This is a genomic window from Aeromonas sp. sif2416 (genome assembly GCF_019218665.1).
Lineage (GTDB): Bacteria > Pseudomonadota > Gammaproteobacteria > Enterobacterales > Aeromonadaceae > Aeromonas > Aeromonas encheleia.
Genome location: NZ_JAHUXC010000014.1, coordinates 56,619 through 105,400, shown reverse-complemented (window position 1 = coordinate 105,400; position 48,782 = coordinate 56,619). Strand labels below are relative to the sequence as shown.

Annotated in this window: 40 protein-coding genes, 4 tRNA genes and 1 riboswitch (1 of these 45 only partly in view); of the genes, 26 read left to right on the top strand and 18 right to left on the bottom strand. The window is 62.3% G+C overall.

Features of this window, described 5'->3' with window-relative positions:
* Together KW821_RS19535 and KW821_RS19530 are read left to right on the top strand one after the other, a co-directional pair.
* Window positions 1–183: hypothetical protein (locus tag KW821_RS19535; protein ID WP_218292593.1), on the top strand; the 183-nt coding region annotated here is incomplete at its 5' end.
* Window positions 184–407: 224 nt separating this feature from the next.
* On the top strand, window positions 408–899 hold the full coding sequence (locus tag KW821_RS19530) for an RNA-binding protein (protein WP_218292592.1): 492 nt from the start codon (window positions 408–410) through the stop codon (window positions 897–899).
* 4 nt (window positions 900–903) lie between these two features.
* Here KW821_RS19530 and murI read toward each other — a convergent pair whose 3' ends face one another.
* From murI to leuE, 6 genes are all read right to left on the bottom strand, one after another.
* Entirely contained in the window at window positions 904–1,692 is a 789-nt protein-coding gene (murI, locus tag KW821_RS19525) for a glutamate racemase (protein ID WP_218292591.1), read from the bottom strand.
* A gap of 115 nt (window positions 1,693–1,807) precedes the next feature.
* Entirely contained in the window at window positions 1,808–3,643 is a 1,836-nt protein-coding gene (locus tag KW821_RS19520; protein ID WP_218292590.1) for a TonB-dependent receptor domain-containing protein, read from the bottom strand.
* Window positions 3,644–3,694: 51 nt separating this feature from the next.
* Window positions 3,695–3,873: riboswitch (cobalamin riboswitch) on the bottom strand.
* 113 nt (window positions 3,874–3,986) lie between these two features.
* Window positions 3,987–5,177: an MFS transporter gene (locus KW821_RS19515; protein WP_042651527.1), complete on the bottom strand. Its 1,191-nt coding sequence runs from the start codon at window positions 5,175–5,177 to the stop codon at window positions 3,987–3,989.
* A 108-nt stretch (window positions 5,178–5,285) separates the two neighbouring features.
* Complete coding sequence (locus tag KW821_RS19510; protein ID WP_042651528.1) at window positions 5,286–6,026, bottom strand: LytTR family DNA-binding domain-containing protein; 741 nt, start codon at window positions 6,024–6,026, stop codon at window positions 5,286–5,288.
* A 76-nt stretch (window positions 6,027–6,102) separates the two neighbouring features.
* On the bottom strand, window positions 6,103–7,776 hold the full coding sequence (locus tag KW821_RS19505) for a sensor histidine kinase (RefSeq protein WP_042651529.1): 1,674 nt from the start codon (window positions 7,774–7,776) through the stop codon (window positions 6,103–6,105).
* A gap of 226 nt (window positions 7,777–8,002) precedes the next feature.
* Window positions 8,003–8,641 (bottom strand): leucine efflux protein LeuE, encoded by a 639-nt coding sequence (gene leuE, locus KW821_RS19500; RefSeq protein ID WP_218292589.1) that lies wholly within the window; start codon window positions 8,639–8,641, stop codon window positions 8,003–8,005.
* 284 nt (window positions 8,642–8,925) lie between these two features.
* Here leuE and KW821_RS19495 point away from each other — a divergent pair, with 284 nt between their 5' ends.
* Window positions 8,926–10,146 carry an MFS transporter gene (locus KW821_RS19495; protein WP_218292588.1) on the top strand — a complete coding sequence of 407 codons (1,221 nt, stop codon included), beginning with the start codon at window positions 8,926–8,928 and terminating at the stop codon, window positions 10,144–10,146.
* Window positions 10,147–10,378: 232 nt separating this feature from the next.
* Here KW821_RS19495 and KW821_RS19490 read toward each other — a convergent pair whose 3' ends face one another.
* Together KW821_RS19490 and ftnA are read right to left on the bottom strand one after the other, a co-directional pair.
* A complete protein-coding gene (locus tag KW821_RS19490) occupies window positions 10,379–11,563 on the bottom strand; it encodes an NAD(P)/FAD-dependent oxidoreductase (RefSeq protein WP_218292587.1) in 1,185 nt (394 codons plus the stop codon).
* Window positions 11,564–11,784: 221 nt separating this feature from the next.
* A complete protein-coding gene (ftnA, locus tag KW821_RS19485) occupies window positions 11,785–12,309 on the bottom strand; it encodes a non-heme ferritin (protein ID WP_042651533.1) in 525 nt (174 codons plus the stop codon).
* 209 nt (window positions 12,310–12,518) lie between these two features.
* Between ftnA and KW821_RS19480 the strand changes: the two genes are divergently transcribed.
* The gene (locus KW821_RS19480; protein WP_218292596.1) at window positions 12,519–14,300 is read left to right on the top strand and encodes a GGDEF domain-containing protein; all 1,782 of its coding nucleotides are present in this window, start codon (window positions 12,519–12,521) and stop codon (window positions 14,298–14,300) included.
* A gap of 39 nt (window positions 14,301–14,339) precedes the next feature.
* Here the strand turns inward: KW821_RS19480 and fabV are convergent, their stop codons facing one another.
* Window positions 14,340–15,527 (bottom strand): enoyl-ACP reductase FabV, encoded by a 1,188-nt coding sequence (gene fabV, locus KW821_RS19475; protein WP_218292586.1) that lies wholly within the window; start codon window positions 15,525–15,527, stop codon window positions 14,340–14,342.
* Between the two features lie 366 nt (window positions 15,528–15,893).
* Here fabV and KW821_RS19470 point away from each other — a divergent pair, with 366 nt between their 5' ends.
* Both KW821_RS19470 and trpS read left to right on the top strand, forming a co-directional pair.
* Window positions 15,894–16,328, top strand: coding sequence for a universal stress protein (locus tag KW821_RS19470; protein WP_042651537.1), 435 nt, complete (start codon window positions 15,894–15,896; stop codon window positions 16,326–16,328).
* A gap of 191 nt (window positions 16,329–16,519) precedes the next feature.
* Entirely contained in the window at window positions 16,520–17,533 is a 1,014-nt protein-coding gene (gene trpS, locus KW821_RS19465) for a tryptophan--tRNA ligase (RefSeq protein WP_218292585.1), read from the top strand.
* On the opposite strand, the gene KW821_RS19460 is transcribed toward trpS, so the two are convergent.
* Window positions 17,512–18,471, bottom strand: a complete 960-nt coding sequence (locus KW821_RS19460; RefSeq protein WP_218292584.1) for a LysR family transcriptional regulator — start codon at window positions 18,469–18,471, stop codon at window positions 17,512–17,514. The two genes, trpS and KW821_RS19460, sit on opposite strands and share 22 nt — an antisense overlap.
* 91 nt (window positions 18,472–18,562) lie before the next feature.
* Between KW821_RS19460 and KW821_RS19455 the strand changes: the two genes are divergently transcribed.
* Window positions 18,563–19,462 carry a DMT family transporter gene (locus tag KW821_RS19455; RefSeq protein WP_218292583.1) on the top strand — a complete coding sequence of 300 codons (900 nt, stop codon included), beginning with the start codon at window positions 18,563–18,565 and terminating at the stop codon, window positions 19,460–19,462.
* On the top strand, window positions 19,447–19,608 hold the full coding sequence (locus KW821_RS19450; RefSeq protein ID WP_082030184.1) for a hypothetical protein: 162 nt from the start codon (window positions 19,447–19,449) through the stop codon (window positions 19,606–19,608). The genes KW821_RS19455 and KW821_RS19450 overlap by 16 nt, the downstream gene beginning before the upstream one ends.
* Before the next feature lie 201 nt (window positions 19,609–19,809).
* On the opposite strand, the gene KW821_RS19445 is transcribed toward KW821_RS19450, so the two are convergent.
* Complete coding sequence (locus KW821_RS19445; protein WP_218292595.1) at window positions 19,810–20,292, bottom strand: DUF6314 family protein; 483 nt, start codon at window positions 20,290–20,292, stop codon at window positions 19,810–19,812.
* Between the two features lie 43 nt (window positions 20,293–20,335).
* Here KW821_RS19445 and KW821_RS19440 point away from each other — a divergent pair, with 43 nt between their 5' ends.
* A complete protein-coding gene (locus KW821_RS19440) occupies window positions 20,336–21,193 on the top strand; it encodes a carboxylate/amino acid/amine transporter (protein WP_218292582.1) in 858 nt (285 codons plus the stop codon).
* An 83-nt stretch (window positions 21,194–21,276) separates the two neighbouring features.
* Here KW821_RS19440 and KW821_RS19435 read toward each other — a convergent pair whose 3' ends face one another.
* Both KW821_RS19435 and KW821_RS19430 read right to left on the bottom strand, forming a co-directional pair.
* Window positions 21,277–22,140, bottom strand: a complete 864-nt coding sequence (locus KW821_RS19435; RefSeq protein ID WP_218292581.1) for a sensor domain-containing diguanylate cyclase — start codon at window positions 22,138–22,140, stop codon at window positions 21,277–21,279.
* Window positions 22,141–22,280: 140 nt separating this feature from the next.
* A complete protein-coding gene (locus tag KW821_RS19430) occupies window positions 22,281–22,994 on the bottom strand; it encodes a 3-deoxy-D-manno-octulosonic acid kinase (protein WP_218292594.1) in 714 nt (237 codons plus the stop codon).
* Window positions 22,995–23,090: 96 nt separating this feature from the next.
* Here KW821_RS19430 and KW821_RS19425 point away from each other — a divergent pair, with 96 nt between their 5' ends.
* From KW821_RS19425 to KW821_RS19395, 7 genes are all read left to right on the top strand, one after another.
* Window positions 23,091–24,146, top strand: coding sequence for a glycosyltransferase family 9 protein (locus KW821_RS19425; RefSeq protein ID WP_218292580.1), 1,056 nt, complete (start codon window positions 23,091–23,093; stop codon window positions 24,144–24,146).
* 295 nt (window positions 24,147–24,441) lie between these two features.
* The gene (gmk, locus tag KW821_RS19420) at window positions 24,442–25,068 is read left to right on the top strand and encodes a guanylate kinase (protein ID WP_218292579.1); all 627 of its coding nucleotides are present in this window, start codon (window positions 24,442–24,444) and stop codon (window positions 25,066–25,068) included.
* A gap of 79 nt (window positions 25,069–25,147) precedes the next feature.
* Window positions 25,148–25,423 carry a DNA-directed RNA polymerase subunit omega gene (gene rpoZ, locus KW821_RS19415; protein ID WP_005307060.1) on the top strand — a complete coding sequence of 92 codons (276 nt, stop codon included), beginning with the start codon at window positions 25,148–25,150 and terminating at the stop codon, window positions 25,421–25,423.
* A 128-nt stretch (window positions 25,424–25,551) separates the two neighbouring features.
* Window positions 25,552–27,669 (top strand): bifunctional GTP diphosphokinase/guanosine-3',5'-bis pyrophosphate 3'-pyrophosphohydrolase, encoded by a 2,118-nt coding sequence (gene spoT, locus KW821_RS19410; RefSeq protein ID WP_042651544.1) that lies wholly within the window; start codon window positions 25,552–25,554, stop codon window positions 27,667–27,669.
* Between the two features lie 156 nt (window positions 27,670–27,825).
* Window positions 27,826–28,572: a tRNA (guanosine(18)-2'-O)-methyltransferase TrmH gene (gene trmH, locus KW821_RS19405; protein WP_218292578.1), complete on the top strand. Its 747-nt coding sequence runs from the start codon at window positions 27,826–27,828 to the stop codon at window positions 28,570–28,572.
* On the top strand, window positions 28,562–29,602 hold the full coding sequence (locus KW821_RS19400; protein WP_218292577.1) for an alpha/beta fold hydrolase: 1,041 nt from the start codon (window positions 28,562–28,564) through the stop codon (window positions 29,600–29,602). The genes trmH and KW821_RS19400 overlap by 11 nt, the downstream gene beginning before the upstream one ends.
* Before the next feature lie 357 nt (window positions 29,603–29,959).
* Entirely contained in the window at window positions 29,960–30,772 is an 813-nt protein-coding gene (locus KW821_RS19395) for a Cof-type HAD-IIB family hydrolase (RefSeq protein ID WP_218292576.1), read from the top strand.
* Window positions 30,773–31,053: 281 nt separating this feature from the next.
* On the opposite strand, the gene KW821_RS19390 is transcribed toward KW821_RS19395, so the two are convergent.
* The 5 genes from KW821_RS19390 to KW821_RS19370 form a co-directional block, all read right to left on the bottom strand.
* Entirely contained in the window at window positions 31,054–31,575 is a 522-nt protein-coding gene (locus KW821_RS19390; protein ID WP_218292575.1) for an RICIN domain-containing protein, read from the bottom strand.
* A 170-nt stretch (window positions 31,576–31,745) separates the two neighbouring features.
* A tRNA-Pro gene (locus tag KW821_RS19385) sits at window positions 31,746–31,822 on the bottom strand.
* A 60-nt stretch (window positions 31,823–31,882) separates the two neighbouring features.
* Window positions 31,883–31,968 (bottom strand) — tRNA-Leu (locus tag KW821_RS19380).
* Between the two features lie 20 nt (window positions 31,969–31,988).
* Window positions 31,989–32,064, bottom strand: a tRNA-His gene (locus tag KW821_RS19375).
* 51 nt (window positions 32,065–32,115) lie between these two features.
* Window positions 32,116–32,192, bottom strand: a tRNA-Arg gene (locus tag KW821_RS19370).
* A gap of 256 nt (window positions 32,193–32,448) precedes the next feature.
* Here KW821_RS19370 and KW821_RS19365 point away from each other — a divergent pair.
* The 10 genes from KW821_RS19365 to KW821_RS19320 form a co-directional block, all read left to right on the top strand.
* Window positions 32,449–33,039: a TetR/AcrR family transcriptional regulator gene (locus tag KW821_RS19365; RefSeq protein WP_042651548.1), complete on the top strand. Its 591-nt coding sequence runs from the start codon at window positions 32,449–32,451 to the stop codon at window positions 33,037–33,039.
* Window positions 33,036–34,142, top strand: a complete 1,107-nt coding sequence (locus KW821_RS19360) for an efflux RND transporter periplasmic adaptor subunit (protein WP_218292574.1) — start codon at window positions 33,036–33,038, stop codon at window positions 34,140–34,142. The genes KW821_RS19365 and KW821_RS19360 overlap by 4 nt, the downstream gene beginning before the upstream one ends.
* A 15-nt stretch (window positions 34,143–34,157) precedes the next feature.
* Window positions 34,158–37,238 (top strand): multidrug efflux RND transporter permease subunit, encoded by a 3,081-nt coding sequence (locus KW821_RS19355; protein WP_042651550.1) that lies wholly within the window; start codon window positions 34,158–34,160, stop codon window positions 37,236–37,238.
* A gap of 120 nt (window positions 37,239–37,358) precedes the next feature.
* Window positions 37,359–39,317, top strand: a complete 1,959-nt coding sequence (locus tag KW821_RS19350) for an ATP-binding protein (RefSeq protein WP_218292573.1) — start codon at window positions 37,359–37,361, stop codon at window positions 39,315–39,317.
* Window positions 39,318–39,446: 129 nt separating this feature from the next.
* The gene (gene gorA / locus KW821_RS19345) at window positions 39,447–40,796 is read left to right on the top strand and encodes a glutathione-disulfide reductase (RefSeq protein ID WP_218292572.1); all 1,350 of its coding nucleotides are present in this window, start codon (window positions 39,447–39,449) and stop codon (window positions 40,794–40,796) included.
* Window positions 40,797–41,296: 500 nt separating this feature from the next.
* Window positions 41,297–42,979: a potassium-transporting ATPase subunit KdpA gene (kdpA, locus tag KW821_RS19340; protein ID WP_218292571.1), complete on the top strand. Its 1,683-nt coding sequence runs from the start codon at window positions 41,297–41,299 to the stop codon at window positions 42,977–42,979.
* Window positions 42,979–45,036 (top strand): potassium-transporting ATPase subunit KdpB, encoded by a 2,058-nt coding sequence (kdpB, locus tag KW821_RS19335; RefSeq protein ID WP_218292570.1) that lies wholly within the window; start codon window positions 42,979–42,981, stop codon window positions 45,034–45,036. The genes kdpA and kdpB overlap by 1 nt, the downstream gene beginning before the upstream one ends.
* 171 nt (window positions 45,037–45,207) lie before the next feature.
* Window positions 45,208–45,735, top strand: coding sequence for a potassium-transporting ATPase subunit C (locus tag KW821_RS19330; protein ID WP_218292569.1), 528 nt, complete (start codon window positions 45,208–45,210; stop codon window positions 45,733–45,735).
* 209 nt (window positions 45,736–45,944) lie between these two features.
* A complete protein-coding gene (locus KW821_RS19325; protein ID WP_218292568.1) occupies window positions 45,945–48,533 on the top strand; it encodes a sensor histidine kinase KdpD in 2,589 nt (862 codons plus the stop codon).
* A gap of 84 nt (window positions 48,534–48,617) precedes the next feature.
* Window positions 48,618–48,782: the 5' portion of a response regulator gene (locus KW821_RS19320; protein ID WP_218292567.1), read on the top strand. The gene runs 519 nt beyond the window's last position; the window shows 165 of its 684 coding nt (coding positions 1–165); it begins with the start codon at window positions 48,618–48,620; the stop codon falls past the right edge of the window.

Genomic DNA, 48,782 nt, shown 5'->3' with positions numbered 1-48,782 from the left:
GCTCCTCACTTCGAAAGTCAAGCGCTTGTTTTCGCTTTTCTTTCGGCGCCCACTTCACAAGGAAGCTGGCTCATCAGTCCGGCGTGTTCTGCCGTGCTGGTAGGGGCGCATTATAGGGAGCCAGGCCGCGATGACAAGCCATTTTTTGAAGAAAGTCACGGAAACTTCAAATTATCCAATTAGAAACAGCTTACCCAGTGTATATATACAGTGTTATCCACAAGCAGATGATTTCAGCGCTGTTTTTTCGTTATTTAAGTAGGTCTTCCTACATTAAGGAATGCCATACTGAAGCGGATAATGTGTCCCGAGTGGTCCGTGGTAGCGCCTGGCTGGAAAGCTGGTTACCATGGAGGTGAATAGAGTGTTGCACCTTTTTTGCTTTCATTTACAAAAGGTCTTTAAAGATGAATTTATCCAAGTTTCCCGTTTACGTGCAGGCGGCCGTTCTCGCTCTGGTGTTGGCGCTGGTCGGTTATCTGGTAGCCCAGGCCCTGCAGTTTTCTTTGAAAGCCGAAGTGATTTTTGCCGTGGGTCTGGCCATTGGCGGTTTCGTCGTACCGCTGTTCCTTAACCGGACCCCAGCCGCTGTGGTCGAGCAGACCGCCGGCCAAGAGACTTGTACCTTATATGTAGGCAACCTGCCCTACCGTGCCAACGAGATCGCCGTGCGTGAACTGTTTGCCGAGCAGGGCCAGGTCATTTCCGTCCGTCTGATGAAGGACAAGGCCACTGGCAAGCGCAGGGGCTTTGGCTTTGTGGAGATGCCGGCCGCCGATGCGGCCAAGGCGATCACCGCGCTCAATGACAAGGAGTATCAGCAACGCACCCTCAAGGTTCGCGAAGCCAACGACAAGCGGGACAGGGATGAGCGGGAAGGCAGCGACGTCGACGCCTGATAACTCAGTACTCTACCTCTTCGAGTGATGACAGCCCCCATGCTTGCAAGGGGGCTGTCAGTTTTTGGGCCTCACTGTCCAGCCGGGTGCAATAGGCTCTGGCCTGCGCGCTGGCAGATGTGGTGGAAGTAGTAGTCGCCAGCAGATGAGCCACTCGCCTCGCCACCGCGCTGCCCGAATCCACCAGCTGGCAATCTGGCATCAGTTGCCGGATCTCGTCATCGAGCAGCGGGAAGTGGGTGCAGCCCAGCACCAGCGTATCCGGCTTCTGCTCCCCTTCTATCCAGTCCGCCAACACCTCTCGCAACAGCGCCATATTGACTGGTCGGCCGGCCAGCTTGTGCTCGGCCTCGATCACCAGCTCGGTCGCCCCCTTGAGCAGCACCCGCTTGTCCGGCGCAAACTGGGCGATGAGTTGATGGGTGTACGCACGACTGACGGTGCCCGGGGTGGCCAGCAGCCCGATGCAACCATTGCGGGTCAGGACGGCCGCCGGCTTGATGGCCGGTACCACGCCCACCACCGGAATAGTCAGAGCTGCGCGCAAGGATGGCAGGGCTATGGTGCTGGCGGTGTTGCAGGCGATCACCACCAGATCGATGGCCTGCTCGGCCACCATCTGCGTGATCAGGCGACCACAGGCCGCGATCAGATCCGGCTCGCTCAGTTCGCCATAGGGGAAGTTGGCATTGTCGAAACAGTAGAAATAGTTGTGCGCCGGCAAGGTGCGACGGATCTCGCGATAGACGGTCAAGCCGCCCATGCCTGAATCGAACACTAGAATATTGGCCACCTGGGCTCCCCCTTGGATGCGAGGCGGCGATCATACTCCCGCCGGCGGCCAATAGAAAAGGCCCCGCACATGGCGGGGCCTCGCTTTTTCCTCTCTATATAAGCAGAGCGGCGGATCAGAGACGGTAGTCGGCCGTCAGCTTGAACTCGGTGCCCGGTGAGGCATAGCCATAAGCCGGGACATAGTCGCGATCGAACAGGTTGTCGATGCGGCCGCCCAGGGTGAGCGCAGGGGTCACCCCGTAGCTGGCGCCTAGGTTGACCAGGGTATAGGAGCTCAACACCACCCGCTCTGCCGGGAAGCTGCTGAAGTCCTTGTCATCCCGCTTGCCCACATAGAGCAGCTCGGTCGACAGATCGACCGGGCCCAGCTGTATCTGGGTCAGCCAGCTGGCCTTCTGCTTGGCGCGGCGCAGCAGCGGCTGGTCGCCGTCATTCTTGTCTTCGGTCTTGGTGTAATCGAAGCTCAGGTCATGATGGAGTGGACCGGTTTCCAGACCCAGCGCCAGTTCCACGCCACGGATCTCCGCATCAGTGTTGTCCGGCTTGCAGGTGGAGAAGGCGCTCTGGCAGGCGATCAGGTTCTGGATCTGGTTGCGATACAGGTTCACGGACCAGTCCCAGGCGGTGTAACGACCGGAGAAGTCCAGCTCCAGGTTCTTGCTCTCCTCCGGCTTCAGATCCGGGTTCTCGTAACCTGGGTAATAGAGGTCGAGGAAGGTCGGCGCCTTGAAGCCGGTGCCGTAGCTCAGCCGGACATTATGATTGTCATCGATGTCCAGACCGCTGGCGGCAGACCAGGTGTTGTGACGACCATACTGTTCGTTGTCATCGGTACGGCCGGACAGCTCGAACTGCAGCGCCTGCCAGCGATAGCTGCCGACGGCAAACAGCCCGGTGTTGTCGCGATCCGGTGCATCGAACGACTTGCCGTAGCTGCGAGAGTCGGATTTCAGCTGTTCCTGCTGCCAATCTGCACCCCCGGTCAGCAACAGCCCCTCGATACCGCTCCAGCTGTTGATCCAGGAGAAACGGGTCAGACCGGTATGAATGGGCTCGGCACTCGACTCACCCTGGCTCTCCAGCCAGCTCTTCAGCTTGTTCTCACCATAGCTGGCCTCGAGCCGGCTATTGAAGTGGTCGGCCTGGTACTTGAGCGCGCCATCATACTGGAAGGCCTGTACCCGGCTCTGATCCGCCGCCTGATAGGGATCGTCCATCTCGGTCTGGTTGTCGTAGCCCTGGGCGTTGAAGTCGGCGCTCCAGGCATCGTTGAAGGCATGGTTCAGCCCGAGCTGGCCGTTCAGGCTGTCGAAGCCGTCCCGATCCGGTTGCTGGGCACCGGCCACTACGTCGAAACCATCGGCGCGCTCATAGCCGATCATCATATTCATGTCGGTCTGCTGGCCGAGTGCCTGCACGGTACGCAGCTGACCCTGGCCATAGCCGTTGCTGCCAACCCCCCCCTTCAGGTGGGTCTCGCTGCCATTCTTGGCGGAGGTCTTGGTGATGAGGTTGATGACGCCACCTATGGCATCCGCGCCGTAGACCGCCGCTCGCGGGCCGCGGATATACTCGACGCGTTCGATGTTGCCGAGCGGGATCTGGCTGAGGTCTGGCGTACCGGCCACCATGGCGGCGATGGGGCGACCATTGACCAGCACCAGCGAATGGTTGGAGTTGGTACCGCGGATGAACAGGCTGCTCATGTGCCCCCGTCCACCCAGGGTGGTGATCTGCACCCCCGGCAGGGTCTTCAGCAGATCCGGCAGGCTCTGCACCTGACGGGCGTCGATCTCGGCGCGATCGATCACCACAATGGGCGCCAGTACCGAGCTGATGGGTTGCTCCACCCGGTTGGCGGTCACCACCATGGTCTCATTGGCAGGCAGGGAAGTCTGAGCGAAGGCCGCCGTTGGCAACAGGGCAGCCACCAATAGTTTCTTGGACATTACAGATCCTTAAGTTCGCGTAAGCATCTACTCCGTGACCGGTTTCTCTCGATCCGAAATACGAACTTTGGCAGGTCTTCGGGCTGGGGGGCTGATGGCCTACGGCGACGGCTTCCCACCTGACGGCAGTGCCCTGATGTCGCTTCGTTCCCCCTTACCGCTGCGCGCCAGCTCCGGATTCTCACCGGATTCCCTATTAAGCATGATGCGCCAAAGCGGGGGGATTATAGGAAAGGGGGACGGAAGAGTATAGCGATTTAGCCATCCATACGTCTTTTGCTAGCAAAAACAAAAACCGGCGCCCATGGGCACCGGTTTGTTAGATTTATCAATAGCTTCAGGCTCAGTCAGCGTAGCTGGCCTTGGGTGCCGGCAGGCGGATGGTGAGGGAGAGCACCAGGGCCACCACCAGCAATACCAGGATCAGGTTGAAAGTCGCCATGAAGCCGCCGAACAGGGAGGCGACGATGGAGCCGATGATGCTGCCCAGCCCGAAGCCCAGGTAGATGACGCCGTAGTTCTTGGTCAGGTTGTTGAGCCCGAAGAAGTCGCTCACCAAGGAAGGGTAGACGGTGATGGTGCCGCCGAAGCTGAAGGCCACACAGGCCACCGCCACGAAGAACAGGTTGGCGTTGAGCGGCACGAACAGCAGCAGCCCCATACCGCACAGGGTGATCAGCTGGGCTATGGTGATGACCCGGATGCGGGACATCTTGTCAGACAGTATCCCCAGCACCAGCCGGCCGCCCAGGTTGGCCATGGCGATCACCGCCACCGCATTGGCCGCCACCGCGGTGGACAGACCCACCATGTTCTCACCGATGTCCTTGGCCACCCCGATGACATAGAGGCCGCTCATGCAGGCGGTGAGGAACATCAGCGCCAGCATCCAGTACTGCGGCTTGCGCATGGCCTCGGCCAAGGTGAAGTCACGGCTCTCGGTCTGCTGGGAGGACGCGGCCTGTTGAGGGGCATCCTTCATCAGCATGCCGCCCACCAGCACCATGGACATGGCGATCAGGCCCCACAGCTGGAAGGTCGCCTCCAGACCCGAGCTGGAGAGCAGCAGCAGGTTGATGTATTTGAAGCCGAGGCTGCCGAGGCCATAGGCGCCGATGGAGCAGGCGGAGATCAGCCCCTTGCGCTCCGGGAACCACTTCACGCAGTTGGAGAGCGTCATCAGGTAGCCGGTGCCATCGGCGAAGCCCACCAGGATGCCGGCGCAGAGATAGAGCATGGCCAGGTTGCTGGCATGGGCGGTGAGGAAGAAGCCGATGCCGAGCAGCACGCCGGCGCCGAGGGTGACGTTGCGCACCCCGAACCGCTCCTGCAGCTTGCCCGCCAGGGAGGAGGCGACCGCCAGCGACAGGCTGAGCAGACCGAAGGCGAAGGCCACCTGGCTGACCGGCTCATCCAGCTTGTCGGAGAGCTGGGCGTTGAACAGGCTCCAGGTATAGACGGACCCCAGGGCGAACTGGGTGATGATGGTACCTATCAGGGTCAGGTACCGGGTGCGGTTCATCTCTTTGGTCATGGTGTGTCTCGGGCGGTGGACTCGGGAAATTGAGCCCACTATAGGCAAGACGCACCCAGTGCCGACGGATTAAGGCATGAAATGCAGATCGGCGGGAATGAATGACAATTAAAGCCGCATCAGCTGACGGAACGCCTTGATGTTGCTGCGGCTGACCGGCACCTCGAACGGCAGATCATGGAGCCGGATGAGATAGGTGCTGTTGAACCAGGGCACTATCTCGCGGATCTTGTTGATATTGACGCAGTAGGATCGGTGGCAGCGAAAGAAGCCCTCGGCCGGCAGCCGACCGACAAACTCGCTGATGGTCATGGCCATCACGTAACGATCGGTGCGGGTGTAGACATAGGTCAGCTTCTCGTCCGCCTCCGCGTAGTAGATCTGCTCGCAGGGGGTGACTATGATGCGCTCCCCCTTCACCAGATTGACGGTGCGGTTCTGGCTACCACTCCCCTCGCCCGCCTCGGCGGCCTGGCTCGGTTTCAGCTTGCCGGCGTGCTCGAGTTTTTGCAGCAGGTTGATGATGCGCGGCTCGTTGTAGGGCTTGAGGATATAGTCGAACGCCTCCAGCTCGAATGCCTCCACCGCAAACTCCTTGTAGGCGGTGACGAACACTATGTGGGGCGGGTGGCTCGACTTGTGCAGGTTCTTGGCCAGCAACAGACCGTCGATAGAGGGGATCTGGATATCCAGAAACACCACATCCACCTCGTGATCCTGCAGGTATTTGAACGCCTCCAGCCCATCCTCGAAGCTCGCCACTATCTCTATCTGGCTGTGCTGGTTCACCAGGTAGATCAGCTCCTCCCGGGCCAGGTATTCATCTTCAACGATAATGGCTCTCAACATGTTATGGCCTCCGGATGACGAGACAGGCAGGCCGGCGCCTCTCGAGCCAAGTACTCGTCTTTCACTATGATGGCGCTCAGCATGGCATTGCCTCCGGATCCGGCAGATAGAAACAGACTTCGGTGCCGGGTTCCAGCCGCCTGAGCTGCAACCCGTCCCCGTACAAGAGTTTGACGCGCTGATGCACGTTCATCAGGCCTATGCTGCGGCTCTCCACCCGGCCGGCGGCCACCCCGTCGATCACCGCCTGGCTGATGCCATAACCGGTGTCGCGCACCGCCACCCGGATGCCGCCTGCCAGCTGCCTCACCTCTATGGTGACCCGGCCCGGGGCGCTGCGGGGCTGGATGCCGTGCAGTATGGCGTTCTCCACCAGCGGCTGCAGCAGCAGGCAGGGCACCTGGATGTGCACATCGTCCACCTCGAACACCACCTCCAGCTTGTCGCCGAAGCGGGCCTGCTCGATGGCCACGTAGTCGCGCACCTGCTGCAGCTCCTCCTGGATGTCGATCAGCTCGTCCCCCTTGTTGAGGTTGTAGCGCAGGTAGTCCGCCAGGTTGGCGATGAGCTGGCGTGCCTGCTGGGGGCGAATGCGGATCAGCGACGAGATGGCGTTGAGGGCGTTGAACAGGAAGTGGGGATTGATCTTGCTCTGCAGCGCGGTGAACTCCGCCTTGCGGGTCATCTCCTTGAGCTGCTCGATGCGCGACACCTCCATCTGGGTGGAGATGAGCTGGGAGAGACCCACCGCCATCTCCCGCAACGAGCTGGTGATGCGGTGGGTGCGGCGGTAATAGATCTTGAGGGTGCCGCTGACGGCGCCATTCTCCCGCAGCGGGATGATGATGACCGAGTGGAAGTCGGACAGGTGATACTGACGCAGATCGTTGTTGATGATGATCTGATCCAGCAGCACGGCCCGCTGGGTCATGTCACTGATGGCGTGGTGCTCATCCAGCTCGTAGTAATCCTTGCCTACCCCCACATAGGCCAGCACGTCGCGGGTGTCGGTGATGGCCACCGCATCGGCATGGATCTCGTTGCAGATGACGCCACACACCTGACCGAGGGAGTGACGATCGACCTTCTGGAAAAACGGCAGCGTCTTGTTGGCGATGTCGAGGGCCAGCTTGGCCTGCTTGGCGGCGATCAGCTCCTTCTCGTCATCCAGATCCTGCACCAGCTTGATGATGAGGCCGATACAGAGCGCCCCGGCGATCATCGGGTAGGCGATGTGGCTGACGATCTCCACCCCCACCTCATGGGGTTCGGTCAGCAGCCAGATCAGCAGCATGGTCAGCCCCTCGCACAACATGCCCGCCAGTATGCCGTACAGCCAGAGCCGGGACTTGCGGCAGTTGAGGTGGATCCAGGTGGCCAGCAGGCCGGCGATGATGCTGGCGATGAGGCAAGGGATTGAGGTGTTGCCATCCATGTCGATGAGGTAACGGTGCAGGCCGGAGATGACCCCGGCCGGGATGCCGACCCAGGGGCCGAACAGGATGCCGCCCGAGATGATGGCGATGATCCGCACGTTGATGAGCGCCCCCTCCACCTGGATGCCGGTGTAGGTGCTGAACACCGCGAACAGACCGAAGATGGCCGCGACCAGCACCAGCTCGGCCGGGGTGTGATCCCGCTTCTGGAACAGGCGCTGGAACGGGCGGGTGCGGGTCAGGAAGAACAGGGTCATCAGCATCAGGGCCGCCCGTTCAAACACCGCCAACAACATCATCTGATTTTCGAGCATGGGCCCTCCGACCAATGGCCACGAGGGGCGCACTATAAAATGTATCAGTCCCCGGGCGGCTGACGCCGATCGGGCCGGGGCATTATCAGGCTGGTGAGCGGCATCCCGCACCGGCCTCCCCCTTGGGGCGCGCTAGTTTACCTCAGGCGGGCGCCCAAGGGAGCATAGGGATGCAGAATGGCCGGCCGCGCTCATCTTGCAAGATGAGCGCGGCCGCAGGACGGGATCAGGAGGAGATGGTCGCCAGGCGCGCGGCGAAGCCCATGAAGAAGAGGCCGATCAGACCGTTGCCCAGCCTGGCGAGGCGCACCTTGCGTGCGAAGAAGCGCGCCATCAGGGTACCGCCGAAGATCAACAGGGTGAGATAGACGAAGCTCATGGCCTCCAGCATGCCGGCCAGTACCAGGTAGGAGAGCCAGGTGTGGGCGTAGTTGAAGTCGATGAACTGCACGAAGAAGGAGACGTAGAACAGGATCGCCTTGGGGTTGGTGAGGCTCAGGGTCAGCGCCTTGCCGAAGTAGTTTTCCCCCTGTACCGACTCGCCGTGGGCCGCCCCCTGTTTGGCGATGAAGTTCGCATGGAGGATCCTGATCCCCAGATAGAGCAGGTAGATGGCGCCGAGATAGCGCACCAGGGTAAACAGCAGCGGGGTGGTGCGAATGAGGGAGGCCACCCCCAGATAGGCACAGAAGATGAGGATGGCATCGCCGACGAAGACCCCGAGGGCCGCCCGATAACCTGGGCCTATGCCACGGGTGGCGCCGGTGCGCAGCACATAAATGGAGTTGGGGCCCGGCGCTATGATGATGAAGAACAGCCCGATCAGATAGGTCCAGACGTTGATAACCCCAAAACTTTCAAACATATACTCCCCCGATGCGCGAAGGGGCCCGGTCAACCGGGGTCCTTCCCAGATGATTAAAGTACGACCGTCCTATACTAAGCCTCCGCCAGCAAAGCACAAGTGCGCAACAACAGGGTGATGATCGGTCATAGACCCGGCAGCCGCACCACAGGGCGCGAACCAGGCTGTCGCCCCCTCGCCGACGAAGTGGAGGTGGGCGTTCATTCCATTCATTTTTGCTATGTCCAGACGGGCCAGGATCGGGCATGTTAGAGCGATACCCAGGACAGCAGAAACACTACCTCATGGAAAAGACCCTCAGCACCGATGCCCCTCTCACCGCGCAGCCCTCGGCCGATGCCCTGAACAGCACCACTTACCCGGTGATTGCCGCGATCAGCTTCTCGCACCTGTTGAACGACATGATGCAGTCGGTGTTGCTGGCCATCTATCCGCTGTTGAAGCTCGGACTCAACCTGTCGTTCGCCCAGATAGGCCTGATCACCCTCACCTACCAGTTCACGGGCTCGCTGTTGCAACCGCTGATCGGCCTCTACACCGACCGCAGGCCCATGCCTTATTCGCTGCCACTCGGCATGGGTTTCACGCTGCTCGGCCTGCTCTCGTTGTCCCAGGCGGACAGCTTTGGCGCCGTGTTGCTGTCGGCGATGCTGATCGGCATGGGCTCGTCTGTCTTCCACCCGGAATCCTCGCGGGTCGCCCGCATGGCGGCCGGCAGCCAGCCCGGGCTGGCCCAATCGCTGTTCCAGATCGGCGGCAACCTGGGGTCGGCCATAGGCCCGCTGCTCGCCGCGCTCATCATAGTGCCGCAGGGACAGGGCAGCGCGGCCTGGTTCTCGCTGTTCGCGCTGATTGGCGTGGTGGTGCTCAGCTTCGTCGGCCGCTGGTCCAGCCATCACGCCGCCAACTTCCACAAGCGGATGAAGGCCCATGCCGGCAACGGCCTGAGCCGCCACCAGATCGGCTGGTCGCTGGCCATCCTCGGCCTGCTGATGTTCTCCAAGTTCTTCTACATGACCAGCCTGAGCAGCTATTACACCTTCTACCTGATGGACAAGTTCAGCCTCTCCCTGGACAGCGCTCAGTTCCATCTGTTCGCCTTCCTCTTCGCCGTCGCGGCGGGCACTGTGCTCGGTGGGCCAGTCGGTGACCGCATCGGCCGCAAGCGGGTGATCTGGATCTCCATCCTCGGCGTCGCCCCCTTCACCCTGCTGCTGCCCCATGTCGACCTGTTCTGGACCTCGGTGCTCTCGGTGATCATCGGCCTGATCCTGGCCTCCGCCTTCTCCGCCATCCTGGTCTATGCCCAGGAGCTGGTCCCCGGCAAGGTCGGCACCATCTCAGGCCTGTTCTTCGGCTTCGCTTTCGGCATGGGGGGCATAGGCGCCGCCCTGCTGGGCCAGCTGGCCGACGCGACCAGCATCGAAACCGTGTACCAGGTGTGCGCCTACCTGCCGCTGATCGGGCTGCTGACGGTGCTGTTGCCGACGATCAGGAAGGGCTGATCGGCCCGCTGGCGTCCGCTCTGGCTAGCGCGAACGGGAAGGTCGATGCGACCCATCATGGGTGCTGGAGAAGGAGTCTGCCTTGCGGGATGGCGCTCGAGGGCCACATCGTGGCAGGGAGGGAGCAGGCCGCTCCGAAGATGACATCAGTGTGAAAACGGCCTGAGGCGTGCAGAGGCGACACCATCAGGCCGTTCGATGCGGCAGCCGGAGCTTCGACCTAGCGTGCTCGTCAGCAGTACTGACCGGCCACCCAGCCGGAGGACCAGGCCCACTGGAAGTTGTAGCCACCGAGCCAGCCGGTCACGTCCACCACCTCGCCGACGAAGTAGAGACCGGGCACCTTGCGCGCCTCCATGGTCTTGGAGGAGAGCTCGTTGGTATCCACCCCTCCTAGCGTCACCTCGGCGGTGCGATAGCCTTCGGTGCCGTTCGGCAGGATCTGCCAGTCCCCCAGCAGGCTGGCGATGGCCTCCAGCTCCCGCTCGTTGTACTGGCGCATCGGTTTGTTGCTGAGTTGCCCCAGCTCCACCAGCTTGTCGACGAAGCGCTTGGGCAGCTCGCGCCCGAGCACGGTTTTCAGCTCCTGAGCCGGGTGGGCCAGCGCCCAGGCCTTGAGAGCCGCCGGGATATCCAGCTCAGGCAGCAGGTTGATGTGGATCTTCTCCCCCGCCAGCCAGAAGGAGGAGATCTGCAGTATGGCCGGGCCGGAGAGGCCGCGGTGGGTGAACAGCATGGCCTCCTTGAAACAGGTGCCATCCTCGGCGGTCACCGCCACCGGCAGGCTGACCCCGGCCAAGTCGGCAAACGCCTCCTTCTCGGCCTGGTGCAGGGTGAAGGGCACCAGCCCGGCGCGGGTGGGCAGCACATTGAGGCCGAACTGCTCCGCCAGCTTGAAGCCGTAGGGGGTGGCGCCGAGTTTCGGCATGGAGAGGCCACCGGTCGCCACCACCAGGGATTGGCAACCGATCTCGCCCTTGCTGGTCTCGAGCAGGAAGCCGTCATCGTTCTTGCTGACGCTCAGGATCTCGGTCTGGCACTGCAGGGTCACCCCGGCCCAGTCGCACTCGGTGAGCAGCGCATCGACTATCTCTTTCGCGCTCTCGAGACAGAAGAGCTGCCCCAGGGTACGTTCGTGGTAATTCACCCCGTGCCTGTCCACCAGCTCGATGAAATCCTGCTGGGTGTAGCGCGCCAGCGCCGACTTGCAGAAGTGCGGGTTACCCGAGAGGAAGGCGTGGGGACCGGCCTGATGGTTGGTGAAGTTGCAGCGGCCACCGCCGCTGATCAGGATCTTGCGACCCGGCTTCTTGGCGTTGTCGAGCAACAGCACAGAGCGACCCCGATATCCCGCCTGGGCCGCACACATCAAACCGGCCGCACCGGCCCCGATCACCACCACATCCACTTGCATCATCACTGCCTTATTCGCTCGGCGGCCAAAAGGGCCCTAAACAGAAAGAACCGTCATGGTATCCGGCGGAAACGACTGTGGTTTCCTGCCTGAACTAATAGAAAACGGCTCACAACAAAAGCGCCGTCATGGCAGCCCGGCAGAAATCTCATGCCAGAACCAATAGAAAACGGCCCGTAAAAGGGCCGTTATTGTACTGGCTGAACACTAAGTGTCCACGACTATCAGGCGTTGCCGTCCATGACGCTGGCGGGTGCACCCTTGGCCAGCTCGGACAGCTCCTTGTCGATGAAGTAGAGGCCCTTGCCATCCTCGCCCACCAGTGACAGGCGGTCGACGATGCTCTTGAACAGCTTCTCTTCCTCGTGCTGCTCGGCCACATACCACTGCAGGAAGTTGAAGGTGGAGTAGTCCTGGGTGGTGAAGGCCACGTGGGCCAGGCCGTTGATGCACTTGGTGATGTGGTATTCGTGCTCCAGGGTGGTGCGGAAGATGTCGCCGAGCGAGTTGAACTCGTGGGGAGGCGCCTCGATCGCACCCAGTATCGGCATGGCACCTGTCTCGCTCACGTAGGTGAACAGGCGCTCCATGTGCTGGCGCTCCTCGACGGCGTGCTGGCGCAGGAAGTTTGCCGCCCCTTCGAAGCCCTTGTCCTCACACCAGGCGCTCATCTGCAGGTAGAGATTGGAGGAATAGAATTCAAGATTTATCTGCTCGTTCAACTTCTCGATCATGGCTTGGGCCAACATGATGATTCTCCACGGTGATTTGGTCACAATTGTCGCCACTGTTGTACCACGAATCAACCATCCGCATGGGTCGGGTATCGCAGTTGTGACCATAGTCCCTCTCATCCTGACCCCCATACAGGCATGGATAAGCAAAGAAAGATGGTGTACCCGGACCCAGCCTCTATGATGGCGCCAACGGTCAGGAAGAAGATGCAATGAGATTGGTGATGGCACTGGCACTGCTCTGGATGACCCAGTTGCAGGCCGCTCCCCTGTTGGAAGAGGCTGAATTGCAGGCGGCGCGCGATCCCGCCGGCTATCTGCAGCGCCTCAATGCCAAGCCGCGGCCAGACATGGAGCTGTTTCACGCGAGATCCCTGGCCAAGGCGGCCCTCGGGTACTACCCCGAGGCCCTGCTCGACAACGCCCGCGCCCGCGGGCTGGCCACCGCCCGCCAGGAGACGCTGCGCCTGCTGGACTTCCGGTTGCAACAGGTGGCGCTCACCCTGGACACAGAGGCGCCGCAGCAGGCCCTCCGCCTGCTGAGCCAACTCCAATCCAGTGTCAGGGGTCATCCGGCCCAGGAGTCGGAGTGGCACGCCCTGAACGGACTCGCCCTCTATCGCACCCAGCGCCTGAAAGAGGCCATCGCCGAACTCAAGACCGCCTTCCGGCTCAAGCAGCAGATCCCCGCCAGCCCCCTTGCCGGGCTGCAATTCGCCCGGCTGATGATGACCCTAGGCAACCTCTATGCCGACCTCAGCCTCTATCAGGAGGCCGAAGGCTATTACCGGGATGCGCTGCAGCAGATGGTGCAACTGGACGAGCCCAACAGCCAGGCCATCATCAGGGCCAACATGGCGCGGCTCTATATCGACATGGATCGCCCCATCCAGGCGAGCCAGTTGCTCGACGGCCTGCTGGCGACCCCGGATCTGGCGCCGGACTATCGCGCCATCGTACTCGGCTATCAGGCCATGGCCCTCAATGCGCAGGAAAAATGGCACGCCGCCTGGCGCAGCCTGGACGAGGCGCAGGCCATCTATCAGCGGCTCGGCTACCCGCAGGCGGGCTCCCGCCTGACCGAGACCCGGGCCAGGACGCTGCAGGGCCGTGGGGAGAAACAGCTGGCATTGCAACTGCTGACGGCCCAGGCCAGCCCGGTCACCATAGACGGCAAGGCGCTGCAGGCCAGGCTGCTGGCCGATCTGGGACGCTATCCCGAGGCCTATAGGGTGATGCGCGAATACATGCACGACTACAAACAGCACTTCAACCAGACCCTGAGCCAGCATGCCAGCGCGTTCCAGGCCGAGATGGAGCTGACGCGCAGCGAGGCCAGCAACCGGGCGCTGCAACAGGAGAACGAACGCAGGCGCCAGCAACTGCTGTATCAACAGAGCGCCCGCAACTACCAGCTGCTGCTGGTCGCGCTGCTGGCCGGCGCCCTGATCCTGCTCGGGTTGACCACTCACCGGCTGCACCGCAACTCACGCCATCTCTACCGGCTCGCCACCTTCGATCAACTGACCGGACTGCCGAATCGACGCGCCTTGCTGGAGCGGTTGTCGCAGCAGTGGCAACTGAACGAGCCGCTGACCCTGCTCATCATCGACATAGATCACTTCAAGCAGATCAACGATCGCCACGGCCACCAGACCGGTGATCTGGCGATCCAGCGGCTGGCACAGGAGCTGAAACACTGGGCGCCCGATCTGCAACAGATCGGGCGCTGGGGAGGTGAGGAGTTTCTGGTGGCCATGTCGCAGGACGGCGCCACCTGCCGGCACCATGCCGAGCGGCTGCGGCACAGGATAGAGCAGCTCGATGCCCCGCGCATGACCATCAGCATAGGGGTGGCGGAGCGCTCCCCCGCCGATGACAGCCTGCATCAGCTGATCCACAGGGCCGACATGGCCATGTATCAGGCCAAACGCCAGGGGCGCAACCAGAGCATACTGGCCCCCTCCCCCGACCAGCCGTCCCCACTGACCAGCAGCGTCGCCTGACGCGGGACTATCCGGTCAGGTCGGCAAATGGGAAGGCGCTCAGGGCGTCAGCTCAGTCAGCGCAGACTCGTTGACCGGCGCCCCGTAGTCGACCTCGGCCAGCTCGAAGCCATTGAGCTGCATGAAGTCTCGCCGCAGCCCGGCAAAGTCCCCGAGGGTATGGAAGTTATCCGGCGTCACCTTGGACCAGAGTGCAGAGACCGCCACCTGAATGGCCGGATCCAGCTCATGGTCATCCATCCGGATCAGCCGGTTGCCATCGGCCACCACCCCGCGCGGCCCATACATCTTGCTGGCGAACAGCCGCTGCATCTGCTCGATGCAACCCTCGTGCACTCCGCGCTCCTTCATCACCCCCATCAGCAGACCGAGGTAGACCGGCAGCACCGGTATATAGGCGCTCGCCTTGGTCACCAGCGCCTTGCACACCGACACCCAGGCGTGGCCGCCGAGCTGGGCCAGCTGCAGGTTGATGGCCTCGGCGGTGGCGTGCAGGTGCTCCTTGGCGTAGCCGATGGTGCCATCCCGGTAGAGGGGATAGGTGGACTCCGGACCTATGTAGGAGTAGGCCACCGTCTGGACGCCGGGGGCGAGGCAATCGGCCTGCTGCAGCGCCTGCAGCCAGAGCTGCCAGTCCTCGCCCCCCATCACTGTGACGGTATCGCGGATCTCCTCCGGGGTGGCGGGCGCCAAGGATTGCTGCACCAGACTGTCGTGCTCCAGATCCAGCCCCCAGCCACTGAATGGCTGGCCCGTGGTCTTGAGCACGGAGCGCACCTGGGTGCCATCGGCCAGCAGCCGGATGCCGCTCGCCAGGGAATAGACCACCAGATCCACCTGCCCCAGCTGCTGGCGGATGCTGGCGATGGCCTGCTGGCGCATGGCATCCGAGAAGGCATCCCCGATCAGGTTGACGGCGATGCGCCCCTCCTGCTCCGCCGCCTGGCGAAACCAGATGTTGTTGTACCAGCCCGCGCTGCCGATCCCCTTGTCGGACGGCCCCCGCTCGAACGAGACGCCTATGGTGTCGGCGCCGGCACCGAAGGCCAGCGCGATGCGGGAGGCCAGCCCGAAACCGGACGAGGCCCCCAGCACCAGCACCCGCTTGGGCCCGCTGAAGGGGCCAGCCGCCTTGACGCTGGCGATCTGCTGCGCGACGGCGGCGCGACAACCGATGGGGTGGCAATTGCGGGCGACGCAGCCCTGGATCTGGGGTTGAATGATCATGAATGGATCTCCGAGGGAACTGGCTACAGCATAGCCATGAGACGGCAGATTACCTTGATGTCAGGGGGGATTGGGCACAGAAGGGCGCAGAAAAACAAGAGGGAGCACCAGGCTCCCCAAAGCGGTATTCAGATGCTTTTTATTGTTTTGTGTTCATTGCGAAGTACGGGCACATCCTATTCCCCTCCCTCTTCGCCGGCTGTGACCGGCTTCAAATTCCTGCTCAATATATGCGCGACTTTTCATAAAGGGCGGCAACATAGGCGTGCGACAAATCCATTCAAATCCCGAAACTGTGGCGACGCCGCCGTTTTAGTTTCATCAGACATTGGTATAGTTAACTCAGGATCAGTGAGGAGAACTCCCATGAGTGGAACCTATTACAAACACGTACTGGCCGCGATCGACCTGTCGGAAGATAACCGCAAGGTGATCGAGAAGGCGGTCGACCGGGCCCGCTCCAACGGCGCCAAGTTGTCGGTGATCCACGTCGACGTGGACCTCAAGGATCTCTACACCGAGATGATCGATATCGACATCGACAACGTGCAGGATCAGGTGATCGCCGAGGCGAAGGAGAAGCTGGAAGCCTTCCTCGCCTCGGTGGACTACCCCATCGAGAAGAAGCTGGTGATCTGCGGCGATCTGAGCGAACGGGTCAACCAGGCGGTCAAGGATTACCAGATAGACCTGCTGGTGTGCGGCCATCGCCAGAGCTTCTGGAGCCTGCTCACCTCCAGCGCCCGTCAGCTGATGAACACTGTGCCCTGCGATCTGCTGGTCGTGCCCTTGCAGAAGTGAGCAAACGAGCGTAGCTTGATTGGCCATGAATATGACCTCGTTCAATCACAACTACTGGTGGTGCTGCCCATAAACAGGCGGCACTGCTTTTCTATGTAAGATTTCCCAAAGAAAACACCGTGACCGCCGAGAGGCGGTCATTGTTTTTATCCCTTTGTCGCCTCCCGGCCCACCCCACTGGAGAGAGTGACATGCACAACCCCATCATACTGACCGGCGACCGCCCCACCGGCAGACTGCACATAGGTCACTACGTCGGCTCCCTGCGCCAGCGCGTGGAGGCCCAGCACCACTACCGTCAATTCGTGATGATCGCCGATCTGCAGGCGCTGACCGACAACGGCCACAACCCGACCAAGGTCACCGACAACGTGCTGGAGGTAATGGCCGACTACCTGGCCGCCGGCCTCGATCCCGCCAAGACCACCTTCTGCCTGCAGAGCGCCCTGCCCGCCCTCGCCGAGCTCACCTGCTACTACCTCAACCTGGTCAGCGTCGCCCGACTGGAGCGCAACCCCACCGTCAAGGCGGAGATCCAGCAAAAAGGGTTCGAGCGCAGCCTGCCGGCGGGCTTTCTGGTCTACCCGGTCAGCCAGGCCGCCGACATCACCGCCTTTCGCGCCACCCATGTGCCGGTGGGCGAGGATCAGCTGCCCATGCTGGAGCAGACCAACGAGATAGTGCGCCGCTTCAACGGCCTGGTGGGCAAGGAAGTGCTGACCGAGTGTCAGCCCATACTGAGCGACACCGGCCGCCTGCCCGGCATAGACGGCAAGGCCAAGATGTCCAAATCCCTCGGCAACACCATAGAGCTCGGCATGTCGGCGGACGAGATCAAGCGAGCGGTTTATGCCATGTATACCGACCCCAACCACCTCAGGCTGAGCGATCCGGGTCAGGTCGAAGGGAATACGGTGTTCGCCTATCTGGACGCCTTCCACCCCGACAAGGCGCTGGTGGCCGAGATGAAGGCGCACTACCGGCGTGGCGGGCTGGGTGACATGCGTTGCAAGCAGGTGCTGGATGACTGCCTGCAGAGCCTGCTCGCCCCCATGCGGGCGCGGCGCCAGGCTGCCAGCGCCGACAAGGGGCAGCTGCTGGCGTTGCTGCACCAAGGGACGCTGCAGGCCCGCGTCCTCACCGACGAGGTGCTGGCGGAGGTGAAGGGAGCCATGGGGCTGGATTACTTCGCCGGGTTGCGCTGAGCCGGGGTGCCCAGCGCGGCCTCGCCATAGCGCTCGAAGGCGAGCCGATGCAGCAGGCCCTTGAACCAGCCGATCGCCTCGTCGTGAGCGCTGAGGGGGTGGCCCGCCATCAGGTAGACGATGGGGATGGCGGGCTCCAGCTGGTGCAGCCGCAGCGGATAGTGGCGGCAGAAGTGGCGCCCTATCATCTCGGGCACCACCACCAGGTAACGGCCGGTCGCCATCAGCTGCGGCACCGCCATAAAGCTCGGCAGCCTCACCCCCAGTTCCCGCGCCACCACGAACCTGGCCAGCCAGAGATCCACCATGGCCTGGCTGTGACCCCAGCTGGAGGTATGGATGTGGGGGCGGCTCACCAGCTCGGCGGGCCCCAGCGCATCCGGCAGCGCGCTGCCGAGCGGTGACAGGCAGACCAGGGGATTGGTGAACCAGGACTCGCGCCACAACCGGGGGGAGAGATGATTGGCGTCGGCAAAGCCGATCACCAGATCCAGCTCCCCCTTCTCCAGCTCCCGCTCATAGTCGCTGTCTGCCAGCTCGCACACCTCCAGCCGGCAGGAGGGCGCCTGCTGCACCATGCGCTCCACCAGCACCGGCACCAGGCCGTGCTCCACCGAGCCCGGGGTGGCGATGCGAAAGACCCGCTGCGCCGTGGCGGGATCGAACCCCTTCGCCTGGCGCAGGCCCTGCTCCAGCATGGCCAACGCCTGACGCACCGGCCCGGCCAGTGCCTTGGCGCGCTCGGTGGGCATCATCTCCCGCCGGCTCATGACGAACAGCGGATCATCCAGCGCCTGGCGCAACCGCCCCAGCGCATGGCTGACGGTGGACTGGGAGAGGTGCAGCCGCTCGGCGGCACGGGTGACGTTGTGCTCCTGCATCAGCATGTCGAACACGGTGAGCAGATTGAGATCGAGGCGGGAGAGGGGGAGTTCCATCGATATTGGCCATAGTTGAATGACTACAATTCATTTTTGGCATAGTAGCAGATTGCATAGAATGCGCGGGCAAATTACATCGGAGATTAAAATGCGTAGCTATCTGTTGTTGCTGGCGATCGGCCTGTTGTGGGGCTCCCAGTTCATTTTCATGCATCAGGCCGTCGCCGAGCTGCCCCCCATCATGGTGGCCGCCGGACGTGCCGTGTGCGGCAGCCTGACCCTGGGTCTGCTCTGCCTGTTCATGCGCCTCAAGAGCGAGCACACGCCGTGGCGCACCTATATGATGATCGCCCTGCTCGACGCTACCATCCCCTTCATCATGGTGGCCTGGGGCCAGCAGTATGTGGATAGCGCCATCGCCGCCGTGGTCATGGGTTGTATCCCCTTTGTGACCATTCTGGCTGCGCCCCTGTTTATTTCTGGTGAAAGAATCACCAAGGGCGGCCTGATCTCCGTGGCCGTCGGCTTCGTCGGCGTGCTGGTGCTGTTCTGGCCGAAACTGGCCAACGGCATGAATGCCGGCCTGCTCGGCTCCATCGGCATACTGTTCGGCGCCAGCTGCTTCGCCATCGGCCTGCTGATGATCAAGCGCTTCGCCAAGGACCACCCCGTGGTGGTGGCCCGCAACATCCTGATCTCCTCCGCCGTGCAGCTGCTGCTGGCCGCGCCCTTCGTGACCGATCTGAGCGCCCTCACCCTGCCGAGCCAGCATGCCATCGGCGCCGTCGCCGTGCTGGGCGTGTTCTGTACCGGCCTGGTCTACTTCCTCTACATGGCGTTGATCCAGAAGGCGGGCCCGACCTTCGCCTCCTTCAGCAACTACCTGGTGCCGCTGTTCGGCGTCATGCTGGGTGCCCTGTTCCTCGGCGAGCAGATCCAGTCCACCACGGGTGTGGCACTGGCGCTGATCCTGGGTTCAGTGGCCCTCAACCAGTGGGCCCAACAGCGCCGCACCCAGCGGGAGGCGACCCCATGTCAGGCATCCTGACCACCCTGTGTGGCGGTCTGGTGCTGATTGCTGGCTGGCAGTATCGCCACCGGCTGGCCGGCGTGCTCGGCCTGCTGATGCTGACCCTGCCCTGGTTCTTCGACAGCAAGCTGCAGGCCATGCTGAGCTATGCCCTAAGTGCCTGAATACCCGTTTCTGAATGTGTGACGAGAGTGTATCTCTCCTGTTTTTTGGGACCGTTTTAAAAAACCTCCGATTCGTCCCCGCTACCGGCGCTCTGCGCCGGTTTTTTTATGGCCGCGTTTTGATGGCGGCACCGGGCTCGGCAATGGCTCGGCTCGTGCCTGCCTGGGCCGCGCTAAACAGCAAGCCCCTCAAGATGAACTTCAACCCGGCTGCACAGCTGGCTGCACGCCATAGCGGTAGTCGAGCCGCTCGTTCTTGCGTGGGCCACGGATCTCCCAGTTGAGCAGGAAGCCTCCCTCCTGGCGGGGGCTCAGCTCGGCGCTGTAGTGGTCCTGACCGCAGAGGTGCGGCTCGGCGGTGAGCCAGCGCCCATCCGACTGGGGTAACAGCTCGAACAGCAGGACCGGGGCCTCATGGCGCAGGTGGGAGAGAGAAATCCCCCGCTCGCCGCGTTGCCACCAGAAGCTGTTGTGCATGGCGAGCACCCGGCCATGGGGCGTGGTGTAGCGCCCCTGCTCCGTAAACAGCCAGCCTCCCTGATGATCGGTCACCCGCACCTCCCCCTCGCCACGGCCGTTCCAGTCGGTCGCGGAACCGGCCCCGTTACTCGCCTCGAAGGCAAAAGCTCCGATCTGTGGCAACTGTTCCCATAAACGCTGGATCGCGGCTTCCAACTCGGCCATCATAGCGCCCTCCAAAATTGACAACTGACGACAATTCAATCACATGAACTACTTGATAGGGGTCACCCTGCTCTGGTCCTTTTCCTTCAGCCTGATCGGGGTCTACCTCGCCGGCCAGGTGGATGCCTACTTCTCCGTGCTGACCCGCATCGCCCTCGCCAGCCTGGTGTTCCTGCCTTTCCTGCGCCGGCGCTGGCTGCGTCCCGCGCTGGTCATCAAGCTGATGGCGCTCGGCGCCATCCAGCTCGGCATCATGTACCTGTTCTATTACCACTCCTTCCTGCTGCTGACGGTGCCGGAAGTGCTGGTGTTCACCATCTTCACCCCCATCTATGTCACCCTGCTCCACGACATGCTGGAATCCAGATTCAAGCCCACCTATCTGTGGGGGGCCCTGCTGGCGGTGCTGGGCGCGGCCGTCATCCGCTTCGATGGCCTGACCGAGAACTATGTACTGGGGTTTCTGGTGGTGCAGGGGGCCAACCTCTGCTTCGCCCTTGGGCAGGTGGGTTACAAGGTGCTGCTGGCGCGTGAGGCACAGCAACCGCCCCAGCTGGCGGTGTTCGGCTGCTTCTACCTCGGCGCCCTGGCCGTCGCCCTGCCCGCCTGGCTGATGCTGGGTCAGCCCCAATATCCGAGCACCAACCTGCAATGGGGCATACTGCTCTGGCTGGGGGTGGGGGCATCCGGGCTGGGTTACTTCCTGTGGAACAAGGGCGCCACCCTGGTCAGCAGCGGCGTGCTGGCCATCATGAACAACGCCCTGATCCCGGCCGGCTTGCTGGTCAATCTGGTGCTCTGGGGCAAGGATACCGACCTGATCAGGCTCAGCCTGGGTGGCCTGCTGATGCTGGCCTCCCTCTGGATCTGCCAGCGTCAGCCGGCGCGTAGCGCGAACTGACGATCAGCCGACCGCCAGGCCCGCTGATGCAGGTCCTCTTTGGACCCACCGGTGTCAGCGGGTGAGTGAGCGCTGACTAAAAATCAACCTATGACGGTGTTGTGCTCCCGTCTGGCCTGGCCGTGGCAGGAGGCCAGCCGGGCCAGCAGGTGATCGATCTGCTCGGCGGGCTGGCTCTGCACCAGCCCGATGCTGACGGTCACCGGCCGCTCCGGCAGCAGGCTGGCGTCGGCAATCTCCATCCGCAGCCGCTCGGCGATCTCCAGGCCGCTCAGGCGATCGGTCTGTGACAGCATCAGGATGAAGCCATCCTCGTCCCAGCGGGCGAAGGGATCTTCCCGTCGCAGCTCGTGACGCACTATGCGGGCCAGTTTCGCCAGCATGGCGTCGCAGGCCGCCTCGCCAAACAGCTGCAATATCTTGCTGCGGTGATCCACGGTGAACTGCAGCAGGCAGAAGTTGCCACTCTCGCCGGCCAGCCGCTCATCCAGCAGCAGCTCGAAGTGACCGCGGCTCTCCAGGCCGGTGAGCGGATCGGTATCGTGGCGATCGCCCAGCGGGGGTGCCGCCGGATCGAGGTGACGCACCACCCCCAGCAGATGACCCTGCTCGTCGCTGCGCACCCGCTCCTCCAGCCGGACATAATGGCCCTGATGGTGCAGGATGCGGTACTCGAGCCGCAGCCCGTTGCTGTGGCCCCCCTGACAGGCGCGGATGGCCTCCTCCAGCCGGGCGGCATCGTCCGGGTGTACCCGTGCCAGCCAGCCGAGATCGTCCAGCCCACACTCACCCAGCCCCAACAGTTGCAGGCAGGAGGGATCGCGCCTCAACCCCTGCTCGACCGACCAGGTCCAGATCCCGGCCTCCAGCAGTGCCATGGCCTCCGTCACCAGGGCCATCTCAAGCCGGGCCACGGCCTCTACCCAGGGAGTCTCATACCTTTCCATCACACGCCTCGACACCGGATTTGAATCGCAGCTCAATAAGTAGCATTGGCGCCAGTGCCGAGCAACAGGCTGGGCCCGCTTTTCCCTGATGGCCCGCCACCAACGTCTACACCGAGTGAAAGCCTGTATGCAATTGGGGCTTAACCAGCGAGCCCCTGATAGCCCGCCATCAGCGCCTGCCAGTTCTCCGGCACGAAGTGGAAGCTGGTGTGCAGTTGGGACTCTTTGTTGAAGGAACGCAGCAGCCGCTCCAGGTTCGCCTGCTGCCAGCTGCCGGGGGAGCGGATGGCGCCCTTGTCGAAATCGATCACCCACACCTTGCCATCCTTATCGAGCAGCAGGTTGTGGCTGTTGAGATCGGCGTGATAGACGCCGGCATCGTGCAGCTGGCGTACAGTCTGGCCCACCCGGTGCCACACCTCGCCGGCGATGGCGCCCTGCTTGAGCAGCGCCACCAGATCCTTGGCGCCACGGATGCGCTCGATCAGGATATCGGCGCGATAGAAGGGACCCTGCTTGGCCATGCGAGCCGCAAACGGACGCGGCACCGGCAGACCCTGCTCGCTCAGCTGGGCCAGCAGGCGATATTCGGCCATGGCGCGGCTCGTCTCCACCCCTTCGAACCAGAAGCGATCCCGCACCACCTTGCCCACCAGGCCTCCGCGGTAGTAGTGGCGCAGCACCAGATGACGGGACTCATCCTTCACAAACCAGGTCACCCCGCGACCGATGGAGGAGCCCACCACCTGGCGGTGCGTCTGCCACCAGGCCGGGTCGAACAACGCAGGGGAAGGGTCACGAAAGGCCCCTTCGGCATACCAGCAGATCTGGTTATGGGCGGTCTGTGTCAACATCATGAGAATTCCGATCGGTAGATGGGCGCAATTTTACAATCCACAAGGGAGTTTGCATAATGCCATCCATCCATTTTGCCACCATTGCGCCACATCATGCCGTTGTTCCAAACGCCGCCCTCTTCCATCTGCATCCTGCGGCTCTCCGCCATCGGGGATTGCTGCCACGCACTGGCGCTGGTGCGCGTCATTCAACGGGCATGGCCCGAGACCCGCATCACCTGGATCACCGGGAAAATCGAGGCGACGCTCTTCTCCGATCTGCCCGGGGTGGAGGTCATTGCCTTCGACAAGAGCCAGGGCTGGCGCGGTTATCGCGCGCTGTGGCAGACCCTCAAGGGGCGCGAGTTCGATGCCCTGCTCCACCTGCAGGCCGCCCTGCGGGCCAGCATCGCCACCCTCGGCATCAAGGCCAAAGTAAAACTCGGCTTCGATAAGGAACGTGCCAACGACGGCCAGTGGCTGTTCACCAACCACAGGGTGCCTTCCCCCGCCTCCCCCCATGTGCTCGACGGCTTCCTCGCCTTCGCCGCAGAGCTCGGCATCCGGGATCTGACCCCGGACTGGCAACTGCCCATCAGCGCCGAGCATCAAGCCTGGGCGCGGGAGAAGATTGGCGGCAAGCCGACCCTGCTGATCTGCGCCGCCGCCAGCAAGGCGTTCAAGAACTGGACCGCCGAAGGCTATGCCGCCCTGGCGGATCACGCCGCCAGCAAGGGCTTTCAGGTCTATCTCTGCGGCGGCCCCGCCAAACTGGAGCTGGAGCTGGCCGCCGACATCCAGCGACTGAGCCTGAGCCAGCCGGTCGATCTGGTGGGACAGACCAACCTCAAGCAACTGCTGGCGCTGATCGCCGAAGCCAGCCTGGTGCTGGCGCCGGACACAGGCCCCATCCACATGGCCACCCTGGTCGGCACCCCGGTCATCGGCCTCTATGCCCATCACAATCCGGCGCGCACCGGCCCCTATCTGTGCCGCGACTATGCGGTCAGCGTCTACCAGGAGCTGATCGAGCAGGAGACCGGCAAGCCCCTGGCCGAGCTGAGCTGGCGTACCCGTCTCAAGGATCCGGACGCCATGAGCAAGATAACGAGCGAGCGGGTCATCGCCACCTTCGATCGGCTCTGCGCGGATCGCCAGCTGCCCAACTGAGGGGGAACTCGGAAATTCCGATCCATGAGGCTGGGATAATCTGATGGCCCTCCCCTCCCGGGCGAGGCAGAATGCGGGCTGTGGGTAACGCTCCCGCAGCAAGCTACGAATACTTTGATCGGCTGGAATATGATTCCGGCCGTTTTTTTATCCGCCGTCATCTGCTAACATTTGCCGCCTTTACATCCCCCTGATTCTGATTTTTCCGTGTTTTGCGATCGACTGTCTCCCTTCTGGGCACAAGACGGCGGTCTCTGCTACAACCAAAACACTGTCATCGCTTAAAGGTACAGACATGGCGCAACAAGGCACTCTCTACATCATATCTTCTCCGAGCGGGGCCGGTAAATCCAGCCTGATCAATGCCTTGCTGACCAACCATAACGATGCTGGCAAGATGCAGCTGTCGGTCTCCCACACCACCCGCGCCATGCGTCCCGGTGAAGAGAACGGGGTGCACTATCACTTCGTGCAGGTGGAAACCTTCAAGGAACTGATCGCCCGCGGCGATTTTCTGGAGTGGGCCGAGGTGTTCGGCAACTACTACGGCACCTCCCGCGCAGCCATCGAAGCCTGTCTGGCCCAGGGCATAGACGTCTTCCTCGATATCGACTGGCAGGGTGCCCGCCAGATCCGCGAGCTGATGCCGACCAAATCCATCTTCATCCTGCCCCCCAGCCGCCAGGAGCTGGAGCAGCGTCTGATCGGGCGCGGCCAGGACAGCGCCGAGGTGATTGCCGGCCGGATGGCGAAAGCCATTGCCGAAATGGTGCACTATGACGAATATGACTATGTCATTATCAACGACGACTTTGAGCAGGCGCTGTTCCAGCTCAGGGCCATCATCGAGTGCCAGCGGCTGGAAATGCACCAGCAACAGCGGGCCCAACAAAACTTGCTGCAACAGTTACTGGCAGAATAGGCCGAAAACAAGTAAACTTTTGCGTCATTTTTAAACACCGCTTTTCTAACCATAGAAAGCCTAAACACTGGAGTCCTGCATGGCACGCGTTACTGTAGAAGATGCTGTAAAACAGGTAGGTAACCGTTTTGACCTGGTGCTGGTCGCCGCGCGCCGCGCCCGTCAAATCGCGGTACAAGGTAAAGATCCCCTGGTCGACGAAGAGAACGACAAGCCGACCGTGATCGCCCTGCGCGAGATCGAGCTGGGTCTGGTGAACAATCAAGTGATGGACACCCAGGACCGCTACGAGCAGCAAGAGCAGGAAGCCGCCGAGCTGGCTGCCGTTGCTGCCATCGCCGAAGGCCGCGGTTAAGTAATTCTTCCGGTTGGCACCCGCCCGGGTGCCGACTTCTTCCCATTTACAACCGCTCGAAAACCTCGCAAACTCAGAGGCATACCCTCAATTCCACGGATTGCCGTTTCACCGCTGCGGGGACTGTCTTGTATTTATTTGAAAACCTTAAAGAAATAGCCAGTTCCTACCTGCCATCCGAGCAGGTTGAGAAGCTCAGGCAAGCCTATGTGGTGGCCCGTGATGCCCACCAGGGACAGATGCGTTCCAGCGGCGAGCCCTACATCACCCACCCGGTTGCCGTGGCCCGTATCCTGGGCGACATGCGTCTCGATCATGAAACCCTGATGGCGGCCGTGCTGCACGACGTCATCGAAGACACCCCGGTCACCAAGGACGATCTGGCCGAGCTGTTCGGCAAGGCCGTCGCCGAGCTGGTCTCGGGCGTCTCCAAGCTCGACAAGCTGAAGTTCCGCGATCGCAAGGAAGCTCAGGCCGAGAACTTCCGCAAGATGATGATGGCCATGACCCAGGATATCCGGGTCATCCTGATCAAGCTGGCCGACCGCACCCACAACATGCGCACGCTGGGCTCACTGCGCCCGGACAAGCGCCGCCGCATCGCCCGCGAAACGCTGGAGATCTTCGCCCCCATCGCCAACCGGCTCGGCATCCACACCATGAAGAACGAGCTGGAAGAGCTCGGCTTTGAGGCGCTCTACCCCATGCGCTCCCGGGTGCTGCGGGAATCGGTGCGCCGCGCCCGCGGCAATCGCCGCGAGATCATCGACTCCATCCAGAGCGAGATTGAGGGTCGCCTGCGCGAGGCCGGCATCGACGCCCAGGTCAGCGGCCGCGAGAAGAACCTGTTCTCCATCTACAACAAGATGGAGAAAAAAGAGCTGCAATTTCATGAGGTAATGGATATCTACGCCTTTCGCGTCAGGGTGAAGGACATAGATACCTGTTACCGGGTGCTGGGGCAGATGCACAGCCTCTACAAGCCGCGCCCCGGCCGCTTCAAGGATTACATCTCCATCCCCAAGACCAACGGCTACCAGTCGCTGCACACCTCCCTGGTGGGGCCGCACGGGGTGCCGGTCGAGGTGCAGATCCGCACCGAGTTCATGGATCAGATGGCCGACAAGGGCGTCGCCGCCCACTGGGCCTACAAGCAGGATGGCGACAGCTCGGGCACCACGGCCCAGATCCGCGCCCAGCGCTGGATGCAGAGCCTGCTGGAGTTGCAGCAGAGCGCCGGCAGCTCGTTCGAGTTCATCGAAGGGGTCAAGACCGACCTGTTCCCGGACGAGATCTATGTCTTCACCCCGGAGGGCCGCATCATGGAGCTGCCCGCCGGCGCCACCCCGGTGGACTTCGCCTACACGGTGCACACCGACATCGGCCATGCCTGCGTCGGCGCCCGGGTCGACAGACACCCCTATCCGCTGAGCAGCCCGCTGCACTCGGGCCAGACGGTGGAGATCATCACGGCGCCGGGTGCTCGTCCCAATGCGGCCTGGCTCAACTTCGTGGTGACCACCAAGGCGCGCTCCAAGATCCGCCAGTTCCTCAAGAACCTGCGCACCGAAGAGTCGGTGGTGCTGGGTCGCCGCCTGCTCAACCATGCGCTCGGCGTCAAGAACATCGAAGACATCCCGGAGCCGCGCATCAAGCAGGTGCTGGCCGACACCAAGCACGAGAACCTGCAGGGCCTGCTGGCCGACGTCGGTCTCGGCAACGCCATGAGCGTCATGGTGGCGCGCCGCATGCTGGGGGATGAGCTGCCGCCGGAAGAACAGCCGAAGTCCAGCAGCAAGAAGATGCCGATCAAGGGGGCCGACGGCATGCTGGTCACCTTCGCCAACTGCTGCCGCCCGATCCCGGGGGATGCCATCATCGCTCACCTCAGTCCGGGCAAGGGGCTGGTGATCCACCAGGAGTCCTGCCGCAACATCAAGGGCTACAGCCGCGAACCGGACAAGTACCTGCCGGTACAGTGGGAAGTGGACCAGGAGCAGGAGCAGGAATTCCGCACCGGTATCAGCATCGAGATCATCAACCATCAGGGGGCGCTGGCGGAGCTGGCCAACGTGATTGCCGCCACCGGTGCCAACATCCACGCCATCAGCACCGAAGAGAAGGATGGCCGGGTCTATCTGGTCACCCTGCTCATCACCACCAAGAGCCGCATCCATCTGGCCAACATCATGCGCAAGATCCGCGTGATGCCCAACGTGCTCAGGGTGAGCCGACAGAAGAACTGAACACAGGCGGCGCAAGCCGCCTGCTGCTTTTATAGAGACAACCCATGACTCCCGAACGCTTTAAACGGATCTCCGATATGTTGGCCATGCGCCAGCTCGACCTGACCGTCTGCATGTACGGGAAGAGTGCACAAGCCTCACTGCATAGAAACTGATATGACACCTGAACGCTTCAAACGCATCTCCGACATGCTGGCCATGCGCCAGCTCGATCTGACCGTCTGTATGGAAGAGGTCCACAAGCCTCACAACCTGGCCGCCATAGTGCGCACCGCCGATGCCATCGGCATCCACAGGGTGCATGCGGTCTGGCCCAAGACCTCCATTCATCCCCGCAAGGGCACCGCCCGTGGCAGCCAGAACTGGGTGGATGTGCAGTTGCACCCGGACATAGGCACCGCCGTCGGCGAGCTGAAGGCCGCCGGCATGCAGATCCTGGCGACCCACCTCTCGGACAGCTCGGTGGACTTTCGTGCCATCGACTACACCAGACCCACCGCCATCCTGGTCGGCCAGGAGAAGCACGGCATAGGGGAGGAGGCGCTGGCGCTGGCCGATCACCATATCGTCATCCCCATGGTGGGCATGGTGCAGTCCCTCAACGTCTCGGTGGCCGCCGCCGCCATCTTGTACGAGGCCCAGCGCCAGCGCGAGCTGGCCGGCTGCTACCAGCGCGGCTGCCCGCTCAGCCTGGAGGAGCAGAACAGCATCTTGTTCGAGGGGGGCTATCCCATCTATGCCCAGCTCTGCAAAGAAAAAGAGATGCCCTACCCCCAGCTCGGCCCGGCGGGCGAGATCCTGGCAGACGAGGCCTGGTGGCAACGGATGCAGCTGACCCGCAAGGGCTGGGCCGCACAACAGGAAGACCCTATGGACATGGAGTATCCATCCGATGAAAGTTAACTGCCTGCCGCTGCTGGCCCTGACCCTGTTTTCTGCCGGAGCCCTCGCCGTGAACAACCCCTATCACCTCACCACGGAAGCCGAGGTCCCGGCCCTGTATCAGCAGACCCTGCCCGACTTCTGGCGCGACCATGCGGTCGAAGGGGAGTTCAAGGGCAAGGACGGGGTCAGCATCCGCTACGCCGCCCTGCGCCAGGCCAAGGTGGACAGAGCCATCCTCATCGTCAACGGCCGGGTCGAGAGCTACCTCAAGTATCAGGAGCTGGCCTGGGATCTGTGGCGTCAGGGCTACAGCCTCTACCTCATCGATCACCGCGGCCAGGGGCTGTCCGGCCGCATGCTGGCCGATCCGGAGAAGGGCTATGTCGCCGACTTCGACGACTATGTGCTGGATCTGAAGCAGTTCCACGACGAGGTCATAGTCGCGGACCAGCCTGCCAAGCTGTTCCTGCTGGCCCACTCCATGGGGGGCGCCATCTCGGCGCGCTATCTGGAACGCTGGCCGGATGACATCAAGGCGGCCGTGCTCTCCTCCCCCATGCTGGGCATCAACCTCGGCGGCCTGCCCAAATGGCTGGCTCAGGGGCTGGCGGCCACCATGGATACCGTCGGCAGCTGGTGGGGCGAGCCCCCCTATGGCCCGGGCCAGGCCGGCTATGTCTCTCATGAATTTGCCGACAATGGCCTGAGCCACAGCGAGCCCCGCTATCAGGCGTTCCGCCAGCTCTATGAGCAGCGTCCGCAGATCAAGCTGGGCGGGGTGACGGCGCACTGGATCCGCGAGGGCATCAAGGCCGGGGATGCCGCCATCGCGGAGGCAGACAGGATCAAGACGCCGCTGCTGCTGATCCAGGCGGGGGAAGACGGCATAGTCGACAACCTGGCACAGGACAGCTTCTGTGCCCGACTCCAGTGTGAAGGGGGCCAGCCGTTGCGGATCGAGGGGGGCTGGCACGAGCTGTTTATCGAGGCCGATGCCCAGCGCCTGCCCGCACTGACCGCGACCCTGGACTTCTTCGCCCGCTTCTAGGGTCTGTTGACATTTCGTCACGACCGCGACGGCGTCAGTTTTTGCGCGTAGCTAGGCGCGAGATGCGAAGTTTGGTCGCCCAAATGAGTCGTCGAGTAACGACGTTACGCACAAAAAATTGACCCGTCCCTGCGGGTTGCACGGCAAATGACGCCATGCGTTGTTGCAGGACTTGCCAAGGGAATGGCCATTGCCAGCGTCCCGCGCCTAGCCTGGTGTCATTTGTCACAGCAACGCGGTTTGTGCCGAAACGCCAACAGACCCTAAGTCTGGTTATTTTTTGGATCCCTAAATAAATGGGGCGACGCAAAACGCTGGGGTACACTGCCCCGGCGTTCAATTGATGCCGAGGTAATGATGTTCAAGGTAGTTGTATCCGATCTCGATGGCACCCTGCTCAACAAGCAGCACCAGATCTCCCCCCGCACCCGTGACACCCTGCACCGTCTGGTCGATCAGGGGATCAAGTTCGTGGTGGCCACCGGCCGTCACCATGTGGATGTGCGCAGCATCCGCGACGCGCTGGGGCTGGACATCTACCTCATCACCTCCAACGGCGCCGTGGTCCATGACAAGCAGGATCGGCTCATCTTCAACCAGACGCTGCCGAGCACAGTCGCGGCCGAGTTGATCGCGCTGGAGCGGGACCCCGACATCCACCTCAACGTCTACTACGGCGACGAGTGGCTGGTGGAAGAAGAGATGCCCAAGATGCTGCAGTTCCATGAAGAGTCCGGCTTCGCCTACCGCCTGGTCGACTTCAGCACTCACCCGACGGACAAGATCAACAAGGTGTTCTACATCGGCGAGCACGAGCAACTGCTGCAGATCGAGGCCAAGCTCAACCAGCATTATGGTGATCGACTCAACGTCACCTTCTCCCTGCCGGATTGCCTGGAAGTGATGCACGCCGGGGTGCACAAGGGCAACGCGGTGCGTGCCGTGCTGGAGCAGAACGGGCTGGAGATGTCCCAGGCGATCGCCTTCGGGGATGGCATGAATGACTTCGAGATGCTGAGCATGGTGGGTCGCGGTGTGGTGATGGGCAACGCCCACGACCGCCTCAAGCTGGCCCTGCCGGACCACGAGCAGACCCTGACTGCCGATGAAGATGGCGTTGCCGTCTACCTGGAGCAGCTGTTCGCCCTCAGTACCGTCGGCACCGCCTGATAGCCCCTCTCCTGGCGATCCCCGGGTCGCCATGGCCATAAGGCCATCGTTTCAACGGCAGGCACTCATCGCCTGAAATGGTGGTCGCACTCCTTTGATCTAAACACTGCGCCGGGCGGATCAACTGCAAGGCATCCAGGCCCTGCTGATAAGCCGGCTGGACGCGCTGGAGGGTGGGCCATGAGGATATCTGCCGTCTGGTGCCTCTGCACGACATCCAGAGTCTGCCCCAAGCTGTCGCCGCCATACTGAGCGGCGCCTTCACAAACCGGTGACCGATCTTACCAGGCGAGATTTTCCAGGCTCAGGAGATCCAGCATGCTGCCGGATCGCTTCCACTCGAAGCTCTGATTGGCACCGCCAAAACACTCGACCAGCCGCAGCGGGACCGCGGGCTTGTGGCGGCTGCCGGCCACATCCAGACACAGGGAGGCCTGCCGATTGAACAGCCGATCGTCCTGCCACTGCCATTGACGGCTGCCATCCTGGCAGTCCCCCATGGCGAGCTCATCAGCGCCGTTGGCGATCAGGCAACGCTGGGCCAGCTGCAGGGCCCCCACATCCCAGCTGAACTGCTGGCTTGGGCTCTGATCGCAGGGCTGGGTCAGCAGCGTCCCCTGCTCGCTCAGGGTCACGCAGAATCCGCCGCTGGTCACGATCGTGGCCGGCGCTGCCGCCATGGACGACTTGGGCGCGGCGGCCATCAGGAGATCCTTCGGCTTGGGTTGCAACGCACAACCGCCGAGCAGCAGAGCCGCCAGGGCGAGCACGCAGGAGTGAAGGGTAAAGGTATGGTGGTGCATATCGCCTGTGCCTGGATGTGTTCGAGGATGTCCACTGTCTCGTGGCTCTGACGCCCAGCATAACGGACTCGAGGCGAGCAGGCGCCAACAGAAATGTAATAAGACGTGACAGGACGCTGGCAGGCAAGGCTGAAAAGCAAAAACCCCGCCGAAGCGGGGTTTTCATAATGTGGTCGGTGATAAAGGATTCGAACCTTTGACCCTCTGGTCCCAAACCAGATGCGCTACCGGGCTGCGCTAATCACCGATGGGGTACTTCTTAAAACACAAAGACGACCAGACGGTCATCCTCGTCATACAGCAAGTATGGTGCGAAGAGAGGGACTCGAACCCTCACACCCGGGGGGCACTAACACCTGAAGCTAGCGCGTCTACCAATTCCGCCACCTTCGCATACCTGACAAGCTGTAAAATGGGGTGGCTGATGGGGCTCGAACCCACGACAACCGGAATCACAATCCGGGACTCTACCAACTGAGCTACAGCCACCACAGCTGTTTTCGTTCCACAACAACGCCCGTTTAACCGGCACACTTATGATGGTGCGCCCGACAGGATTCGAACCTGTGACCTCTGCCTCCGGAGGGCAGCGCTCTATCCAGCTGAGCTACGGGCGCTACGCTGTCGAACGGGGCGGATTATTAATGATGGCGCCCACCTTGTCTACTCTTTTTTTATTGCGATGAATCAAGCGCTTGTTTTTCAATCACTTCGTACAGTTTTATGCCACTTCTCGCCGTCTGGGACCGAAATGGCATCCCTCTGTTACGGTTCTGTACCCTTTGTGGGGGGAAACGGGTTCAGTCACTTGACTTGGCTTCTTCCCTACCTAGAATGAATGAACGTTCATTCAGCCGATATAGTCACAGGGTCATGAATAAGAAAGAGCGCATCTTCGATGCGGCCTACGAGGTGCTCGGCGAGCAGGGCTTCTATGGCCTGTCCATCGCCGTGGTCGCCAAGAAAGCCAGGGTGGCAGCAGGCACTATCTACCGTTACTTCAGTGACAAGGATGACCTGATCCGCCAGCTATATCAGCACACCATCCTCAAGTGTCATCCCCGGATCATGGAGGGGGTGCAGATTGAGGAAGTGTCATATCGGCAGTACCGGCGCCTGTGGCTCAACATCAATGCCATTTTTGCCAATGAACCCAATGCACTCAAATGCAAATTACAGTACGAAAGTTCTCCATTGGGGGCTGAACTGGAACGGAATCCGGTCATAATGGCGACGTGGGCGCCACTTGAGCGCTTCTTCGAACAGGGACGCCAACAAGGATTGTTTATCGATTTACCCGTCCGGGCGCTGCAGGTGCTGAGCCTGGACTGTGTGGCAAACATGGCTCTACAACGCCAGTTCCATCCCTTTGTATTGACGCAGGAACAGCTGGAGACTGTGGTCAAGGCCAGCTGGAATGCCATTTTAAACCCTAATTTTTCCATCACAGGAGCCTGTTCATGAAAAAGTGGATGGCCATCATGTTGCTGATAGCACTCGCCCTGTTTGGCAGTGTCATCGGTTTCAATATGTTCAAGCAGAAGAAGATTGCCGAGTTCATGGCCAACCGACCCGAGCCCGAATTCCCGGTGACCGCCACGGTGACCAAGGCGCAGGATTGGATACCCACCATAGAAGCGATCGGTTTCATCGAGCCTTATCAGGGGGTCACCCTCTCCAGCGAGCTGGCGGGCACCATCGACAAGATCAGCTTCGAATCCGGCGCCCAGGTCAAGGCGGATCAGCTGCTGCTGAGCCTGGACTCCGGCGTGGAGAAAGCCAATCTGCAATCTTCACAAGCCAAGTTGCCGGCGGCCCGGGCCAAGTTCGAGCGCTACCAGAACCTGTACCAGAAGAACTCCATCTCCAGGGATCAACTGGACGATGCCGAGGCCAGCTACCGCTCGCTGGAAGCCGACATCGAGAGCCTGAAGGCCACCATCACCCGTCGTGAGCTCCGTGCCCCCTTCGGTGGTGTCGTGGGCCTGCGCAACGTCTTCCTCGGTCAGTATCTGGAGCCAGGTTCCGAGATAGTGCGACTGGAAGACACCAGCGTGATGCGTCTGCGCTTCACCGTGCCCCAAACCGACATCTCCAAGATTTCCCTCGGCCAGGTCATCAAGATCAACGTGGATGCCTATCCCCAGGCCCAGTTTGACGGTCAGATCACCGCCATCGAGCCGGCGGTCAACTACCAGAGCGGCCTGATCCAGGTGCAGGCAGACATCCCGAACAACGAGGGTCAGCTGCGTTCCGGCATGTTCGCCCGTGCCAGCATCATCCTGCCCACGGTGAAAGATCAGATAGTGATCCCGCAATCCGCCATCTCCTTCACCCTGTATGGCGAGAACGTCTATGTCATTCACGCAGCAGACGGTGCGAAACGCGCCAAGCAGGTGGTGATCAAGGCGGGTGAGCGTCGCGGCAATGACGTCCATGTGTTGTCAGGCATCAAGGCTGGCGACGAAATCGTGCTGTCGGGTCAGGTTCGCCTGAGCAACGATACCAAGGTGCGCGTGGTCGACAACGATGCCCTTGCCGTTCCGGCACAAACCCCGATGCTGTAAGCGCGGAGATCTGCGATGCGATTTACTGACACATTTATAAAAAGGCCCGTGCTGGCGATCTCGCTCAGCTTCCTGATAGCCCTGCTGGGCTTCCAGGCCATCTTCAAGATGCAGGTGCGGGAATATCCTGAGGTGATCAACACCGTGATCACGGTCAGCACCAGCTACTACGGTGCCAGTGCCGATCTGATCCAGGGCTTCATCACCCAGCCGCTGGAGCAGGCGGTCGCGCAAGCCGACAACATCGACTTCATGACCTCCTCCAGCCAGCTGGGCAGCTCCACCGTGACGGCTTACATGAAGCTGAACACCGACCCCAACGCCGCCTTGTCCGACATCCTGGCCAAGGTCAACTCGGTGCGCTCCCAGCTGCCGAAAGAGGCGGAAGACCCCTCGGTCACCTCCTCCACCGGCTCCACCACGGCGGTGCTCTACATGGGCTTCACCAGCCCAGAGCTCAACTCCAGCCAGATCACCGACTACCTGGAACGGGTCATCAAGCCCCAGCTGTTCACCGTCGGCGGGGTCTCCAAGATCGATCTCTATGGCGGGGTCGAGTTTGCCCTGCGGGTATGGCTGGATCCGGCCAAGATGGCGGCCTTCGATCTGACCTCCAGCGACGTGATGACGGTGCTCAACAGCAACAACTATCAGTCGGCCACCGGTCAGGCGACCGGTTATTTCACCCTGTTCAACGGCAACGCCGAGACCCAGGTCAGCGGCACCGATGAGCTCAAGCGTCTGGTGGTGGCGACCCGCGACAGCAAGGTGATCCGTCTCTCCGACATCGCCAAGGTGTCGCTGGAGAAGAGTCACGACATCTATCGCGCCAGCGCCAACGGCCGCGAGGCCGTGGTACTTGCCATCAACGCGGCGCCGACCGCCAACCCCATCAACATCGCCCACGATGTGCTGGAGCTGCTGCCGAGCCTGAAGAGCAACATGCCGAGCACCATGCAGGTCAACATCCTGTATGACTCCACCATCGCCATCAACGAGTCCATCCACGAGGTAATCAAGACCATACTGGAGGCGGCCGCCATCGTACTGGTGGTGATCACCCTGTTCCTCGGCTCGTTCCGGGCCGTCATCATCCCCATCATCACCATTCCGCTGAGCCTGATCGGCGTGGTGATGATGATGGATCTGTTCGGCTTCTCGATAAACCTGATGACCTTGCTGGCCATGGTGCTGGCAATCGGTCTGGTGGTGGATGACGCCATAGTGGTGCTGGAGAACGTCGACCGCCACATCAAGGAGGGGGAAGAACCGTTCAGGGCCGCCATTATCGGTACCCGGGAGATCGCCGTGCCGGTCATCGCCATGACGGTGACCCTGGCCGCGGTGTACGCGCCTATCGCCCTGATGGGGGGCATCACCGGCTCCCTGTTCAAGGAGTTCGCGCTCACCCTGGCGGGGGCGGTGTTCGTCTCCGGCATCATAGCCCTGACCCTGTCGCCCATGATGTGCTCCAAGATGCTCAAGGCCAACGAGACGCCGAACAAGTTCGAGAGCACTGTGCATCACCTGCTGGATCGGATGACGGACCGCTACGATCGCATGCTGCATGCGGTCATGCAGCACCGCATCGTGGTCATACTGTTCGCCGTCATCGTGTTCGGCAGCCTGCCGCTGCTGTTCAAGTTCATCCCGAGCGAGCTGGCCCCGTCCGAGGATAAGGGCGTTATGGCCGTGCTGGGGACGGCGCCGTCCAATGCCAACCTGGACTACATCGAGAACACCATGCAGGACGTGAACAAGATCCTGGATGACCAGCCGGAAATCGCCTACTCCCAGGTCTTCTCCGGGGTGTTCAACGCCAACCAGGCCTTCGGCATCGCCTCCATGGTGCCCTGGAGCCAGCGTGAGGCGAGCCAGAAAGAGGTGCTGGATAGGGTCGCCGGTCTGGTGAAGGACATCCCAGGGATGGCCATCACCACCTTCCAGTTCCCCGAGCTGCCGGGTGCCTCAAGCGGTCTGCCCATCCAGTTCGTCATCACCACCCCGAACAGCTTCGAGAGCCTGTTCCTGATCGCGGGTGAGATGCTGGCGGCTACCCACGCCAACGGTCAGTTCGTCTATTCGGATCTCGATCTGAACTACGACTCGGCCACCATGAAGATCAAGATCGACAAGGACAAGGCCGGTGCCTACGGCATCACCATGCAGGACATTGGCACCACCATGGGCACCATGATGGCGGATGGCTACGTCAACCGCATCGATCTGGATGGCCGCTCCTACGAGGTGATCCCGCAGGTAGAGCGCAAGTTCCGCCTGAACCCTGAATCCATGAAGGGTTACTACGTGCGTGCCGCCGATGGCAAGTCGATCCCGCTCGGCAGCCTGATCAGCATCGAAGTGGTGGGTGAGCCCCGTGCCCTGCCCCACTTCAACCAGCTGAACTCGGCCACCATAGGCGCCGTACCGGCACCGGGTGTGGCCATGGGTGATGCGATCAACTGGTTCAAGACCACCGCCGAAGAGAAGCTGCCGCAAGGCTATCGCTACGACTTCATGGGGGAGGCTCGCCAGTTCGTGACCGAAGGCAACGCGCTCTACGCCACCTTCGCCCTGGCCCTTGCCATCATCTTCCTGGTGCTGGCGATCCAGTTCGAATCCGTGCGTGACCCCCTGGTGATCATGGTCTCGGTCCCGCTCGCCATCAGCGGCGCCCTGATCGCGCTGGCCTGGGGACTGGCCACCATGAACATCTACTCACAGGTCGGTCTCATCACGCTCGTTGGATTGATTACCAAGCACGGCATCCTGATCTGTGAGGTGGCGAAGGAAGAACAGCTGCTGCACGGCATGAACCGGACACAGGCCGTGATGCAGGCCGCCAAGGTGCGACTGCGCCCGATCCTGATGACCACCGCGGCCATGATTGCGGGCCTCATCCCGCTGCTCTACGCCGCCGGCGCCGGCGCCGCCCAGCGCTTCAGCATCGGCATAGTGATAGTGGCCGGTCTGGCCATCGGCACCCTGTTCACCCTGTTCGTGCTGCCGGTGATCTACACCTATCTGGCCTCCGAACACAAACCGCTGCCGGAATTCGATGAATCCATTCCGTCCAAGGCGAAAGGGAGTCATTAAGGCTCAGCCAGATGAATAAGGCCCCGCAAGGGGCCTTATTTTTATCCGTTTGATGACGCACGACATAAGTCTATGAAGCAGTTAAACTAAACGGCACTTTCTCCGGACCGCAAGGATGCCATGTCAGGGATCTTCTCCAAGGCCGTCGGCCGCAACGGGCTCTCCTACCGCCTGCTCTCCTACATTCTGATCTGCAGCACAGCGCTGGCGCTCATCATCACGGTGTTGCAGCTCGCCTGGGACTACAACAAGGATGTGACCGTCATCGAGGACAGCATCGACCAGATCGAAGCCTCCTTCCTGCAGCCCATCTCCGCCAGCCTGTGGAACCTGGATGAGGAGCAGGTCAAGGTCCAGATCGAAGGCATCATGAACCTGCCCAACATGCAGTTCGTGATGGTCAAGGAGATGCTGGGCAACTCCGAGGTGCCGCTGCTGACCCAGGGGGTGGAGAAGGACCAGTACGACATCTCCCGCGAGTTCAGCCTCACCTATCAGGGGGAAGTGGTCGGCAAGCTGTTCGTCGCCGCCTCGCTGGAGCAGATCTACCAGCGCCTGATCGAGAAATCCGTGCTGATCATGGTCAGCCAGACCATCAAGACCCTGGTCGTCTCTTTCTGCATCCTGATCATCATCTACTACCTGGTGATCCGTCATATCAACCGCATCGTCAGCTACGCCCAGAAACTGAGCCTGGATCGGCTGGCGGTGGAGCTGACCCTGGAAGGGCGCAGCCTGCCCCGCAAGAACCCCGACGAATTCGACTCCCTCGCCGCCACCCTCAACCAGATGCGCACCCGCCTGAACGATGAGTTCACGGCCCGCCATCAGGCGGTCGAGCAGTTGCAGCAGGAGCGGGACTTCTCCGCCACCCTGATCAACTCGGCCAACATGGTCATCTGCTGCATGGAGCCGGATCTCAACATCGCCAGCATCAATCCGGCGGCCATCCTGCTCACCGGCTATCACCATCAGGAGATACTGCAGCACAACTGGCTGGATCTGTTCGTCAGCAAGGAGCAGCGGGCGGAACTGGCAGAGATCCTGGCCAACCAGGGCTCCCTCGAAGACCGGGAGATCGTCATGCACGATCAGCAGGACCACGAGCTCGTCCTGCAGTGGACCTTCGCCCCCTTCTACGAAGGCCCCAACCTCAAGTATTTGATTGGCTTCGGTTATGACATCACCCGCCTCAAGAAGGTGGAGCGGGAGATCATCTCGCTCAACGAACAGCTGGAGGGCAAGGTGGTGGAGCGTACCCGCAGCCTGAGCGACGCCAACGATCAGCTGGGCAAGGCCTATGACGAGCTGAAGCGGGCCCAGCAGACCCTGGTGGAGTCGGAGAAGATGGCCTCGCTGGGGTCGCTGGTCGCGGGGGTCGCCCACGAGATCAATACCCCCATCGGCATCAGCGTCACCGCCTCCTCCTACCTGCAGGAGCGGGTGGCCGACTTCAAGCAACACATCGAGGCCAAGCAACTCTCGCGCTCCTACCTGACCGAATTCACGGTCAACCTGGATGAGTCCATGCAACTGCTGCAGGGCAACCTGAGACGCGCCTCCGAGCTCATCGCCAGCTTCAAGCAGGTGGCGGTCGACCAGTCGTCCGAGGCGCGCTACAACTTCAGCCTGGCCGACAACCTGCATCAGGTGGTGGTCTCCCTCGGCCACAAGCTGAAAAAGGCCCAGTGCGAGGTCGATATCCAGTGCGATCCCAAGCTGACCATCTACTCCTTCCCCGGCAGCTTCACCCAGATCTATTCCAATCTCATCCTCAACTCCATCCACCACGGTTTCGATGACTGGGACAGGCCGAAGAAGATCACCATCAGGGTGGAGCAGCGGGAGGACGAGCTGACCATAGACTACAGCGACAATGGCCGCGGCATCCCGCCCGAGATACTGCCGCGCATCTTCGATCCCTTCGTCACCTCCAAGCGGGGTCAGGGGGGCAGCGGCCTCGGCACCCACATCATCTACAACCTGGTGGTGCAGCTGCTGCGCGGTCGCATCCACTGTGCCAGCGAGCTGGGCCAGGGAGCCCACTTCCATATCCGCCTGCCCACCCAGCATCACTGATGCCGAGGGGCTGTCGAGGTTGAGGCGTCCGCCGCTGAAACCTCGATAGACCCTACCTGGCTCTTGTGAGCCAGCCGCTTTATCCCCATCATGCTGTGATTGCATTCTTAACGAGCGGAGAACCTCGCAATGGCACAGCATTTTGACTATATCGCCATCGGCGGCGGCAGCGGCGGCATCGCCTCGGCCAACCGGGCAGCCATGTATGGCAAGAGAGTCGCCCTGATCGAAGCCAAGGCATTGGGGGGTACCTGCGTCAACGTCGGTTGTGTGCCCAAGAAGGCCATGTGGTATGCCGGCCAGATCGCCGATGCCCTGAGATACGGCGCCGACTACGGCTTCGACACCACCCTCAACCACTTCAGCTGGGCCAAGCTGGTCGAATCCCGCCAGGCCTATATCAGCCGCATCCACCAGTCCTATGAGAATGTGCTGGGCAAGAACCAGATCACCGTCATCAAGGGCTTCGCGCGCTTCGTCAACAGCAACACGGTCGAGGTGGATGGCGAGCACTACAGCGCCGACCACATACTGATCGCCACCGGCGGTCATCCCGAGGTGCCCACCATTCCCGGTGCCGAACTGGGTATAGATTCCGATGGGTTCTTCGCCTTGCAGGCACAACCCAAGCGGGTGGCCGTGGTGGGTGCCGGCTACATCGCCGTCGAAATCGCCGGCGTGATGCAGGCGCTCGGCAGCGAAACCCACCTGGTGGTGCGCAAGCAAGCGCCGCTGCGCAACTTCGACCCCATGATCCAGGAGACCCTGGTGGAGATCATGGCGCAGGAAGGGCCCAAGCTGCACACCCACGCCATCCCCAAGGCGGTGATCAAGAACGCCGATGACAGCCTGACTCTGCAGCTGGAAGATGGCCGCCACCTCACCGTCGACTGCCTGATCTGGGCCATTGGCCGGGCACCGGCGACCGACAGGCTGAACCTGGCGGCCACCGGTATAGCGCTCGATGCCAAGGGTTATATCCCGACCGACAAGTTCCAGAACACCTCGGTGGCCAATCTCTATGCGGTGGGTGACAACACCGGTCGCATCCAGCTCACGCCGGTCGCCGTCGCCGCCGGCCGACGCCTCTCGGAGCGGCTGTTCAACAACAAGCCCAGCGAGCACCTCAACTACGATCTGGTGCCGACCGTGGTGTTCAGCCACCCGCCCATCGGCACCATAGGCCTGACCGAGCCGGAGGCTATCGCCGAGTACGGCGAGGGCCAGGTCAAGGTCTACCGCAGCCAGTTCACCGCCATGTATTCGGCGCTGACCCAGCACCGCCAGCCCACCCGGATGAAGCTGGTCTGCGTCGGGCCGGAAGAAAAAGTGGTCGGCCTACACGGCATCGGCTTCGCCATGGACGAGATACTGCAAGGCTTCGGCGTGGCCATGAAGATGGGGGCCACCAAGGCGGACTTCGACAACTGCGTGGCCATTCATCCCACCAGCGCGGAAGAGTTTGTCACCATGCGTTAAGCACATGCGAAGCTGACCCCACATCAGGGCTGGCTTCGATCACTGCATTGCCGTTCTCACCCCACCAGCGGAAGAGTTCGTGACCATGCGCTAGCGGCACCCCACCCTCAAAATACCCGGCCAAGGCCGGGTTTTTTCTATCTTGTCGCTCAGTAACCCCCGCTTTTTACGCCGATTTTACGCCCGTCACCGGGTGCTTTATGGCGCCTTTACGCCCCTTCTTCATACCCTTGAGACGTCAATTACAGCCAAGGGGTCGATGTGGTTTTACATCGGCTTTCGGCGCTAATCATCTCAACGGAGTCGTTATGAATTGGCTATATCTGCTGCTGGTCCTCGCCCTGCTGGGTTATCTGCTGCGTGCGTTAACGCGCAGCCACGAGTGAGGGACTTGAAGATGCGGCAAGTAATTATCCATCCGGTGGCCTGCGGGCAGCCGGGCCTCGCGGGCTATCCAATGCGTGCACTGATGCACAGTGACCACGAGTGAGGGATCCAATATGTGGCAAGAAATAATCTATCCGGTGGCCTTCGTGCTGCTGGTGCTGCTGCCGGCACCCCTGCTCGGCAACTACATGTACAAGGTGTTCGAGGGGCAGAGCCGCTGGCTATCCCCCATCGAGCGAGCGACTATGGCCTGTTGCGGCACCGATGGCCGGGAGCAGGACTGGAAGTCCTACGCCCTCAGCCTGCTGGCCTTCAACGGCGCCGGCTTCGGCCTGCTGTTCCTGATCCTGATGGCGCAAGGCCTGCTGCCCCTCAACCCGCAGCAACTGCCGGGACTGAGCTGGCAACTGGCCTTCAACACGGCGGTCAGCTTCATGACCAACACCAACTGGCAAGCCTATTCCGGTGAGGCCAGCCTCTCCTACTTCAGCCAGATGGTGGGGCTCACCACCCAGAACTTCGTCTCCGCCGGGACAGGCGCGGCCGTCGCCATCGCCCTGTTCCGCGGCATAGCCCGCCAGCAAACCACCCACCTTGGCAACTTCTGGCAGGATCTGGTGCGCTTCTGCCTCTATGTGCTGCTGCCGATGGCGCTGATCATGGCGCTGCTGCTGGTGTGGCAGGGGGTGCCCCAGACGCTGTCGGCCTATCTGCCGTTCCACAGCCTGGAAGGTCAGGAACAGCTGCTGCCGCTCGGCCCTGCCGCCTCCCAGATCGCCATCAAGCAGCTCGGCTCCAACGGCGGCGGCTTCTTCGGCATCAACTCGGCCCACCCGTTCGAGAACCCGACCGCCCTGACCAACTGGCTGGAGATGGTCGCCCTGCTCACCATAGCCGCCGCCATGGTCTGCACCCTGGGCCGCTACGTGAAGGACGTGGCCCACAGTCGCGCCATCCTCATCGCCATGACCATCATGCTGGTGCTGGGGCTCTGCCTCTCCCTCTCCCAGGAGATAAAGCCGGATCCCGCCCTCGCTCACCTCACCACTCAGATGGGCAACTGGGAAGGCAAGGAGAGCCGCTTCGGCCCAGTGCTCTCCAGCATCTGGGAAGTGGCGACCACGGCCGCCTCCAACGGCTCGGTCAACGCCATGCACGACAGCTTTGCCCCCCTCGCCGGCATGGTCGGCATGATCAACATGCTGCTGGGTGAAGTGGTGTTCGGCGGCGTGGGTGCCGGTATCTACGGCATGATGCTGTTCGTGCTACTGACCGTGTTCCTGTGTGGCCTCATGGTGGGTCGCACGCCGACCTATCTGGGCAAGCGCCTCGGCATCACCGAGATGAAGTGGGTGGTCGCCAGCATGCTGGTGATGCCGGTCGGGGTATTGGTGATCGGTGGCGTGACCCTGCTGATGCCGGATGCCGCCACCGTCATCGGTCACGACGGCCCCCACGGCCTGTCACGGCTGATCTATGCCTACGCCTCAGCTGCCGGCAACAACGGCTCCGCCTTCGCCGGCTTTGCCGCCGCCGATAGCTGGCAGTGCATCGCCATCGGCCTGGCCATGCTGCTCGGTCGCTTCGGTTACATCATCCCTGTGCTGGCAATCGCCGGCCAGCTCGCCCGCGCCCCGCGCCAGGAGACGGGTGAAGGTGACTTCCCGATCCGGGGGCCACTGTTTATTACCTTGCTGATCATCACAGTACTGCTGATTGGCGGCCTCTCCTTCCTGCCACTGCTGGCACTGGGACCGGTGGCCGAACATCTGAGCCTGATACAGGGAGCTTTCTAATGAGCAAGTCCATCTCCATGACAGCCCGCACCAACAAGGTGAAGGCCAAGAAACAGCGCTCGCAAGTCGTACAGGCCATGATCGAGGCGCTCTATCGCTTCAACCCAAAGGCACTGTTTGGCAGCCCCATACTGTTTACCCTCTGGCTGGCCGCCGTGATGGCGACCGTGGAATCCCTACTGGGCCAACCCCTGTCGGGAGTAGCCCCCAGCCTAGCCTGGCAGCTGACCGCCTGGCTCTGGCTGACCCTCTGGTTTGCCAACTTCGCCGAAACCCTGGCCGAAGGGCGCGGCAAGGCGCGCGCCGACAGCCTGAAGGCGGGCATGAGCCAGCTCAGGGCCCGCAAGGTCAGCGATCCTCGCGATGGACAGGGGGAATGGGTGCCGGCCACCAGCCTGCTGAAGGGGGATCTGGTGCTGGTGCGCAGCGGCGAGATGATCCCGGCCGACGGTGAGGTGGTGGCCGGCATCGCCTCGGTCAACGAGGCCGCCATCACCGGCGAATCCGCCCCCGTCATCCGCGAATCCGGCACCGACCGCAGCGGCGTGACCGGCAACACCACAGTGGTCTCCGACGAGATCTGGGTAAAGGTCAGCAACAATCCGGGGGAGAGCACGCTGGATCGGATGATTGCGCTGGTGGAAGGGGCCAAGCGCCAGAAGACCCCGAACGAGATGGCGCTCGATGCCCTGCTGGTGGGGCTGACCCTGATCTTCCTGCTGGTGGTCGCCACCCTGCCCTGGTTCCTCGACTACAACGGTACCCAGGTGCCGAGGCTCTACCTGATCGCCCTGTTCATCACCCTGATCCCGACCACCATAGGCGGCCTGCTCTCCGCCATCGGCATCGCCGGCATGGACCGGCTGGTGAAGCTGAACGTGATCGCCAAGTCGGGTCGTGCCGTGGAGGCCGCCGGTGACGTGCGAACCCTGCTGCTGGACAAGACGGGCACCATCACCTTCGGCAATCGCATGGCCGACGAGCTGATCCCGGCCCCCGGGGTGGATCCCTCCCTGCTGGCCCAGGCGGCCATGCTGGCCTCCCTCGGTGACAATACACCGGAAGGCAAGTCCATCCTGACCCTGGCAGGCAAGAGCATGGCCAAGCCGAGCCAACTGGAGAGTGACAAGTTGATCCCGTTCAGCGCCGAGACCCGGTTGAGCGGACTGGATCGCAACGGTCATCAATATCGCAAGGGGGCCGTGGATGCTGTGCTCAACTACCTCTCCCTCGAGCGCAAGGCGGTGCCGGAGCCGGTCCTGAAGGCGGTCGACCACATAGCCCGCCAGGGCGGCACCCCGCTGCTGGTCTGCACCCAGGAGCAGTTGTTGGGGGTGGTGTTCCTCAAGGACATCATCAAACCCGGCATCAAGGCCCGCTTCCAGATCCTGCGCCACATGGGGATCCGCACCGTGATGATCACCGGCGACAACCCGCTGACCGCCGCCGCCATCGCCGCCGAGGCCGGGGTGGATGACTTCATCGCCGAAGCCACCCCCGAGAAGAAGCTGGCCTACATCCGCCAGGAGCAGGCCGATGGCCGGCTGGTCGCCATGTGCGGTGATGGTGCCAACGACGCTCCGGCGCTGGCCCAGGCCGACGTGGGTCTGGCCATGAACGAAGGGACCCAGGCCGCCAAGGAGGCGGGCAACCTGGTGGATCTGGACTCCAATCCCACCAAGCTGCTGGACGTGGTGCTGGTGGGCAAGCAGTTGCTGGTGACCCGGGGGGCGTTGACCACCTTCTCCATCGCCAACGACGTGGCCAAGTACTTTGCCATACTGCCGGCCCTGTTCATCGCAGCCTATCCGCAGCTGGGTGCGCTGAACCTGATGCAGCTGGGCAGCCCGCAGAGCGCCATTCTGTCGGCCATCATCTTCAACGCCCTGATCATAGTGGCGCTGGTACCGCTGGCCCTGCGCGGTGTCAGCCTGAAGGGATCCGCCGCCAGCCTGCTGCGCCGCAACCTGCTGATCTACGGCGTCGGTGGTCTGCTGGTCCCCTTCATCGGCATCAAGCTGATCGACTTGGTCATCACTGGCCTGGGTCTGGTGTAAGGGGGCGCGATGCAGGTTGTGGAAGCGAGAACATCCATGGCCTGCTGGTGCCCCCCATTAATCAGCATCAAGCTGATCGACCTGGTCATCACCGGCCTGGGTCTGGTGTAACGACATAGCGGGGTGCAAGCCTGGCCTGCACCCCATCAATCTGTTTGGAGCAAGAAAATCATGATAGCAATCAGAACCCTGCTGACCCTGACCCTGCTGCTGGGCGTCGGCTACCCGCTGGCGGTGACCGGGCTGGCCCAGCTGATGTTCCCCTGGCAGGCCAACGGCAGCCAGCTGACCAACGGCAAACAACAGCTGATCGGCAGTGCCCTGCTGGCGCAAAAATTCGAGCGAGCCGAGTACTTCCACTCCCGCCCCTCCGCCAGCGACTTCGCCACCCTAGGCGGTGGCGCATCCAATCTGGGCATGAGCTCACCGCTGCGGGCCGAGTTCGCCAAGGCAGAAGCCAAAGTGCAGGGCGGTGACCCCTCGCCAACCCTGCTGACCCGCTCCGCCTCCGGCCTGGATCCTCATCTGCCGCTGGATGCCGTACAGGCCCAGGTGGAGCGCATCGCCAAACGGCGTGGGCTGGATCCCGCCGCCTTGACGGAGCGGGTTCAGTCCGGGGCGCAAGCTGGTATCCTTGGCCCCCGGGTGGTCAACATTCTCCAGCTGAATCTCTGGCTAGATAAGGACAAGGACGCATGATGAGGGTTCTGGCTGGCTCAGCCGGCAAGGGTACGGCATTGCCGGCGATCCCCGTTTTCGAGCCGAGCCTGCAGTTGCTCGATAAGGATAATGATGCGTGATGAGGCAAAGGCTGGTGCCTTGCTGGCAAGCCTAGAGCGGGAGTACGGGGATGCGTGATGAGGCAAAGGCTGGTGCCTTGCTGGCAAGCCAGGAGCGGGAGTACGGGGATGCGTGATGAGGTACGGGCCGACGCCTTGCTGGCGAGCCTGGAGCAGGAACACAAGGGCAAGCTGAAGGTCTTTCTCGGCGCCGCGCCCGGCGTCGGCAAGACCTACGCCATGCTGCAGGCGGTGCGGGAACAGGCAAGGGAAGGGGTCGATATCCTGATCGGGGTGGTGGAAACCCACGGGCGCCAGGAGACCCTGGCCCTGCTCGACAAGCTCGCCATCCAGCCGCGCAAGATCCATCTCCACCGCCAGCAACGGCTGGAGGAGATGGATCTGGATGGCTTGCTCGCACGCAAGCCCGCCATCGCCGTGGTGGATGAGCTGGCCCACAGCAACGCCCCGGGCAGCCGTCACGAGAAGCGCTGGCAGGATGTGGAGGAGTTGCTCGGTGCCGGCATCGACGTCTACTCCACCCTCAACGTGCAGCACCTGGAGAGCCTCAACGATCTGGTGTGGCAACTGACTGGGGTCAGGGTCAAGGAGACACTGCCGGATCAGGTGCTGCTGGAAGCGGACAGCATCATACTGATAGACCTGCCCCCCAAGGAGCTGCTCGGCCGGCTCAAGGAGGGCAAGGTCTATGTGCCCCATCAGGCCAAGGCCGCCCTGCAATCCTTCTTCTCCCTCAACAACCTGACCGCCCTGCGCGAGCTGGCGATGCAGACGGCCGCCAGCCACGTGGAGGGGGATCTGCAACTGCAGTGGCAGGCGGCAGGCAAGACCACCCAGCCGCTGCGGGGCAAGCTGATGGTCTGCCTAGGCGATCAGCACGGCTCATCCCTGGTGCGCTACGGTCACCGCTTCGCCCAGCGCCGTCAGCTGCCCTGGCTGGTGGTCCACGTGGACAGCAAGGGACGCCGCACGGCCGAGCTGGAGCAGGCGCTGGCACTGGCCTCCCAGCTGGGGGCCAAGGTGTTGACCCTCTCCAGCCCAGCGGTCGCCGATACCCTGCTGGAGACAGCCGAACAGCAGCAGGTGTCGCAACTGCTGCTCGGCAAACCCCACAAGGCGCCCTGGCGCCGCTCCCTGGTGCAGCATCTGCTGAAACAGGCGCGGGGACTCGAGATCACCCTGGTCGACACCGAGAAACGCAAACCGAGCCTGGGACTGCATCCCTCGGATCCCAAGGATATTCGCCAGAGCCTGCTGGCCCTGCTGATCATGGGCATCACCTCGGCCACCGCCTGGGGTCTCTCCCACTGGCTGCCGCCCGCCTCCCTGCCACTGCTGTTCGTGCTGGGGGTGCTGGCCACGGCGCTCTCCACCAGCCTGGTGCCGGCTATCCTGGCGGCGGTGCTGGGCTTCGTCGCCCACAACCTGTTGTTCACCGCCCCCCACTTCTCCCTGAGCGTGGCCAGTCACAGCGATCTGCTCAACCTGTTCGTGCTGCTCATCGTCGGCATGGCGGCCGGGCGGCTCGCCTCCCGCCAGCGCCAGCAGCTGGTGGGCCTGCGCGAGACCCAGCAGCTCGGCAACGCCCTGCTCTCCCTCAGCCAGGGGCTGGCCACCGCCAGCAGCCCGGAAGAGGTGCTGCGGCAAGGCGCCCAGGCCATCTCGCGGGCCCTGGGCCAGCCCGTCTTCGCCCTCGATGAGGATTACCAGTACCGGGCGGGAGACGAGCAGAAGCCGCCGGGCCAGACCGACAAGGCGGCCATCGACTGGTGTCTGGCCCAGAAGCTGAGCGCCGGGGCCCACACCGCGACCCTCAACGCGGCCGAGGCCCAGTATCACCACCTCACCGACGAGCTGGTGCTGGGCATCCGGCTGAGCAACCCCCTCGCCTCCTCGGCCGAGCACCAGCTGCAGGCGCTGCTCACCGATATCCGCGCCGCCCTGGCCCGGATCGACCTGAACGAACGGCTGGCCGACAGCCAGCTGCAGGCGGAGACCGACAGGATGCGTGCCGCCCTGCTCTCCTCCGTCTCCCACGATCTGAAGACGCCGCTCGCGACCATCATGGGGGCCGGCAGCACACTGCTGGAATATGGTGACCGGATAAGCCCGGAGGATCGCAGCGAACTGCTGCATTCGGTGCAGGACGAGGCCCGTCGCCTGCACGGCTATGTGCAGAACCTGCTGGACATGACCCGCATCGGCTCGCCGGACTTCCAGCTGAAGCGGGACTGGGTCGATCTGGCCGATCTGGTGGAGAGTGCCCGCAAGCGGCTCGAATCCTCCTGGCGCCAGCACAAGCTGCTGATCCACTTCGATCAGCAGATCCCCCAGCTCTATGTGCACGGTGCCCTGATCGAGCAGGTGCTGGTCAACATCCTAGACAACGCCTCCCGCTACTCACCGGCCGGCACCCCCATCGAGTTCAAGGTGATGCTGGCCACGCCGGATCTCATCATCGACATCATCGACATCGGGGTCGGCATCGCCGAGTCGGATCGGGACAAGATCTTCAATCTGTTCTACACCCAGCCGGTCGGCGATTGCGGCAGCCGTGGCACCGGGCTTGGCCTCGCCATTTCCCGCGCTATGATAGAGGCTCATGGCGGCCGTATCTGGGCATTTTCCGGCCCCAACGGCAACGGCACCTGCATGCGCCTCTCCCTGCCGCTCGCTCTCAACTCACCGGAGGTGTGATGGATTGCATTCGTTGTACTGGCGCCATGGAGGCGGTCCTCTTCCCTTGCCAGTGCCATCCCCCCCTGTTCGCCCGGAGGCCAGATGGCTCATATTCTGGTCATTGATGATGAGATGGCGATCCGCCGCTTCCTGCGCATCAGCCTGATCGCCGAAGGCCATCAGGTCAGCGAGGCGGTCGGCGTCAACGACGGGCTGGAGCAGTATCGCCACCTCAACCCGGACCTGGTGATCCTGGATCTCGGCCTG

Bases quoted from the DNA above. Each gene is read 5' to 3' on its own strand.
- KW821_RS19530 (WP_218292592.1), top strand. From the start codon at position 408: ATGAATTTATCCAAGTTTCCCGTTTACGTGCAGGCGGCCGTTCTCGCT.
- KW821_RS19490 (WP_218292587.1), bottom strand. From the start codon at position 11,563: ATGATGCAAGTGGATGTGGTGGTGATCGGGGCCGGTGCGGCCGGTTTG.
- KW821_RS19510 (WP_042651528.1), bottom strand. From the start codon at position 6,026: ATGTTGAGAGCCATTATCGTTGAAGATGAATACCTGGCCCGGGAGGAG.
- KW821_RS19460 (WP_218292584.1), bottom strand. From the start codon at position 18,471: ATGGAACTCCCCCTCTCCCGCCTCGATCTCAATCTGCTCACCGTGTTC.
- gorA (WP_218292572.1), top strand. From the start codon at position 39,447: ATGGCACAGCATTTTGACTATATCGCCATCGGCGGCGGCAGCGGCGGC.
- ftnA (WP_042651533.1), bottom strand. From the start codon at position 12,309: ATGTTGGCCCAAGCCATGATCGAGAAGTTGAACGAGCAGATAAATCTT.
- rpoZ (WP_005307060.1), top strand. From the start codon at position 25,148: ATGGCACGCGTTACTGTAGAAGATGCTGTAAAACAGGTAGGTAACCGT.
- KW821_RS19395 (WP_218292576.1), top strand. From the start codon at position 29,960: ATGTTCAAGGTAGTTGTATCCGATCTCGATGGCACCCTGCTCAACAAG.
- KW821_RS19520 (WP_218292590.1), bottom strand. From the start codon at position 3,643: ATGTCCAAGAAACTATTGGTGGCTGCCCTGTTGCCAACGGCGGCCTTC.
- KW821_RS19355 (WP_042651550.1), top strand. From the start codon at position 34,158: ATGCGATTTACTGACACATTTATAAAAAGGCCCGTGCTGGCGATCTCG.
- KW821_RS19470 (WP_042651537.1), top strand. From the start codon at position 15,894: ATGAGTGGAACCTATTACAAACACGTACTGGCCGCGATCGACCTGTCG.
- gmk (WP_218292579.1), top strand. From the start codon at position 24,442: ATGGCGCAACAAGGCACTCTCTACATCATATCTTCTCCGAGCGGGGCC.
- trmH (WP_218292578.1), top strand. From the start codon at position 27,826: ATGACACCTGAACGCTTCAAACGCATCTCCGACATGCTGGCCATGCGC.
- leuE (WP_218292589.1), bottom strand. From the start codon at position 8,641: ATGTTTGAAAGTTTTGGGGTTATCAACGTCTGGACCTATCTGATCGGG.
- kdpB (WP_218292570.1), top strand. From the start codon at position 42,979: ATGAGCAAGTCCATCTCCATGACAGCCCGCACCAACAAGGTGAAGGCC.
- KW821_RS19515 (WP_042651527.1), bottom strand. From the start codon at position 5,177: ATGACCAAAGAGATGAACCGCACCCGGTACCTGACCCTGATAGGTACC.
- KW821_RS19435 (WP_218292581.1), bottom strand. From the start codon at position 22,140: ATGGAAAGGTATGAGACTCCCTGGGTAGAGGCCGTGGCCCGGCTTGAG.
- KW821_RS19455 (WP_218292583.1), top strand. From the start codon at position 18,563: ATGCGTAGCTATCTGTTGTTGCTGGCGATCGGCCTGTTGTGGGGCTCC.
- KW821_RS19445 (WP_218292595.1), bottom strand. From the start codon at position 20,292: ATGGCCGAGTTGGAAGCCGCGATCCAGCGTTTATGGGAACAGTTGCCA.
- KW821_RS19330 (WP_218292569.1), top strand. From the start codon at position 45,208: ATGATAGCAATCAGAACCCTGCTGACCCTGACCCTGCTGCTGGGCGTC.
- KW821_RS19365 (WP_042651548.1), top strand. From the start codon at position 32,449: ATGAATAAGAAAGAGCGCATCTTCGATGCGGCCTACGAGGTGCTCGGC.
- trpS (WP_218292585.1), top strand. From the start codon at position 16,520: ATGCACAACCCCATCATACTGACCGGCGACCGCCCCACCGGCAGACTG.
- KW821_RS19325 (WP_218292568.1), top strand. From the start codon at position 45,945: ATGCGTGATGAGGTACGGGCCGACGCCTTGCTGGCGAGCCTGGAGCAG.
- KW821_RS19440 (WP_218292582.1), top strand. From the start codon at position 20,336: ATGAACTACTTGATAGGGGTCACCCTGCTCTGGTCCTTTTCCTTCAGC.
- KW821_RS19495 (WP_218292588.1), top strand. From the start codon at position 8,926: ATGGAAAAGACCCTCAGCACCGATGCCCCTCTCACCGCGCAGCCCTCG.
- KW821_RS19390 (WP_218292575.1), bottom strand. From the start codon at position 31,575: ATGCACCACCATACCTTTACCCTTCACTCCTGCGTGCTCGCCCTGGCG.
- KW821_RS19400 (WP_218292577.1), top strand. From the start codon at position 28,562: ATGAAAGTTAACTGCCTGCCGCTGCTGGCCCTGACCCTGTTTTCTGCC.
- KW821_RS19430 (WP_218292594.1), bottom strand. From the start codon at position 22,994: ATGTTGACACAGACCGCCCATAACCAGATCTGCTGGTATGCCGAAGGG.
- KW821_RS19350 (WP_218292573.1), top strand. From the start codon at position 37,359: ATGTCAGGGATCTTCTCCAAGGCCGTCGGCCGCAACGGGCTCTCCTAC.
- KW821_RS19360 (WP_218292574.1), top strand. From the start codon at position 33,036: ATGAAAAAGTGGATGGCCATCATGTTGCTGATAGCACTCGCCCTGTTT.
- KW821_RS19480 (WP_218292596.1), top strand. From the start codon at position 12,519: ATGGCACTGGCACTGCTCTGGATGACCCAGTTGCAGGCCGCTCCCCTG.
- KW821_RS19425 (WP_218292580.1), top strand. From the start codon at position 23,091: ATGCCGTTGTTCCAAACGCCGCCCTCTTCCATCTGCATCCTGCGGCTC.
- kdpA (WP_218292571.1), top strand. From the start codon at position 41,297: ATGTGGCAAGAAATAATCTATCCGGTGGCCTTCGTGCTGCTGGTGCTG.
- KW821_RS19505 (WP_042651529.1), bottom strand. From the start codon at position 7,776: ATGCTCGAAAATCAGATGATGTTGTTGGCGGTGTTTGAACGGGCGGCC.
- KW821_RS19450 (WP_082030184.1), top strand. From the start codon at position 19,447: ATGTCAGGCATCCTGACCACCCTGTGTGGCGGTCTGGTGCTGATTGCT.
- fabV (WP_218292586.1), bottom strand. From the start codon at position 15,527: ATGATCATTCAACCCCAGATCCAGGGCTGCGTCGCCCGCAATTGCCAC.